The sequence below is a fragment of the Collinsella aerofaciens genome (assembly GCF_039062315.1).
GTDB lineage: Bacteria > Actinomycetota > Coriobacteriia > Coriobacteriales > Coriobacteriaceae > Collinsella > Collinsella aerofaciens_BG.
This window is the reverse complement of the sequence record NZ_JBCJBG010000004.1, coordinates 99,201-156,871: the sequence shown is the minus strand read 5'-3', so window position 1 is coordinate 156,871 and position 57,671 is coordinate 99,201. Positions and strand designations below refer to the sequence as shown.

Below are 57,671 nucleotides of genomic sequence, written 5' to 3'. Positions count from 1 at the left end.
GCAGCCGAGCGCACCTACGAGCGTGGGGTCGACCGCCACGGCAACGGCCAGCGGATCGTGCAGCGCACAACCACCCAGGTAGGGTGCGTTCATCTCGTACGAGCCAATGTAGTGCTCGACCATGCTCGCAAATGCGCAGCCCGCCATGGTGCCCGAGCCCGTCCAGCCGGCAATGTCGCGGCGTGTGAGCACCACGCGATGCGTCACGTCCAGACCCACCATGGTGAGCTTACGGCCCGAGCGCAGCACCGCGTCGGCTGCCTCGGGGTCGCTCGCCATGTTGGCCTCGGCGCCCGCGCTCACGTTACCGGGCACGGTAAGGGCGCCGCCCATCACGACCACGCGGCCGATGGACATCATCGCCGCCGCATCGCGCTCCAGGGCGAGCGCCAGGTTGGAGAGCGGGCCAGTCGCTACGTAGACCAGATCGGGACCATAGGTGCGCGCGGCATCGATCAGATAATCGACCGCAGCGTTGCCGTCGGCCGAGGTCGCCCCCACCGGCTCGTAGGGCGACGCGGGCACGCTCGCGCCGCCGATGCCGTTCTTGCCGTGAATGAGCGCGGTGGACGCCGGCGGCGTATAGGGCTCAGTCGCCTGCAGAGGACGGTCGGCACCCAGGTACACCGGAACCTCGGGGCGACCCAGCAGATCGAGCACCGCCAGGCAGTTGTGCGCCGATTGCTCGACGCGCACGTTGCCAAAGCACGTGGTGATGCCCACGAGCTCCACCTCGGGGCTCGCGATGGCATAGGCCAGCGCCATCGCATCGTCCACACCCATATCCAGATCAAGGATCAGCTTCTTGATTGCCATTGTTCTACTCCGCTTCTCCGTCTTTATCGTTTAACCAAACCAATGTTCAACTTCGGCGCGCGTGGGAATCGATTGCTGAGCGCCCAGGCGCGACACCGTCACTGCCGAGGCGCGAGCGCCCGCGGCCATGCACTCAAAGAGCGGCAAGCCCTCTAGGCGAGCCGCCACCAACGCGCCGATAAACGTATCGCCGGCGGCCGTGGTATCGACTACCGCACTCGAAAGTGCCGGCATGCGCAGCAGCTCACCGCCATCGCCGAGCGTAACCGAGCCGGCACCGCCCAGCGTGATGACCGCGGCGCCGGCGCCCTTGTCGAGCAGCGCATTGAGCGCGGCGACGCAACTCACATCATCCGTGGGCAGAATGCCCGTCAGCACCTGGCACTCGGTCTCGTTGGGACAGACCAGGTCGACCGCAGGCCAGACCTCCGCAGGCAGCTCGCAGGCGGGCGCTGGATTAAAGACCGTATAGAACCCCAGCTCGTGAGCGCAAACAAGCGCCTCGGCCGTCGCCGCAAGGTCACATTCGCCCTGGGCGATAAAGACGCTTCCGGCAGCCGGGGCAATCTCGCTGGCGTCGCCGTCGAGCTCATGGGCCACCAGACGCCTCAACGCGCAGGCAACGTCCGCGCCCGCAAGCGCATGGTTGGCGCCCGGTGACAGTATGATGCGGTTGTCGCTCTCGCAGCGAATGATGGTCGCCGTTCCCGTCTCCACGTCATCGCGATGCACTACAAAGTCACAGTCCACGCCGGCGTCTTGGAGCCCCGCCACGAGCGACGCGCCGAACGCGTCGCGACCGACCGCGCCGATCATGTGCGTGCACGCGCCCATACGCGCGGCAGCTACGGCCTGATTGGCGCCCTTGCCTCCGGCGTTGGTGATAAACCCGCTGCCGCCGACGGTCTCGCCCGCACGCGGTATGCGCTCGCACGCCACCGAAAGGTCCATGTTCATGCTGCCGAACACCGCAACGATGCTGTGATCCGCCATGGAAACCTCCTCATCTGCGGGCCTTATGCCCACCGCCGGCCGTCGACCGTGCGCTCTCGCACCCCCTATAACTTTAGTTCACTTTGATGTGGACGCGTGCTTGAGCTTGCGCCAGCAGCAAGCATTCACAGGAGCAGGCAGCTACAATGAAGGCGTGCTGATTATTCTCGTCATTGGATGATGTTTTATGGAACAATTCTCGCAATCGGGCTCGCGCGGTCGACACCGCACGGGCAACGAGCCGGCGCCGCACGAACGCGTGAAGAGCGAGCGCCGTACCAACGAGCCGCGACGCACCGCGAGCCCTCATCGCACTTCTGCCAACAACGCGGGCCGCGCCAACACTCCCGCCTCGGAGCAGACGCCTGCTCGCCCCAAGTCCCGCTACATCCCTGCCCTTGACGGCCTGCGCACGCTTGCCGTCGTCGCGGTGGTGCTCTATCACCTCAACCTCACGTGGGCGCAGGGCGGCCTGCTTGGCGTCACGATCTTCTTTGTGCTTTCGGGCTATCTGATCACGCGCTTGCTGCTCAACGAAGTCGCTAAGACCGGACGCATCGACCTCAAGAGCTTCTGGATTCGCCGCATCCGTCGCCTGGTCCCCGCCGTGGTGACCGTCGTGGTGGTGACCTGCGCGCTGTGCACCATCTTTAACCACGTGATGCTCACCAAGATGCGCCCCGACATCCTGCCGTCGCTGCTGTTCTTCAACAACTGGTGGCAGATTGCCCAAAACGTCTCGTACTTCAATGCTCTAGGCGACCCCTCGCCGCTCACGCACTTTTGGTCGCTTGCCATCGAGGAACAGTTCTACCTGATTTGGCCGCCACTGCTGTTTGCCATGGTATCCATGCATGTGAGCAAACCCAACACGCGCCGCGTGGTTCTGGGCCTGGCTGCTGTCTCCGCCATCGCCATGATGGTGCTCTATAACCCTGCCGCCGACCCCAGCCGCGTGTACTACGGCACCGACACCCGTGTGTTCTCGCTGCTGCTGGGTGCCTGGATGGCCTTTATCCCCGATCGCGACCTGGCGCCGGTGCGTCTCGCTCGTCGTTTGGGGCTCAATCGCCTAGCTGGCGCCGCCAAGCACGGCAAGAACGCCGAGGGCAAGCCTGGCGAGAAGGCCGACGAAGCAGCCGAGACCGCCCCGGCACAGCCGAGCGCCCTCGTGCGTTTTTGGTCCTCGCCCGCATCCATCGATGTGTTGGGCGTCGTGGGTCTGGTTGGCCTTGCCGCCATGGTCGCGCTCACCAACGGCTACACCGCCTTCCAGTATCGCGGAGGCACACTGCTGTGCTCGATCCTCACGCTCATGGTCATCGCGGCCTGCGTGCAGCCCCAGGGAATGGTTGCCCGCGCGCTGTCCGCCGAGCCGCTCGTGTGGGTTGGCAAGCGCTCGTACAGCATCTACCTGTGGCACTATCCCCTGCTGTTGCTCATGAACCCGGTCGCCAACATCAACGACACGCCCTGGTGGCAGTATATCTTGCAGGTGTTGTTGGTGGTCGCCGTGGCAGAGTGCTGCTATCGCTTTATCGAGACTCCGTTTAGGAAGGGCGCCTTTGGGCGCACCGTTGCCGAATTCCGCGATGGCACCACCACGCCCGCCAACTGGGTGCGCGCGCACGTCCCTGCCTGCGCAGCCTGCGCTGTCGTGTTGGTCGTTGCACTGGGCGGCCTGATCTTTGTGCCCGAGACGTCTGCGCTGAGCGGCGAGGGCGCCGAAGTTCTGAACAAGGAAGCCAAGAACACCGCGCCCACCGACCAGCAGGCGGCCGACGACACCGACAAGGACAACGACGGCTTCCCCGATGGCTCCTACGATCTGCTTATGATCGGCGACTCCGTGTCGCTGCGTGCCGTGGACACCTTTGACGGCGTGTTCCCGCACAGCCATATCGATGCCGAAAAGGGCCGCCAGTTCGATGCGGGCCGTGCGACATTTGAGGGCTATATCCAGCAGAACCTTGCCGGCAAGATCGTGGTCTTTGCCCTGGGCACCAACGGCTTGGTAACCGACGACCAGATCGACGCCATCATGGCCGATGCAGGAGATAAGCGTATTGTGGTGTTTGTGAACACGCGCAGCCCGCAGCCGTGGGTTGGCTCTACCAACCAGGCCATCGCCAACGCCGCTACGCGCTACAAGAACGTACGCGTTATCGACTGGTACGGATACAGTGCCAACCGCAACGACCTGTTCGATGGCGATGGCACGCATCTATCGACCACTGGCGTGACTGAGTACCTCAACTTGATCCACGATGCCGTCAAGAAGGACCTGCCCGTACATCCCGAGGATCACGTCAACGATCCGCAGCCGGCAGCCGTCAAGTCTGCCACCGACGCACTCGTCAATGCGCTCGCTCTCAAGCCGCACAAGCTGGGCACCGACAAGTAACCTGCAGCAAACAACCCAAAATCACTCTTTTAGAGCCGGCCCCAAGAGGTCGCGGGCAAAAACAGGCCGCAGCCCATCGCTGCGGCCTGTTCGGAAACAAAAGTGGGCGTTAAGCGCTGTAGCCCATCGCTTGCAGCACAAACATGACGACCGTCAGCACCGTAATCACGGCGATAGTCGCCCAAGTGAGCACGTTCCACACGCGGCCGTTGCGGTTGGCACCCATAATGTGACGGTCAGCGGCGATAACCACCTGGAACACCAGAACCACGGGCAGCAGCACGCCATTGATGACCTGCGAGGTCATCATAATCTGGAACAGATCGACGCCGGGCATAAGCACCAGCACGGCAGAGATACCGATGATGGCCGTAATGATGCCGCGATAGACCGGGGCCTCGTCCCAGCTGCGGTCGGCACCGCGCTCCCATCCAAATGCCTCACAGATAGCGCTCGACGTAACGCCCGGCAGCACGCAGGCGGCCAAGAAGCTCGCCGCGACCAGGCCCGAGGCAAACAGCACCGTGGACCACTGACCCGCAATAGGCTCCAGCGCGCGGGCAGCATCAGCGGCATCGCTAATCTGAATACCCGCCGGGAACAACACCGTACCGGTCGTGATGATAATAAAGCCCGCAATGATATCAGCAGCGATCGAGCCGCTCACGGTATCAATACGCTGCAGCACGATATCGTCCTCGCCCGCATTCTTATCGACCACGTTGTTCTGAGCCAAGAAGATCATCCACGGTGCGATGGTGGTACCGATCGTTGCGACCACGAGCGACACGTAGCTGGGATCGTTCTGAATATTGGGGACGACCAAGTCGACCGCGACCTCGCCCCAGTTGGGGCCGGCCATAAACGCGGCGACGATGTAGGTCACGAAAACGCAGCTTACCAGCAGCAAAATCTTCTCGATGCGCTGGAAACTGCCCGACATGGTAAGCATCCACACCAGCAGCGCCACGAGCGGCACCGAGATGCTCGCCGGAACGCCAAAGAGGGCAAGGCCACTCGCGATACCCGCGAACTCCGAGATGGTCACCGCCGTGTTGGCGATTAACAGCGCCGCCATGGCCAGCACGCTCTTGCGCACGCCAAAGCGCTCGCGAATGAGCGACGCCAGGCCCTTGCCCGTGACACATCCGCAGCGCGCCGCGGTCTCCTGCGTCACGATAAGCAGCACGGTCATGACGGGAAGCATCCAGAGCATCTTATAGCCATAGCTGGCGCCCGCGCTGGAATACGTGGCGATGCCGCCGGCGTCATTGCCCGAAAGCGCCGCCAGAAGACCGGGGCCCATGGCGCCAAAGATGGCCGCGATGGTCAGCTTTTGCTTGGTGATCGGCTTTTGCTTCGTATTTTGCACGCGACCACCTACCCCATGACCGACATGGTGAGCAGCACCGCGGCGATGCAGTACGCCACACACGAGATCATGACGGCGATGACGTTCATGGCAGTACCCGACGTATTGAGGTCGTGCTCATCGCGCCAGAACAGCACCATCAGGTAAATCACGGCGCTCATGTTGCCGATCAGACAAATGATGGCCGCGATGTTAAAGCAGCCGGTAAAGAGCTGCTCCTCAAACATGGTGGCATCGGGGAACGCGGCGGTGCGCACCAGCTGCGCGCACAGGTAGGTCACGAGCGACAGAATCAGGCCCATGCCCGTGCTCTGGAAGAAGAATCCCAGGTACGGCTTGGGCTCGTCGTCGTGACCGTCGTACTCGAGGAAGTAGTTCTTGACGAACGACACCATGCGCGAGGAAGCCAGCAGCACGAGCGGCATGGCGCACATGGGGAACACCACCAGATGCGCGGAGCCCAGCGCCGTCCCCAGCACCGTCGCCATAAGGCACGAGGCAATGCCCCACACGACGACCCAGTACTGACGATGCACGAACCAGCTGAGCACGTTCGTCGAGTCGTCCGACGCGCTATCGCCCGAGCCGACACCGGCGATCTGCAGGTCCTCCTGATGCTCCTCAGCGATAACGTCCATGGCGTCGTCGAAGGTTACGATACCCAGGATATGACGGTTCTCGTCGCAGACAGGGATGGCAACCAGGTCGTACTTGGTCATCTCGTCCGTTACGTCTTCCTGGTCCTCGTCGGGCGACACATAGACCAGGTCGCGATAGGCCAGCTGACCCAGCGTGGCGTCGCGGTCGGCTACGATCAGCGTGCGCAGCGAAAGCACGCCGGTGAGCATGCCGCTCGGGTCCTCGGTATAGACGTAGTAGACGCTCTCGAAGTCCTCGTCGAGCTCGCGAATCGCCTCGATGGCGTCACCGACCGTCGCCGTGGCGGGCAGGGAGACAAACTCCGAGGTCATGATGCGGCCGGCGGTGTTGTCCTCATACCCCAGCAGGTTACGAATCGCCTTCTCCTCCTTGACGCCCATCAGGCGCAGGAGCTTCTCGGCCTTCTCGTAATCGAGCTCGTCGATCAGGTCGGCTGCATCGTCCGGGTCCATCATGGCCAGCATCGACGATGCGTCCGTGTCGGACAGGCCCTCGAGCATCTCGGTCATAAGCTCGTCGTCATCGAACTCCGAGATGGCCTCGGCGGCCTGGGCAGTATCGAGCTGCGCAAACACCTGCGCACGCAGGCGCGGGTCGAGCTGCTCGATAATGTCGGCGATGTCGGCAGGATGCAGCTCGCCAAGCGTCTTGTGCGACACCGAGAGCTGGATGTTCTTAGTCGAGCGATCGAGCAGGTCCATGTAAGACCAGGCGATAATGTCCTCGCTGAGCGGCTTGCCCAAGTGCTTCATAAAGCCTTCGACGATATGCTCGAGCGCGGGGCTGATGGCGCGTAGCAGACCGCGGGCACCGACCTCGGCGCCCAGCAGGCGCAGCTGGTTTTCGCCCGACATGGAAAACTTGATGTCGTTTACGCGCACGACCTTCATGCCCTGCGTGTCGACAATCTGCTTGTTGAGCACGTCGCGGGCAAGCAGGAGTTCGGTCGGCTGCAGGTACGAAAAACGGATTTCGGTGGCCGACGTCTTAAGGTGCACGCCCGTCTCGTCGATACGGTCGACCCATTTGCGCCAGCTGATCATAAACGGCGTCTTGCCGGGTCCGCGGAACGCGAGCGACGTCACGTGCGGAAAAACTTCGCCGGTAGCAATACCAAAATCGTTGACCACGCCGAGCTTTTCGCCGTCGACGTCCAAGACCGGCAATTTGAGCATCTCACTCAGATAATTCAATGGTGCTCCCCATCATTATTCCTCCGGACGCGGCCGCGCGTGCGGCGTCCGGGGGCTTCTGGATATGTATACGCATGCGCGGGCGGCACGCCGCTCGACGCTTACACCCCGTGCATGCGCAAAAAGCACCTGCATGGGGTCATCGACTGTATGGTCGAGGTTTGGATTTCACCTGTAACCTTTCGTATGGTCGAGGTTTGGATTTCACCTGTAACCTTTCTCTTGACCCTCATTAACCGCAGTAACTATAGCATCAGCATCGCCCTGCGGCATCGAATTTATGCGCTGCACATTGCAGGCATACCAAACGCTGACGCATCCGTGACATAGTCATTGGGGACGTTCTTAAATGACTACCCAATAACTACTCTGTGGTGTCGTTGTCCTCGGCAAGTTGGGGGAACACGGCGTCCTTGGGCATGGTGGCCTTCGTCAGCGAAGTGAGCTTTTTGCTCAGCGACGTGTCCGTCTTGACCAGGTCGCTGAGCGTCACGATCTTGTAGCCGTCGGCAATGAGGCCGTCGATAATCTGCGGCAGCGCCTCGAGCGTCTGCTCGGCGCATTCGTCTCTATCGGTGAGCAGCACGATATTGCCCGGCGTCACCGAATCGAGCACCGTCGAGACCTGCTCGTCGGCACCGTTGAGCAGCCAGTCGCCCGAGTCAATATTCCACGAGACCACGGCGGAGACCAGGTCCATCGCATCAATCCAGTTTTGCTCGTCAAAGGCAGCGTAGGGAGCACGCAGCAGCATCGTCTTCACGCCGGTCGCCGACTTAATCGCATCGGTGCCTTTCGTGATCTGTTCGCGTACCGCCTCACGGTCCTGACCCTTGAGCGAATCGTCGCTGTAGCTGTTGGATCCGATCTCGCACCCGACATCGACAATCGCCTTGGCCGTGGCAGGCGAGGCCTCGGCCGCATCGCCCGAAAGGAAGAACGTCGCGGTGACGCCCTTTTCCTTGAGCACCTGCAAGATCTGCTTGGTAGCGCCGCTCGGACCCTCGTCAAACGTCAGCGCCACGTACTTTTTGTTGCCCTTGGGCGCCACGCTGGCGCACGCAACAACGCAATCGGAGGCGGGCACAACCTCGCCGCGGTCTTGCGTCTTGCCCGACTGCTCACCAACCCACACCTCGGAGCGGCCCTGGACACCCCACGTCTGCACATACTCGATAGCGCCCGTACCCTCGACCTTGAGCTTGGGCTCGATAACCGTAGCCTGAACCTCGTGCTTCTCGTAGGTGTTACGACCATCCTTGACCGTCACCTTCTCGCCGCCCTCAAGTTCGCGGCTATCCCATTTGCCCTGCTTCACGCGCTTGCCGTCGACCTTCACCGACAGCTTTTCGCCCCCATGGCGCTTGAGCACGCTGTCATCGACGGCCAGCAGGTCGCCTGCTTCGTAGGTGTCAGTCAAATCCTGTTCGTCGATGAGATTCTGCAGCGTAGAGCCCACACGCACCGCGGTCTTCTGGCCGTTGAGCTCCACGTCCACACTGCGGTTGACGTAGCCCACGACGGCAGCGATAAACAGCACGAGCGCGCAACCCACGGCGATGAGCGCATAGGGCAGGCGAGACGAACGACGGGGCGTACGGCTGTTGCCGATACGAGCGCTGCGGTCGCTAAAGCCGCGGCTATGGTTGAGATACATCGCGCCGGGCTTACGGTGACGCTTGCGCTGACCGCTGGGCAGCTGCCCCAGGTCGCGGCGCGCCGTCGGACGCGCACCCGAACGCCCGTTTAAGTTGGATCCGTTTTGGCGCATGTGCCCTCCCCCATAAACACAGCAAGCCGGAGCAACAGGTCTCCGGCTTGCCTCCCATCATTTGGTACGTCGCTATTTTGTAGCTTTTGACGAGCCTCCGCTCGCCTTTTGGTATTCGTCCTTAAAGGCCTTGAACATGCCGCGCGTCTTGCCGAGCTGCTTGCCCAGTGCGCGACTGCCCTTGTCCACGGCAACCGACCCCTTGTCGTCGAGCACCTTGGCACCCTTTTTGACCTTGTCGCCCACCACGACGCTGGCCTCGGCGGCCTTGGCAGCCGCACCGCCCGAATACCCGAGCGACTTGACCTCGTCCGAAACAATCATCGCGCCGTCCGCATAGCCGCGCAGCATCGTCGGCGGCACCTGCGTGTCACCAACCAAAACACTCGAAGCAGCACCGGCGGTCACATAGAATGCCTGCACGATGCCCGAGCGTGGCTTGAACTCAACGTCCGAGCAATAGCCCACGACGTCGCCTGATTCCGTGCGCACGTCCATACCGACCCAGATAATGCAATCGTCCAGGTTGATGTCGAGGCGCTTGGCAGCGGCGGCATCGTACGTATCCTTGACGTCATCGACCGCAATGGCGCCCTCGTAGACACCAATGGCGTCGAGCGCTACGAATCGGTCGGGACGCTCGATCATGCCCGCGATATCGGACTGGCGGACCATAAAGCCGACCGCGCGCGTACCGCCCGGGGTAAAGACCGGAAAGTGAATCTTTCCGAGCTTTTTAGGGCTGCGCGGTGTGCCGTCCTTTTTGATGCGCTTGTCCTCGGTAGGCTTGCGATAGATCTTGGCGCCGACAAAATCCCCGGCGCGCATTATGCCTCGGTCGAGGGCTCCGCAGCCTCGGTATCAGCCTCGACGGCGTTCTCGACCACGACGTCGGCGGCAGGCGTCACGTTGCCGCCCGAAATGGCGTCGTTGAGCTGCTCGCGCAGCTGGTCCATGCGCTCGCGGGCCAGGTCGACCTTGGCGCGCAGGTCGTCGGTCTTGGCGTCGACCATCGGGCCAAAGTCATTCACCGCAGCACGGGCCTCCTCGGCGCTGTGCTCGTAGGTGTCGCGCATATTGTCCCAGGCGTCGTTGGCGATATCGGCAGCCATGGCGCGGGTCTCGGCGCCCGAGCGCGGGGCCAGAGCAACGCCGACAATAGCGCCGGCAGCGGCACCAAAAAGTGCGCCGGAGACAAAGCTGAAAGTCTTACCCATGATCATTCCTCTCCTGCGGGCACGTCGGTGCCCACCGTTTGAATGCTGTCCATTATACCCGCAGCGCATCACTTGCCGCTCCGCTCATCTACGTACGGCAAAAGCGCAGGTGCGTGATGGTGATAAACGCGTAGGCCTACTCCTGAGGCATAGCCGGCATGGTCACCGTGGCACCCGGGTCCTCGCCGGCGCCGTCCACGAGCGGCAGGCCGCCCTCATGCGCAGGTCCTGCCGGAACCGTCGCCGCACCGCCAAAGACGGCAGCGGAAGCCTCGTGGTTCTCGGCAACCGCGCCCTCGGTATCAATCGCCACCTGGGGCTCGTCGTCAAAGTTGGGGACACCCTGGGGCTCGGTGGGAACGGGCTCGGCGGTCGCATCGGCAACGGGCTCGGCGTCGGCCGGCACATCGCCCTCGTCAGCGCCCTCGTCCTCGGCAGCATCTTCGCCGTTCGCAGCGGCGACGGCCTCGTGAGGATCCTTGCCCTCGGCCTCGGCGCGCATGCCCAGCACCAGGTTGCGCAGGCCCGCGACCGTGCCCTCCACGTCGGGGGCAGGCTGGTCGGCGTGCAGGTACGCCCAGTCCATCATAAAGGTGGCCGAAGACAACGCGCCGATGGCCAGCGCGTCGTCGGGGCACGAAAGCTCAACCTCAAAGACGCGCTCGTCGTGCTCGCTTACGCGCGTGCGGCCGCACGAGATGCTGCCGGCAAGCCCGGTCTCGTTCATGAGCTCGACCGTCACGTGCTCCAGCAGGTGGCAAAGCTCGGTCTGGCCCATGCAATCCTGGAACTCGCGACCCGAATCGCCCAGGCACAGATGCTTGGCAATCGCGGGCACCAGGTAGTACACGCGCGCCGTGGCCTCGATATCCTCCGAGGTCATGAGCGGCATGCCGGGGTTCACCAGCACATGCGCGCAAATCTTGTCCTCGCTGACGGTGACCTTAAGGATGTTGAACAGGCCTGCCATAACTCTCCCCTACTCTTCCTTGCCCTACTCGTCGCCATCGTGCGGGTCCGCAGAGCCCGCACCCGACGCCGCCGGCTTCTCGGCCGAGGACTCGGAATCCTTCTTATCGGTTTCGGCCGGAGCGATCACGCGAATGAGCGAGATGCGCTGGCCACGCATCGACTGTACCTTGAACTTGTACCCTGCGACCTCAAACACCTCTCCGATGTCGGGCACCGAGTCGCAAAGCTCCAAAATCCAGCCGGCGATGGTCTCATAATCATCGCTTTCCTCGAGCGGCCAACCAAGCTCAATCGCGTCATCGCACGAAAAACGCCCATCGACGAGCCACTCGCGGCGCGAAAGGCGCGTGAGGTACTTGTTGTCGGGGTCGAACTCGTCCTCGATCTCGCCGACGATCTCCTCGACGATGTCCTCGATGGTGATGATGCCGGCCGTGCCGCCGTACTCGTCCACGACAACCACGATCTGGTCGTGCGAGGTCTGCATCTCGGACAGCAGCGGCAGGATATCCTTGGTGTCGGGCACAAAGGTGGCGTCGCGCAGGTAATCGGCGATGGGCTGGTCGCCCTTGCCGTCGAGCGCGGGCTGAATCAGGTCCTTGATGTGCGCGATGCCCGCGACGTTGTCGGGGTCCTCGTGATAGACGGGGATGCGGCTGAAACCGGTCTGGCGCATGGTGGACAACACGTCGGCGACTGTCTCGTCGTCCTCGCACATAGTGGTGTCCACGCGCGGCACCATGACCTCGCGAGCCACGGTGTCGCCCAGGTCGAAGATCTCGTGGATCATGCGCTTTTCCTCGTCGAGCAGGTCGTCCTGCTCCGAGACCATGTACTTGATTTCTTCCTCCGAGACGTTCTGGCGGTCGTCGGCGCTCTTGATGCGCAGGATGCGGGCCAGGCCGTCGGAGCAGGCACCGGTCAGCCACACGAGCGGGCGGGCGATCTTTTGGAACACCGAAAGCGGCCCCACGACTTGCTTGGACACGCCCTCGGCATTGGCCAGACCAATGCGCTTGGGCACGAGCTCGCCGATCACGATGGACACGAAGGCGACGGCGACGGTGATGATGACCGGCGCCAGGCCGCGCGCGATGGCAGAGAGCGGCGCGATGCCAAAGCTCATGAGCCACGTGGCAAGCGGGTCGGACAGGCTCGTCGATGCGACGGCGGACGAGGCGAAGCCCACGAGCGTGATAGCGACCTGGATGGTGGCCAACAGCTGATCGGAGTCGGCGGCGAGCTGGACGGCGCGCTCGGCGCGCTTATCGCCCTCCTCGGCATCGTGCTCCAACACGGCGCGCTTAGCCGTGGTGAGAGCCATCTCGGACATGGAGAAGTAGCCGTTGATAAGCGTCAGGACGAGGGTAGTGATAAGGGAGATGGTTATGTCCATCGGGAGTTTCTCGAACCTCCAAGATTCGGGACGTCAGGGTAAAACGTTGATGGCGGATACGGCAATTGCGCCAGTCACCCGTGCGAGCGGGGCCGTGGGCGCGGTCGCTAGATTACGAAGAGGATCACCGCCATGAACTGGAAGATACTGCCGGCGAGCACCCACAAGTGAAACACACTGTGCAGATAGCGCACGTTTTTGGCGATATAGAACGGCACGCCCACGGTGTAGCACACGCCGCCGACGGCGAGCAGGGCAAGCGCGACGGGGTTCAACAGCGCCACGAGCTCGGGCAGCTTAAAGACGACGAGCCAACCCATCAGCAGGTAGACCAAGCCGCTTACCCAGTGCGGTTGACGCTCGCGCATAAAGCACTCGAGTGCGATGCCGATGATGGCAATGGCCCACACGGCAAAGAACAGCATAGGGCCGCCGTCGTTTGCGAGCGTGATGAGGCAAAACGGCGTATAGCTGCCGGCTATGAGCAAGTAGATGCAGCTGTGGTCGATAATGCGGAACACGCGCTTGGCGCCCGCGGGCTGAATCGCGTGATAGAGCGTGGAGGCCAGATATTCGAGAATAATGCTGACGCCATAGACAATCGCCGCGGCCATGTGGGCCGGGCCTCCGCCGCGCAGGGCAGCGAATACGATCAGGAGCACCAGGCCGGCGATACCCAGCAGGCAGCCGACACCATGGGTGACGGAGTTCATGATCTCCTCGCCCACCGTGTAGTGTGGAACGGCCGCGGTCTTGGGTCGCGGCTTAGAACTGTCGCTCGAATCGGACATGCCGGTTACATCCTCCAACGTAAAGAGTTCTCAACACTATATCAAAGCGTCTGGGTACGTGCGAAATTTGCACCATACGTGACCCTTTGTTTACCCATTCTTTGCCTGTTGACGCATCAACGGCGAACGTCCATAATGCGCTTGCATTAAATGTTGATGTATTAACATCTTATAGGAGAGTACTGCATGGCTCAAAACGCACGTTCCCATCGAAAGCTCAAGATAGCCGGCATCGCTGCGCTAGTGGCTGTCGTTGCGCTGCTCGGATTTGCCGGCAACTTTTTGTTTGACTTTGCCCTGAACCCCCAAGCGCCGTACACCATGAAGATGATGCAGGATAGCAAGAACGACAAAGAAGGTGAGCAGCCGGATGCCGAGGACACCGAGGCGCGGGCGTGGTTTAAAGAAAATCGCGAGAGCGGCAGCCTCACCGCAGATGACGGAACCGAGCTTGCCGCTTGGTATTTTGCCGCGTCGGAGAGCACTCACGACTACGCCGTCTGCCTGCATGGATATACCAACGAGCCCATCGGTATGGCCCGATACGTCAAGCGATTCCACGACCGCGGCATGAACGTACTCGCACCCGCCGCCCGCGCCCACGAGCGCTCCGGCGGCGACTATATCGGCATGGGCTGGCCCGAGCGCCTCGACATCGTCGCATGGATCGAGCGAATCGTTCAGGCTGACCCCGAGGCGCGCATCCTGGTCTTTGGCGAGTCGATGGGCGCGGCGACCGCCATGAACGTCGCGGGGGAATCTCTGCCCGCAAACGTGAAATGCATTATCGAGGACTGCGGTTATACGAGTGCTTGGGACGAGTTTTCTCTGCAGCTCAAGGACGTGTTCGGCCTGCCCAGCTTTCCCTTGCTCGATGTAGCGAACTTGGTGTGCAACGTGCGCGCGGGCTACGACTTTCATAAGGCGAGCAGCGTGGAGCAACTCAAACACGCGACGGTTCCCATGTTGTTTATCCACGGCGACCAGGACACCTTTGTGCCGTACGACATGCTCGACCAAAACTACGACGCGTGCGCCAGCAAGGTCAAGCAAAAGCTCACCATCCATGGCGCCACCCACGCCAAGAGTGCGCAAGTTGACCCCGAGCTCTACTGGAGCACAGTCAACAACTTCCTCGACGAGTATTTTTAGGCAAATAGTACGGTTTACTGGTCTATCTGACCCCCTGTTTTCGGAAGTGCGGGGAAAATCGCGCGAAGCCCGACCAGACCGCAGTTTTACCAACGATTTATCAGGGGTTTTGTTGCCAAAAAACGGTTTGTGGTCGGCGGTATTCGATTTTTCACCGCACTTCCGAAAAGCCGCCCGTGGGCGCTGTGCTCACGGGCGGCTTTTGCTAACGTTGCGCTACAAATGCGCTTGTTTTGTCCAATAGCTAGGCGCTACTTGACCTCGATGAGCTCGTACTCGCTCGTGCCCAGGCCGATTTTTTCGGCGTGCGCGATGCACGCGCGCCAGTCGGTGTCGGGATGCGTGATGCAGAAAGGGTCCTTGGCCTGCTCGCCTTCCAGATGCTCGTGGTTGTGCTCCATCTTGGCCGCGCTATCGGTGAGCTCGGTGTTGGGCAGCGGCTCGGATGCCATGACGGCATCGGCGCAGGCCTGGTCGATGGCGACCGGGTCGAAGCTCGCGAACATGCCGATGTCGTTGACGATAGGCGTGTCGTTTTCGGGATGGCAATCGCAGTTGGGGCTGATATCCATGGCAAGCGAGATATGGAAGCTCGGGCGGCCGTCGACGACAGCCTTCGTATACTCGGCGATCTTGCAGTTGAGCACGTCGGCCGCGGCTTCATAACCGGGCTTGATGGCGTCCTGGTTGCACACGCCGATGCAGCGGCCGCAGCCCACGCAGCGATCGTGGTCAATGGCGGCCACGCGCACCGTGCGGGTGTTGCCGTTGGCAAGCTCGCGCTCGCGGGTATCATCAAACGAGATAGCGTTGTGCGCGCAGATCTTTTCGCAGGCACGGCAGCCAATGCAGTGCTCGGTCGCGACGTTCGGCTTGCCGGCGGCATGCTGCTCCATCTTGCCGGCGCGGCTGCCGCCTCCCATGCCCAGGTTCTTCATGGCACCGCCAAAGCCAGCCTGCTCATGGCCCTTAAAGTGGGTGAGGCTAATCACGATGTCGGCGTCCATGAGTGCCTGACCGATCTTGGCCTCGCGCACGTACTCGCCACCCTCGACCGGGACGAGCGCCTCGTCGGTACCCTTGAGGCCGTCGGCGATGATGATCTGGCAGCCCGTGGCATACGGGGTAAAGCCGTTCTGATAGGCGGTATCGATGTGCTCGAGCGCGTTTTTGCGGCTACCGACGTAGAGCGTGTTGCAGTCGGTGAGGAAGGGCTTGCCGCCCAGTTCCTTCACGACATCCGCGACGGCGCGGGCGTAGTTGGGGCGCAAAAAGCTCAGGTTGCCCAGCTCGCCAAAGTGAATCTTGATGGCGACGAACTTGTTCTCAAAGTCGATCTGCTCAATTCCGGCGTGACGGATGAGGCGCTTGAGCTTGTCGAGCTGGCTCTCGCGAGCATGCGTGCGCAGGTTGGTGAAGTACACCTTAGCGGGTGCTGCGGGTGCAGTTGCGGTCATAGATCTATCCCCTCGGTCTATATGGCGTTACAGACATAGAGGATGGTACCAGTTAAAGCAGAGGTAAAGTCAAGTACGGCACCTAGTCATTGGGGACGTTCTTAAATGACTACTCCTGCACCTTGAGGGCTTCGGCCAGGCTGACGCGCTTGATGGAGCGCGTGTGTAGCAGCGCCACGACCAGGTAGGTCGCAAAGCCAATGCCGACACATGCGGCCATGGACCAAGCGGGCACGTAGATCTCGATATTGCCGTTGTAGGCGAGCAGCATCGAGCGGAAGATGGCCGTGAGCGAGCCGATGATCAATGGCAGGCTCAGCACGAGCGACGCCGCCACGCACAGCGTGATCGAGCGGATGTACAGATGCGAGATCTCGCCATCTCGATAGCCAAAGACTTTCATGTAGCTGATCGACCGGGCGCTATGGTCGATAACGGCCTTGGTCAGCAGGTACATAAACAGCAGGAAGATAAACACCGCGAGCCCGATCATCATTCCGATCATTTTGCTCATCATGCCGATGAACTGGTCGCCCACGGCGCGCATGTCGTCGGGCGTGGTGTCGCCGGCAAAGTAACGAGCATCGAGGTCGAGCTTCTCGTCGCTCACATAGCCGTTAAAGTAGGCGGCGTCGTTGTCGAACAGCTCATTAAAGTCGTCGATACTCATATAGATATTCATATCCGACTTGGAGCCCCAGGCACAGTCCTTGCCCGCGTACTCAAGGGAATAATGCTCACCCTCGTACTTGTCGCTGAGTGTGACCTTCTGGCCCTCACTCCAGCCAAACTTATCGAGCAGACCGCCGCCAAAGACGACGCGCCCATCGCCGACGTCCAGCCCTTTCCAGTAGCGCGAATCGGACGAGATGCCGTAGATGGAAATCGTCTCCTCGCCATTTCCGTCGCCGCGGTCGTATTGCAGCTGGTAGACGGCGTATTTCTCGGCCTGTGCGATTGCGTCCGCACCGTTGTCGGTCGTATTGACCGGGTGAATGTCATCGTTGTCGGTGTCGATCTTAGAGGCCTTGTCGATCAGGCCTATGGCCTCATCGCGGTCGCAGCCGAGGGCATCGGCAAGATCGTCAAGGCGCGCGTAGAGCGCATCCTTCTTGTCCTGGACTTTGGCAAGCGCGTCCTGCGCCGCGGCCAGGCTCTCGGCAGACGGAGATGCGCTCGCGGTATCGGCTGCCGTCTGCGCTGCATCGGCCGCGTCGTCAAGCTCGTCGTCGGCATCCCGGGCGGCAGAAAGCAGCGCGCCGTCAACCGACTGCAAGCGCTCGAGTGCCGACCACTGCTCGCGCTCCTCGGTAGTGCCCTCGAGCTCCAGCGGCGCCTTGAGCATGTACTGGTGCTCGGCGACCAGGCTTGTCTCGAGGTTGTCGGCGTAGTGCGTCATCGTGGGCAGAATCGCCAGGCCAAAGAGCAGCAGCAGCGACGCAAACGCAATGCCCACGAAGAGCGTGGCAAAGTTGCCCAGGTTGCGCAGGAAGATACGCAGGCGGAAGCGGGAAACAAAACCCATGCGCTCCGGCAGCTGCAAGCCGCGCTTGGTGCCCGATTTGCCGCTCGCCTCGTGACGAAGGAACTGCAACGGCGTCTTGCCCATTTTGCGAAGCAGGCCCACCAGCGTGATGAGGATGAGCGCGGCGGCGGGAACCACGGCGCACTTCACAAAGATCTCCCAGCTCCAGTACACCTGGAAGGGCGGCAGGCTGTACGACCCGTAATAGAGGCTGCGCATGGGCTCGGTAAAGAACACAACGCCGAGCGCAGTGCCCAGCAGCGCCGCGACCACGCCTACGATGGCGGGAAGCGCCAGGTAGTGGAGTACAATCTCGCGACGACGATAGCCGCTGGCGAGCAGCGTGCCGATAATGGCGCTCTCCTCCTCGATGGTGGCGTCGGTAAGGACCACAAAGACAAACGCCATGATCACGATGATGATGTCGAGCAACGTCATCCACATCGTGGAGTCGCCGTCCACGTCGTCGCGCGCATAGCCAATGCCCTGGTTGGAATCGGCGTCGATCAGATCGTCCACGCGCGCATCGGCATCGGTCAGTGCCTCGACCATATCCTGCTCCGCATCGATGCGATCCGCGGTGGAGAGATCGCGATCGGCAAAGGTAAAGGAGTAGGTGTAGGCGGGCGCGCCGCCGGCATCCTCGAGCGCGGCAAAGCCGGCATCGGTAACCTCGGCCACGCCGTACGTGATGGTGTTCACCGTAAAGTCCGAATTGTTGAGGAACAGCGCCTGGCTATCGGGCTGGGTCATGATGCCGCAGATGGTGTAGGTGCGGCCCTCAAGCTCAACCTTATCGCCCACGGCGAGGTCGTTGTTGGTGGCAAAAACGCGGTCGATTGCTACCTCGTCGTCCGCCTTGGGCTCCTTGCCCTCACAGTAGGACGCGATATCGACCTTGGTGCGGTGCGCATAGGTGCGCAGCGTGCGCTTGGTGCCGTCGTCGCCGGCTGTCTTTTTGATGATGGCGTCGATGGAGAAATTCTTGTAGAGCGTAACGCCGCCGACGTCGCCGGCTGCATCCTCGGCCGCCTTGAGCTGGTCTTTGGTGGCCTCGAAGGAGGTGGTCACGCGGCCGTCCTCAATCGTGTACGCATCGCGCATGTCGTCGATAAGGCAACCGATGGAATGCGCCGCGAGCAAAAAGCCCGAGGTAAGGGCGATGCTTCCGCACATAAGCAAAAAGATGCCCAGGTACTTGCCGATATTGCGGCGCAGCTCGCGCGGGAGACGTTTTGCGAGAGGTGTCATGGCGCCGCCTACCAATCGAGCTCGGCGGCCGCAACGGGCGACTCGTTGAGCTCATCCTCGACGATGCGCCCGTCGCGCAGGCGCAGCACGCGATTGGCCATGCGCGCGATGGCGGCATTGTGGGTGACAATGATGATGGTGCAGCCGTAGGTGCGGTTTACATCCTCCATGAGCTGCAAGATTTCCTTGGACGTCTTGTAGTCAAGCGCGCCCGTGGGCTCGTCGCACAGCAGCAGGCCCGGGTTTTTGACGAGCGCACGGCCGATGGCGCAGCGCTGCTGCTGGCCGCCCGAGACCTGACGCGGGAACTTGTTGCGATGTTCGTAGAGGCCCAGCGAGCGCAGCAGGTTGTCGACATTGAGCGGGTTTTTGGACAGGTGCGCCGTGACCTCGATGTTCTCCTTGATGGTGAGGTCGGGCACCAGGTTGTAGAACTGGAAGACAAAGCCCAGCTCACGGCGGCGATACTCGCCCAGGTCGGCAGGCTTGAGCACCGTGAGGTCGCAGCCGTCCACCATGATGGAGCCGCCGTCGGCATCCTCCAGGCCGCCGATCAGGTTAAGAAAGGTCGACTTGCCCGAGCCCGAGGGTCCCAGCATGACGCAGATCTCGCCGCGATTGATGGACGTGTCGATGCCATCGAGTACCGTCAGGCGCGCATCACCGTCGCCGTAGTGCTTTTTGAGATCCTTGACCTGGACATAGGCTTCCTGCGTTGCCATGGTATCCCCCATTGTTAGCCTCGTACTACTTTATGAACGTAATAGTAAACCTTGGCGAACTATTTTGGGGCGAGGCCTAGGATTTATTTCAGACTAGGCGCGGGTTTTGGCGCGTGCGAGGGCTAGGCCTACGGCGGCGATGGCCACGGCAAAGAGTGCCGTGACGCCCAGGTCGCAGGCGATGTCGCCCAGCACGGTGGACGTCAGGTCTGCGGCGAGCGCCTTGTCGATCGCGTCGTTCACCCAATATGTCGGCACAAAGTGCGCCACGGTCTGCACGGCCGGGCCCATCAGCGACAGCGGCATCCAGGCGCCGCCCAAAAACGTCATGAGCATGCCGAGCAGGTTGCCCACACCGTTGAGCAGCTCCTCGCGCGCGCCCAGGCTCGAAAGCGCAAAGCCAACGGCCAGCGGCGTGCACGCCAGGGCAAACGTCGCCGCCAGCGCCAGGCACACACGACCCACGCCGACCTCGGCAACCGCGCCGGCAAAGCCCACGACGCCCATCATGCTCGACACAAACCAGATGCAGACGGTGAGCACCGCGGCAGCCGCAAACACGGCAAGCGAACGCTGGCGCCCGGAGATTGGGCCGGCCTCCATGCGGCGCACGCGCTCGGGCTCGTTCATGCCCGAGAACACCAGCCCCACCGACACGATGACCGACGAGATAATCGCGTACGCGCCAAAGTTGAAATACGACTCGAGCGTGGCGGCGGCTGTCGAGTCAACCTTGACCTGCTCGATCTCGACCTTGGCGCGCTTCGCGGCCGCATGCTCGGCAGCCTTGGCGACGTCACCATTAGAGGCGGCGGGCTCTAGGGCCGCCGCAGCGCCCGCAAGCGAGATCCAGCGCGAGGCCTCGGCAGACGAAAGCGCCGCCGCCATGGTACCGGCGCCGTAGGTCACATCGAGCTTGGGCAGAGACTCCCCCGCGCGGGCAGCTGCAATGAGGTCGCCCTCAAACCCCTCCGGGATAAAGAATACGCAGTCGGCGCTGCCCTTGGCGCTGTTGCTCTTGGCGAGCGCATCCGCAAGGTCGTACGTGTCGTCGCCGACGCCCGTAACCAGGTCAAAGCGTGAGCTCAGATGCTTGGTAAGCGCCCGCGAAAGGTCACTGTCATCGCGGTCGACCACGATCACGTTGGTGTCGTAGGGTTTGTACTCGGTGAGCTGCGACGAGTTCCAGCTCACCGAGGCCGCGATGAATACGCCCATGAGCGAGATGAACACCGTGTAGATAAGCAGGTAGAACGGGTGTGCGAGCGCCATGCGAAGCGCGGTCTTAAAGGTGCTCATAGCGGCTCCTTCCAAAGATCAGCGTAGCGGCGGCGACAAACACCAGCGCCATAAGGACCAGCGCGCCGGCGCGAACGGCAAAGGGGCCCAGGTCCTCAAAGAAATACAGGCGGTTGAACATGTCGCAGATGAGCTTGACGGGGTTGAGCCAGCACTCGGCCGGGCAGGCGCGGGCGACATCGTCGGCAAGCGCCATCGCCGGCTCGCCGTAGAGGCCGGCGAACAGGGCGCACGTGGTGGCAAAGCCCGTGAGGATGCCCGACTTGGACGCCTTGCCACCCTTAACGGGAAGCGTGCCCACAAAGAGCCCCAGGCCCGTGGCGGCAAGCGCGGATGCAGCACCGCCCAGCAGACACAGCCCCTCGCGCCCGCCAAAGTCGACGCCAACGACTAGGCGCACGTAACCAATCGCGACCGCCATCGAGGCAAAGGAAACCAGCCACGAGCCCACAAAGATACCGGCCAGCGACGCCGTCTTGGAAAGGCCGCCCACGCAGCGACGTGCGCCAAGGCCCGACAGATTGGGCTGCAGGTCGACGACGCTCAAGGCGGCAAACTCGGCAGACATCATCGCGACCAGGCCAAAGAGCGCGTAGTAGTAGATGACCGTGCCATCGGGCGTGGTGCGTGTCAGGCTTACGCGGCGGGTGCCGCCCTCGAGCGACAGGGCGCGCGCAACCGCCTCCGGGTCGGCGAGCGCCGCCGGGTTGTCCTGGGCAATCTGGGACATGAGCTCGGCATTTTGCGTATACGAGCTTGCCACCGTCTCCAAAATGCTGCGGTCGGTGAGCACCGTCGACGCACGCGAGCTGTCATAGCTCGAAAGCAATGTGAGTTTGGGCGTGCCCGCGGTATCCACCGTGTAAATGCCCGCGACTTCGCCGGCCTTGAGCGCTTTGCGCGCGGCAGCCAAGTCTTCGTACTCGCTCACATCGAGCAGCTGGTCGTCGCCTTCCTTGGCAAGCGAAGCCGCCACGTCCTTAAAGGTCGAGGCGTCCCAGGCCTCGTCCGCCACGACGGCAACCGGCACCGGGTCGATCTTGCCGTCGGAGCTCAGATTCGCAAACATAAACATGAACATCGTGGAGAGCGCGACGGGAAAGATCGCGCCCCAAACCCACGTGCTCGGCCGGCGCAGCAGCGTCTTGACCGTAATGACAATGGTGTTGAACATGGCCGCCCCCTAGTCGCGCAGCTCGCGGCCGGTGATCTCGAGGAACACGTCGTTGAGGGTCGGCGGCTCGCTCCACACGCGGCCGAGCGCCACGTCGGCGGCGCGCAATGTGTCGAGGATGTCGACCAGGTTGTGCGGGCTCGCCTCGCAGGTGCAGACGAGCTCGCCGCCGGACAGCTCGACGCTGAGCACGTGCTCGAGGGCGCACAGGCGCTCGACTGTGGCGGCCTCGACGGCGCCGACCTCGACAGTCACGCGCTCGCCCATCTGAATCATGCGCTTGAGCTCGTCGTTGGTGCCCTGCGCCAGCACGCGGCCGCCGTCCATGATCATGATGCGGCTGCAAATCTGCTCGACTTCCTCCATGTAATGGCTGGTATACACCACCGTGGCGCCCTCGTCGCGCAGGCGGCAGATGCCCTCCAGGATGGCGTTGCGGCTCTGCGGGTCGACCGCCACCGTGGGCTCGTCAAAGAAGATGAGCTCGGGCTTGTGCGCGATGCCGCAGGCAATGTTGAGGCGACGCGCCAGACCGCCCGAGAGCTTGCCGGGGCGGAACTTGGTAAAGTCGCCCAGCCCGACAAAGTCGATCGCCTCGTCCACGAGCGCGCGACGGCGCTTGCGGTCGTTGATGTACAGGCTACAGAAATAGTCGATGTTCTCGCGCACCGTGAGCTCGTCGAATACCGCCACCTGCTGCGGCACCACGCCGATGCGGCGCTTGAGGTCGTAGCGGGCGGGTGTCATGGGCTCGCCGAACAGCTCGATGGTGCCCTTGTCGTAAGCGAGCAGCTGCAGAATACAGTTGATGGACGTGGTCTTGCCCGAGCCGTTGGGTCCGAGCAGGCCAAAGATCTCGCCGGGGGCGATGCTCAGGCTAAAGTGGTCGAGCGCAATAAGATCGTCGTAGCGCTTGACGAGGTTTTCGACGTGGACGATGTCTGTCATGAGGCGGCCCTTCCGTTGATTGCGGCCCGGTACGATTGCATCATCGCAGGAGCCGCCGACGCGCGCCAGTGAGCTTTGTCACGAGTGCGGAGGTCTTGGTCGTGCGGCCTGCCGACGCCCCCGCTTTGCCGCGCGGGAGGAATGTCACGGTTGCGCAGGCGGCCCCTCCACCACGCGCAGCTTCGCGTACAATACCCGTATGAACAGGCTTTTCGACAAATCGATCGTGCTAGCGTGCTGCATTGCAGCCGCCGTGGGCCTTGCTGTGGACGCTCGCCTGGTCGCGGCGTTTTGCCTTGGCGTTATTGCCACTTCGCTGGCCGAGGTCGCACAGGAAGAACGCATGCGCCGCACAAGCGAGGCCGCGAGCTTCGTCTACATCATCGCGGCTGTCTTCGTGCCGCCGTTTGTGCCGTTTGCGCCCCTCGCCCTCTATGACATCGCACGACGCGTGCGCCGCGAGCACGCCTGGGTCGCGCTAGGCATTGGCTCCGTCTTTGCCTTTGCGCTCGTCGCGGACCTTCGCACCGACGCGCTCACCGCCCGAACGCTCCTGCTGACCGCCATCCTTTCGGTTGCCGCCACCTTGCTATCGCTACGTACCGCCCAGCTGGAGCGCGAGCAGCAGCACATGCGCCATATCCGCGACGAGCTGCAGGAACGAGCCCTCGCGCTCGAAGCGCGCAACCGCGATCTTGCCGATCGCCAGGACTACGAAGTCGAACTCGCGACGCTCGCCGAACGCGCCCGCATCGCGCGCGAGATCCACGACAATGTGGGCCACCAGCTCACGCGCGCCTCGCTGCAAGCCGAAGCCCTGCGCGTGGTTCACGCCGACGAGCCCAGGGTTGCCGCCGATTTCGCCGATGTCAAACGCACGGTTGACGAGGCGCTCCAGCTTGTGCGCACCAGCGTCCATGCGCTCAACGACAACGCTGTCGACCTTTCCGTGCAGCTCGAACGCATTGTCGAAGGAGCGCGATCGGACGGCGGCCCGCAGATTGAGCTTGAAGTTTTGGCTGAGCATGCACCCGCAAACGTCGCCAACTGTTTTGCGGCGGTCCTGCGCGAGGCGCTCTCCAACACCATGCGCCACGCTTGCGCCCATGCTGTCACCGTACGGTGCATGGAGCATCCGTCGTTTTACCAGCTCATTGTTAGCGACGATGGCGCGAGCGGGGTTCAAGCAAGCGGCCGCGGCGCCGCAGAAGGCATGGGGCTCGGCTCCATGCGCGAGCGCGTCGAGGCGCTTGGCGGCACCTTCACCGCCGGCCCGCGCGCCGGCGCCGGCGGCTGGCGCGTGTTTGCCACCGTTCCCAAACAACAAGGAGATGAGGACCGATGAGGCTCATCGTTGTCGACGACGACCGCTTGGTGGTCGATTCGCTCAAGATTATCCTGGGCGCCCAGCCGCAGATCGAGGTGGTGGGTACCGGCGCCGACGGCAACGACGCAGTGGCTCTCTATGCCGAACACGCACCCGATATCGCGCTGCTCGACATTCAGATGCCGGGGCGCGACGGGCTTTCGGCGGCCCGCGAGATCCTTGAGCGCGACCATGCGGCGCGCGTGGTGTTTCTGACGACATTCTCGGATGACGAGTACATTGTGTCGGCGCTCAAGCTGGGTGCCCGCGGCTACCTGATCAAAACCGATGTCGCCGCCATTCCGCCGGCGTTGGCCCAGGTCATGGACGGCAAACGCGTGCTCGAGGGAAAGGCGATCGAGGACATCGATTTTGGCGGAACGGGCGTCGAGGCGGGCATGCCCCGCCGGCCCGCGGCCTTTGCCAGCCTGACCGACCGCGAGTTCGAAGTCGCCGAGCTTATCGCCCGCGGCCTCGACAACAAGGAGATCGCTGCCACCGCCTATATGGGCGAAGGCACCGTGCGCAACCACATCAGCTCGATCCTTGCCAAAATGGGCCTGCGCAACCGCACGCAGATCGCCATCGCCTACCTGCGAGGGTAATTTCCCAACGGCCGACCGCCCCGGCATAGCAAAATGGCTGTCGCCGATTTAACGCCATTTCTAAACTATGCCGGTTTACGGGGCAAAAGTCGGGGCCCTCATCCATACCTTCATTTTTTGGAAAGCGGCAGGCTGTCTACCTGCGGTTTTGTTTTTGCAATTTTCTGTATGGTCGGAGGTTCGCTATCCAGCCCCGTAAACCGGCATAGTTTTGTTAGCGGCAGCCTAACCGCGCGTTTAAGCGCGGGGCCGGTGGGGCATTTTTGCCCCACCGGCCCCTATTCCAGCTCTATTCCAGCTCTATACCAACGCTATTCCGGCTTGGTTTCTACCGTGGGAGTCTTGTTCGCCGCAACTGGAGTGCGGGCGGTGTCCATAGTCAGGCAGTGTTTAGGACAGCTCTCGATGCACTCGCCGCACACCACGCAGGCGTACGGATCGATCGACCAGGTACCGCCCTTGCGATCGACCGCGAGCGCGCCCGCCGGGCAACGCCGTGCGCACATGCCGCAGCAGATGCACACGTTCATGTCGTTAACGATATGCCCGCGCAGGCGCTCGGGCGCCGCCAGCTTCTCCTGCGGATAGCACACCGTGACCGGCTGCTTGACCATAGAACCCAAGGCCGTCTTGGCAAATGTCAGCAAACTCATGCCGCGCCTACCTTTCCGTGCAGCTAATGCAGGGGTCGATGGTCAGGATAATCATGGGCACGTTGGCAAGGAGCACGCCCTGCAGCGCATGCGTCAGACCCGCCAGGTTCTGCGACGTCGGCGTGCGCACGCGGAAACGGTCCAGGTTCTTGGTGCCGTTACCGCGCACATAGTAATACGCCTCGCCGCGCGGCTGCTCAATCACAACCTCACCGCGCGCGCCGTCGGCCGGCGTGAGCTTGGTGCGCCCGCCGATGCCGTCGTGCGGAATCTTGCCGACAAGCTCCTTGATAATGTCCATGGCCTGCGTGACCTCGGCACAACGCACCTGGCAGCGGGCATAGCAATCGCCATCGGTGGCAACGATGGGCTCAAACGCGGCCAGGTCCGCATAGGCACCGTCGCCGAACATGCGCACGTCGTAATCCACGCCCGAGGCGCGACCGAACGGGCCGACCATCGAAAGCTCCAGTGCGTCCTTCTTGCTGATCACGCCCACGCCATGCAGGCGCTCGCCGCAGCTGTTGTCGTCCAAAAACGTATGCACCAGGGCCTCGTAGTCGGGACGCATGGCGTCGAGCGTCTGGACAATACCCGCCAGCTCGGAGTCCTCGATGTCGTGCTTAAGGCCGCCGATCTCGTTAATCGACAGAATCACGCGGCCGCCGCAGGTGCTCTCGAAGATCTTGAGGATCTGCTCGCGCAGGGTCCACGAACGATAGAACAGCGCCTCGAAGCCAAAGGCATCGGCAAGCAGGCCCAGCCACAGCAGATGCGAGTGGATGCGCGAAAGCTCGTGCAAAATGGTGCGGATATACTGCACGCGGCCGGGCACCTCGATGTCGAGCATGCGCTCGCAGGCGCTGGCATAGCCGCAGCTGTGGCCCACGGCGCAGATGCCGCAGATGCGCTCGGCGATGTAGCCAAACTGATGCATGTCGCGCTTTTCGGTGAGCTTCTCGAGTCCGCGGTGCACAAAGCCGATCTGCGGAATTGCCTCGAGAACGCGGTCGTCCTCGATCACCAGGTCCAGATGAAGCGGCTCGGGCAGCACCGGGTGCTGCGGGCCAAACGGAATAACGGAGCGATGTGCCATGGACCTTACGCCTCCTTTTTCTGCTTGTCGCGGGCGGCCTTGGCGGCAAGCGCCGCGCGGACCTTGGCCGCTTTCTCGGGATCCATGGCGGCGAGCTTTGCCTCCATCTCGGCAGCCTTGAGCGCGGCCTTGGCAGCAGCCTCATCGTGCTGAGCATCGGAGCCGGCAGCCGCAGCGGACTGAGCGACGGCAGCGCCCGCAGCATCGCCAGCGCCCTCCCCCGTAGCAGCCGCAGCCGCGGCGGCCTTCTCGGCTGCGGCCTTGCGCGCCTTGGCCTCGGCGGCGGCACGGACCTTCATGGCCTTCTCGCGCGCAGCCTTCACCTCGGGCGTGATAACGCTCATGGGCTCGGCAGTCGAGACCTGGTAGAAAAAGCCCTTAAAGTCGATCTGCATGTCGGTAATGGCAAGACCAAACAGGTCGTGCGCTTCATTCTCAAACGGAAATACCGCCGGATAGTACGAGCTGATGGACGGAATCTCCTGGTACTGGTCGATGCCATCGACTACCAGGTTCTCGATCGCATAGTTGCCGTCCCGCGCGATCTGCTCTTGCGCAGCGCGGACGTTGATAAACGTATAGACCAGGCGATACGATCCGTCATCCACACAGCGCTCGGCATGCATCTGCACAAAGCGCGCGCCGGCACCCTTGAGCGCCTGCACATGCGGCAACAGCTCATCGATCCCGACGGTGGTATAGATTGCCTTTTGCATTACTCGGCCTCCTTTGCAGCGGCGGGCGACTCAGCAGGTGCGTCGCCAGCGGCGGGCGCGTCGCCGGCCTCAGCCGCAGCCACAAACCCGTCCTCGCCCAGCTCAACGCCACCGTCCCAGGTAGCGGCACCGCCCACGGTAAGCGGATCGCCGCCGGCGCGCATCACGGCCTCCTTCTGGTCCAGGATGCCGCATGCCTCCACAATGGCATCGATCACGGTCTCGGGGCGAATGGCGCACCCGGGCGCGTACACGTCTACGGGAATCGCGCGGTCCACTCCGCCGATCACGTTGTAGGCATCGCGGAACACGCCGCCCGAACACGCGCAGATACCGCAGGCCACCACGCACTTGGGCTCGAGCATCTGGCTGTAAATCTGGCGCACGACGGGCAGGTTCTGGGCATTGACCGAGCCTGTCACCAAAAAGATGTCCGCATGCTTGGGGTTGCCGGTGTTGACCACGCCAAAGCGCTCCGCATCAAACAGTGGGGTAAGCGAGGCCAGCACCTCGATATCGCATCCGTTGCAGCTCGAGCCGTCGTAATGAATAACCCACGGCGAGCGCGACATTTTATGATCCATGGATGCCGCCTCCTAAATAAATACGTCGACGAGGATGGGCATAAGGTTGAGCAGGCCAAACACCAACGCCACGCCCCAGCCGAGCTTAAAGCAGCTGCGCCAGGTGCTGCGCGCGAAGGTGTTGTCGATCAGGACCTCGACAAAGTACGTCGCAGCCATCACGACCAGGGCTACGACCCAGCTCACCGGGTTGTCCCAAACAAAGAACATGCCCACCCACATCAAAAACAGCACGGTCTCGCACCAGTGCATAAGGGTCATCTTGGCCAGCGTGCCGCCGCTCATCTCGGTGGCGACGCCCTGGACGATCTCCTGATGCGCGTGATGCGAGTACGAAAGGTCAAACGGCGACTTGCGCAGCTTGATGGTAAGCACCGCGAGCAGCGCGAGGAAAATGGGCGCGCTGTACACGATGATGGGGGCCGACTGCCCCGTCACGGCGATGGAATCGAAGCTGTCGGTGGCAAGGTACAGGCCCACGCTCATCAGCAGAACGGCAGGCTCGTAACTCATAACCTGCAGCAACTCACGATCGGCGCCAACCTGGGCAAACGGGCTTTGTGTCGAGGCGGACGCCAGCACCACAAAGATCGCGGCGAGCGTCACCATAAAAGCGCACAGCAGCGTGTTGGAGCCCGACACAAAGATGCCGCCGCCCACGACGGTAAAGATGAGCGCGCACGCCATGTAGGTATCGTCCATGGTGTTTACGCTGGCAGGGGCCTTGCGCAGCAGCTTGGCAACGTCGTAGAACGGTTGCAGCAGGCGCGGGCCCACGCGGCCCTGCATGCGGGCGGACAGCTTTCGGTCAACGCCGTCGATCAGGCCGCCCACAAGCGGCGCAATCAGGGCAAACGCCACGGTACCAATAAAGATGCCCACGACGCCCGAGCCTTCAAAATACTTGCCGCGCAACACCGAGGGTGCGCTCATGGCAAGCCGCTCGGGCCCAATCCACGCGCAACACAGCAGCGCAAACAAGATAATGCTGCAGCACACGACGCTACCCGCGGGGCCAATACGCTTCTCGCCAAGGGCGTCCTCCGAGTACCAATTGCGCTTTTCGGCCTTCACCTCGCGTCCCATCGAGCCGCGGAAATGGCGGTAATTGTCGGTTCCCACACCCGAAAGATATACGTTTACATGCGGTTTGTTGCTCACACGGAATGAAGTCAGCAGCACCACGGCGATAAATGCCACGATAACCACCATCAGATACATGGCGTCCTTGCCAATAACGTACGGCACGCGGCCAAACACCATGGCCAAGTAAGGCGACACCAGACCGCTCGAGATAACCGGGAACGCCACGCAGCACAGAATCAGCAGCGCGGCGATGGTGTTGAGCGCCATCCATTCGGTCTTATGGACATTGACCTCAACGTTTTGAGCCGTGGGGTCGACGCCCGAAAGCTTGGCCAGCCACTTGCCCCAGAAGTAAAACGTCGCAGCCGAGCCAAAGGCAAGCACCATGATCATGAGCACGTTGCCGGTCTGCGCGAACGCCACCAGGGCGCCCCACTTGGACACGAGCATGCCAAACGGCGCCACAAACATGCCCATGATGCCCAGCATCATCAGACGCGTCAGGTGCGGCATGCGGCTGAACATGCCGTCCATGTCCTCGATATTGCGGCTGCCGATATGATGCTCGGCCGTGCCCACGCACAGGAACAGCAGCGACTTTGCCACCGTGTGGAACAGGATCAGGAAGATGGCGGCCCAGACGGCCTCGGGCGCGCCGACACCCAAGCAGGCACTGATGAGACCCAAGTTGGATATAGTGGAATACGCGAGCACGCGCTTGGCGTTGCTCTGCGAGATGGCCATGAGGGCAGCGAGCAAAAACGTGATGGCACCCACACTCGTAACCATAAAGCCGGTCACGGGATAGATGGCATAGAGCGGGCTCAGCTTGACCATCAGGAACACGCCGGCCTTGACCATGGTGGACGAGTGCAGCAGGGCGCTCGTGGGCGTGGGGGCAACCATAGCACCGAGCAGCCAGGTGTGGAACGGCATCTGTGCGGCCTTGGTGAGTGCGGCGAGCGACAGCAGAACGACCGGCATCACCAGCAGCGCAGATTGCGCGGTTCCGGCGCCGGAAAGCTCGATCATGCCCGAGATGGCCAGCGGCATGCCGTTAAGATGCAGGTACATGAGTCCGGCCAAAAACGCGATGCCACCCAGCATGTTGAGAATGATCTGGGTGAAGGCGTTTTTAATGGCCTCGGGCGTGCGCGTGTAGCCAATCATAAGGAACGAGCACACGGTGGTGATTTCCCAGCCGCAGAACAGCCACTCAAGGTTGTCGCTCGTCACGATGACGAACATGGCCGAGAGGAACAGGAACATAAGCGCCAGGAACTGCGGGCGACGGTCAGGCGCGGTCTGCCCGCGCAGCGCGGCCTCGTGCTCGTCATGGGCCTGGAAGTCCTTCATGTAGCCCAGGGCATACACACAGATAAGGCTGCCGACAATGCCGACGGCGAGGACCATGATCACGCTCATGTAGTCCAGGTAGAGCGGCGTCGCCGTGACGGCTTCGGCCGCGGGCAGCGTCATGGCTGCAAAGGCGAGCGAGCCCACCAGCTGGACTATGCCGAGCACCGTGGTAAGTGCGTTCCTATATTTGTACGCGTTGTACAGGATGACGGCGCACAGGATGACATCGATGGCGGAGCTGATGATCGAGAGCACATGCGAGGTGCCGGGGGCAACCTCAAAGCCCTGCGGACCCATGCCAAAAAACATGACGGCGACTACAACTGTCACCGCCATAATAATGCCGGAGCCTATGAGCCCCACCGCATCGCGGGCGCGGTCACCGCGCGCGAGCAGCATGCCCAGCGCCGGTACCAGCGGAAACAGGGTAAGGAAATACAGTAGCGTCATACCATCACTCCCCCATGCAAAAACGCTGCAATTGTTTAACGTTATAGCTCAATTGAGGAGTAGCAGCGGCGGGTTTTCGGTCAACTGGGGAGTTTTAGGCGTACGGGGTAAGGGTACGTCCGCTTTGGAGCAGAGGGGCGGCAAGAAAAATGCGCCCCTGTGGGCGCACCATCCCGTTCGCTATTCCGCCTTTTTAACGCGCGGCTTGCGACCGCGCGGCTTATCGACCAGCGCGGACTCACCGCTCTCGCGATACTGGCGGCACCAGGCCTTAACCGAAGACTCGCTGGGAATCCCGTGCTTGATCATGGCCTCGCGAACCGTCAGGCCGTTTTCCAGACGGTCCTTAACCACGGCGAGCTTTACATCGTACGAATAGGTGTGATGACGAGCGCCCGCGTTGAGCACGGCGTCGGCACCGCCCACGGCATATGCGCGGGCCCACTGACGAGCCGTGGCCTGGGGAATGCCAAGCTTTGCGGCGAGGGCGCGGTGACCGACCCCCTCTTGGAGGATCTCGACGGCGCGCTGCCTAACCTCGGGCGCATGCGCGCGAGTCCTTGTTGCTTCTGACATGCCTGCCACTTCTTAGCCTTAACCGTTAATCTGCTTTCTTACGTGCTTGTTAGATAGTAGCATTTTGCTGTTCCCGCGTAACAGTTAATTGAAAATCGTAACGGCGGCATCTGGGTATTTGCCATTCATTTGCAACAGTTCTTTAGGCTTTATTTACGCAGCTAGTTGGCTCGCGGCTCATTGACGGTGTTTTACCAACCAGATGGGTATCTTTTTGTTTGGCTGGTATGGTTTGTGCAATTATTAACCCCTCGTCAGTCCGCACCTAACATGTCAGCTTTCCACTTACTTTCCAGCTTTCCACGTAACTTTCCAGCTTTCCACCTTAAGTGGTAAGTTAAGTGGAAAGCTGGAAAGAAGTTGGGAGACCGAAGCATGGGCGACGGACAGCCCTACTTCGCGAGTCGATACCGTTGTCGCGGGCTGCGCGGAGGCTCCATCGCCTCAATCTTGCCCGCACCAATCAAGCCTTTTATGTGGTTGGAAACGGCGCTCCTGCTCAAACCCGAAGCGTCGGTGAGCTCCTTGGTCGAGGCCGAAGAATGTGTTGCCAGGTAATCCAAGATTGCCTCGTCCACATGCCCCACAGACGTCACCTGTTCCGCCCGCATTATCTTTCGCTTATCGAACGTCAACGAAAAAGAAACTGTCGAGTTCTTTGGTTCGGGCGGCAACATGTTTGCCCGCTCGAGCTGCTCACCTATCTCCTGATAACCAGTGCCGCGATTTTCGACCACGTAGCCACCGTCTGGGTACGGCGTGGTCTCGAGGATATTTGAAAGGAACTGGTTTCTGGATGACGAAACCCCAGAAACTCCCAGCGAATCGATCGTTACGTCGCCGTACAGCCCGCCGGGATTGAGAATCTCGACGCGGTCGATATACAGGTTGACCTGCACTTGTGAGCCGCGCGCGGCGGAAGAGTAGTCGCGGTGCATGAGCGCGTTCGCCACCGCCTCGCGCAGCGCCACGGGCGGATAATCGGGCACATCTTTCCGGAACGCGCCCTCGATAACCGCTGCGTTTCGGGTGTTTCTCGCAACGGCGGCAAGCACGTCCTCAATCATGAAAGGGATCGGACCCAAAATGGTCTGAGAATCCACAAAACGCTTGTTATCACTTACTCGCTGCGTTTTTGTGGTCCCGGGGTACGCCGTAAAGGTCACATTGAGACGTGGGAAGAACTTTTGCGGAAACCGTCCCATCGCGACAATTGCAGCAAGCGTCGGCACGATTGCGTCGTCCACCCTTTTGGTCACATGCAGGTCAAGGAGAATCTCATCGTCGCTTCTGGTGCCCAAAAGCCTAGGGTGTAGCTCGCGCTGGCGTTTTATAAACCCTTGCAAAAGATCGGCGTCAAGGTCATCGAGCGTGGCACCTTCGACCGGCTCGTCGTCGTATGTAGGCTGAACATGCTCCTCCATAAAGCGATCGATTTCGTAGGGAGTCATGCGCCGGTCGCCGTCGCCCGTACGGATAAAGGACGAATCGTACATTCCGCGTGCCGCAATATAGCAGGGTTTATCGCGTGGATGCATTTCTTTGATGCGCGCGCAAAGCACCAGCTTACCCTCGAAGGGGAGCACTTGGATATCCGGCCTCACAACGGGCGTCAGCTTTTCACATGCAGAAGAGAGGGCGTCTTGCATCTTGCGGGCATCAAAACCCTCGACGGGCATAAACCCGTTCTTTTCGGAAATGCCGAGGATGATAAAGCCGCCCTGCGCGTTGGAAAATGCCGAAAGCGTCTCGACGATGCTTTTGGGGAGCGCGCCCTTGGCTTCTTTTACTTCGTACTGCTGGGTGTCGTTTCCTATTGCCCGCAGATGATGGATAACCTGCGCCAACCACTCCTCATTCATGCCGAACCTCCCAACTTTCCAACTTTCCACCTAACTTACCAGCTTTCCACTTAACTTTCCAGCTTTCCACCTTGAGTGGTAAGTTAAGTGGAAAGCTGGAAAGTTGGTGGAGAGCTGGGGCAGCAGTAGGCCAAGCGAACAAGAAAAAGGGCGGCAACCGGGTGGTTGCCGCCCCTCGCGTAGCTAGTTGGTTTTCGTCTCGTGCCGAATGCCCTCGGTGTTGATGCGCGCTAGCGTGTACGTCACGTAGTCGGAGTGCGAATAGCCATCAAGGTTGCTAACGTTGACCGGTGTGTCGTCGACAACGTTGCCGGTCATAATATTGGCCGTAAGCACCAAGCGGTAGTTTGCGTAAGTTTGGTTCTCACCCTCAACATTCGTATTCACTTTAACGCGGAAGGCATGCTTAAAGGCAAGGCTGTTGCCGTCGCGCGTGAGGAACGCGCCGTTGGTCTTGGTGTCGGTGAACACATAGCTGTTGCCGTCGGCGGATGCCGCACCCGTGCCTAGGTAATCGCTGCCGAGCACCGTAATGTAGTTCGAGATATCGCCGACCGGAGCATAGCCGCCATTATCTTGCCGCTGCTCCAGGCTCAGCGTGTAGGTCACCGTGCTTGCGGCGTCGATCTTAGCCTCGGCGCCCGTGAGCTTGCTCAGGTCGTAGGTACCCACCAGAGCGATCTCGCCGTCAGCGGACTTGAGGTCATCGATGTTGATGCCCAACTGGGATTTCTTAGACGCCTCGAGCGCGATGGTCGATGAGCCCACATCCATACGGTAGTAGCCGGCGCCGCCATCGTTGTATGCCGAGTTGCTACTGGTGCTGAGCGTGTCGGCATGCGTGGAAAGGTACGCGCGGTAGTTGGGTTTGGTGTAGCGGTCGGTGCCGCTGTTCTGCGAGGCCACGATACCCGCCTGGCAGGCAGGCTCCGTCATGGTGAGCGCGGCCCTCATGGTAACGGTGAAGGCGTTGACATGGTTCTTGGCGATCTCGCGCAGGCCCGACATGTCGATGGGATTACCCTCAGCATCGGCAAGCACCAGTGACATGTCGCCACCGTTCGCAGTCCAACTAAGGCCCGACACCACTGGGGTCTCCTTCGTGCCGGCCAGATTCCAACCCGACCCGCCCCAGGTGTAGTAGTTATCACCCACCTTAACGTAGAACTCATACGTGCCCTGCGTGCCCGTGGGGTATCCTACCGAGCCCGCGATGACGCCATCGTGATAGGTGACAAGCGACGAATCGAGCTGGTAATACAGCGCGTCAGAGCTCGTGTATTGCTGGCTCGAGTCAAACGTCACGGTGTCACTCACGTTCATGGAAAGCGAATAGGTGGCTTCCTTGAGCTCCATCCGGTTGATGCTGTCCCTGTTGTCGACGAGGTTACGCTTGTTGTCAACGAGGCTGTGCGTGTAGTTTGATGCCACGCTGTAGGTCGAGGCCGTATTCTGGTGCCCATCCTCGGCAGCCTTGCCGTCGGCTGCTTTCTTGCCTCGCAGCAGGTAGTTGATGTGCTCGTTGAGGCTCGTGTCCACCGTAGTTGCGGTGTAGCCGTTGACACCCGCAGAGCCCGCCGGCGTGCGCACCACCAAGTAGAAGTTCTCACTCTTGGGCTCTTCCTTGGCAACGGAGAGGGTGTAGAACGTGCCCATCGTGTCGGAAGATGTACGCGCGCGGTAGTACGCGCCATCAACCTTGGCGCCAGCCGTCTTCGCGAGCTCGACCTGGCTCTTGTTCGCAACCTCGTCATCGGTGAGCTTGACCCAAGCGCCGTTTTCCTTATCCTCCTTGGCCTTCACGCCCACGGTTTCACTCAGCCATGGCTCGACGTAGGCATTCTTGCTGGCGTCCACAAACTCGGTGAGCTTGACTGACGCCGCTCCGCCCGCGCTCACCGTGTAGTGACATTCACGGTTGTTGTTGGCCATGTCCACGAGCGTAAGCTGCGTGCCCTCGGGCAGCGTGGCACCAAAGGTGATGCTCTTGTTGAGCGGGCCCATAGAGCCGCCGGCTTCGAGCAGCGTGTTCCAGCCGTATTCGACCGCCTCTCCCCGAGCGCTGCCATAGGTCCAGGTAAGGTAGCCGGTCATGGTGTCGCCGCTGCTCACAAGCACGTGCCTGTCGTATTTTGTCGCATAGTCGGCAGCCTTGAAGTTCGCACCTTCGGAGTAGGTGGCGGTAAAGTCGATCTCGAGCATGCGCTTAACGATGATGGGCACCTGCACGCGGTAGCTCTGGCCGGCCTCGCTAAAAGTTACCGTGAGCAGCGTGAAGCGGCCCCGCTCGTTGTCCCAGTCGGTACTCGCGCGGAATACCATGGAGCTCGTGCCGTTGTTGAGTACCTTGAGCGTGGGCGTTTGCGAGGCGGTTGCGTCCTTGACGAAGGCGCCGTTATCGGCAAGCGAGAAGACCTCAGCGGTGGCGGTCACGTGCTTGGCGCTGCCGTTGAGGCGGCGGGCATCGGAAAAGCCGCCGTTAGTCACGATGTTCAGATACTTCTCGACCGTCGTCGTGTCGTTGCCGGGAATCATGAGTACAGGGAAGTCGGTTGCGACCTTCTTGCGCGAAGTAACGTTGTTGGTGTTGAAAGTACTCTTTGAACTGTCCGCGTTATAGGTTTTCGTGTTCTGGTACGTGCCGTCATCATTGAGGCCACAGATGTTGGTGTAGGTGTAGCGGCCATCAACGCTAGTGCCCGCCTCGCTCTGGATGGTCGCCGCGGTGTCGATGGTGGTGCCGTCGCCAAACAGGTAGCGATCGGTGGTGTCGTTGTCGGAGGCACGCACCGCCAGCTTGCTCACCGGACTCGTAGTCACGTAGGGCTTCGTCGCCGTGGTAGCGGTTTTGTCCGCACCGTAGAGCGTGGTGTTCTTGGCGGGCGCGGCAGCCGTGCCGTTGTAGTCGCCGAAGGCAATATAAGTTTTCTCGTTAACAGCAGCCGTATTCGTATTGGTCGTGTAAACCATCGGCGGCAGGTCGCTCGTGGTCTTGCCACTACCGGGCTTTACTTCCACGCCCGCTGCGGAAAGGCTGTACTTACCATCCCCCGTGTCAACCTCGCCCAAGAGTACGCCCTGGGTTTTGCCCGCATTGTAGCTATTGCTGTCCATGAGCACGTTTACCAGATGGAACTGGCCACGCCCATCGCCCATAATGCCGCCGTTGGACTTTTCGCTAAACGTGGTGTTGGATACCTTTGTGTTGGTGACATTGATGATGACGGAGCCACTGTTAGACGCGTTATTCGCGCCAAGCAGACCGCCGCTCCAACTGCCCTTAATCGTAGCGTTCTCGATCGCAATGTTGTTGCAAGCAATATTCACATTGCTGTAGAAGTAGCCGATAAGCCCTCCCGAGCATTTGCCGGTGCCGGCGATGCTGACATTCTTGACATTGCAGTCGTCGAACCAGTACTTGTTGAGGCTACCGCTACTCGTAACCTCACCAATCAGGCCGCCCGCATTGTAGATGCTATTGTTCGTTCCGGTCTCATCGCCGATGACGGCGTTCTCGGTGCCGACTCTGCCATCGATGCGCACGTTGCTCATAGAAATAACGCCGCCACGGGCGCGTCCGACCACGCCGCCGGCGCCCATATGGTCATCGGAGTTCGACCCGGTGGCTAGCACGTTTACCCCAGAGATGACTGCCGTGCACGACGACTGGGCCGCTGTGGTGGTGCCGATGTTGGTGTTGACCGAGATATCGCTTCTTTCGACATAGCCGAGCACGCCGCCCACGTAGGGCACTGTCCCTGTGGCAGTTATGGTCGAGTTTTTGCCAACGGTCCTTTCGCTCACCCCTGTGCCTGCGGTTGTCCACACACCGCACGCCGAGGCGACCGTACCCACATAGCCACCGACATTCTTCTCGCCCGTGACGTTAAGGCCAGTGTATGAGCAGTCATAGAGATACGCGGGGCCCCACCCGTCCCCGAACTCGACCATATAGGTTCTGTCTTCGCTCGTAGTTCGTCTGGCGCGGCCCGAGCTGCCAAGAAGCCCTCCTACGCTCTTTGCGCCCGACACGGTGCAGTTCTTCATCTGCACGTTGCGGTAGATGCCGCACGTGCCGTCGTCGTAGTTGGCCGTTGCACCCGCCAAAAGGCCGGCACCGGTAAGGTCGTTCGGCGCCTCTCCTGGTTTGGCTTCGCCGTTGGTGTCGATATAGGTGAGCGCTACGTTGCAGTTGCTAAAGGTGAGGTCTTTGACCTGCGCGCCGTCGTTCGCGGTGACGCTCTGCCCCACATTGGTGGAGGTGAACATCACGGTGCTGAATAGACCACCCACGCCCGAGACCTTATAGTCGTCGTCGGCGTATTCGACGACGCCGTAGGCGGTGCCTTCGGTACCCACCGTGATGGTGGCGCCGTTACCGTCGATCGTGGCTACGTGCGGCGTAATACGGTCGCGGTCGGTGCCCGGCTGGTTCGAATTGCAGGCATTGGAATAGTAGCGGCCGTTTAGGCCCACGTACCCCGTGCCGTAGTCGGTCATATCGTAGGTGTCGCCCTGCTTGAACTCCAAGCTCATGCCGATCGATTTCGACGCGCACACATAGCCCGTTTGGTAGTCGGCAGCGTAGGACGCCACCAGGTAGGGCGAATTTACATCGTCATCATGGTCGAGCGGGCCGTGCCACCCCTGCTTGCCGGGGGCCTTCTGGTCGTCGTTTTTGGCGATTTCGAAATCGCCGGCAGCACTCTCAGGCTTGCCCACATTTGCGTAGTTAGCATTCCGTACCTTGCCATATTCCTTGTTGCCAAACAGGTAGCCGCATATCGCCGGGTCTTGCGAATCGCTGCCCCAGTAAGCCTTGGAACCGCGGAACACGCCATTATTGGAGTAGTTGGTATGTGCCGCGCCAGCACCCGCACCCGAGCTGATGATGGCCGAGAGCACCAAAAGGCCCTGGGCGTTTTTCACCATGGTCACAGGAGCCTCGGCGTTAGTGCCGAGGTACTTGTTGTCGGTGCCCGTGGTGGTGACACAGGGGGTTCCCTTGTTTATGAGCTCGTTGATTTTGTAGTTGGCGTCACCGTTATCGACGTTGCAGCCCTCGCTAAAGGCATAGCCGTCGATCACGCGGCCAACGTAAGGGTCATCGTACTGGTCATACTTTGCGGCATCTTCCTCAATGGGCTTGTACTTTTTGTTCTTTGTACCACCACGCCACGAGGTGCCCGTGTTGCGGAAAATCACGCCGCCACCCGCAATGGCACCAACATAACCGCCGATGGGAACAAGGTGCGAGTCGCCAGCAACGATAAAGTCGTACGTCGTCGAGCCGCTATTTGGATCGTTTACGACCACGCCATCAATAATGTTATCGCCGCCAAGAATGCAGCCGATAACGCCGCCGAAAAACGCCGTCGGAACGCCGTCCGCATCCTTATCAGAATAAGTAATAGTCGCGTGCGCATTCACATAGTTGATGTTGAGATTGCGCACCACGCTGCCGTAGCTATAGGGAATGAGGCCGCGAAGCTCGCCCTTGTTATTTTCAATCTCAATTGTTGCAGACCCAGATGAGCGAGGGTTGCCAACAATAACGCCACGGAACGGATTAGCCTTGTTGCCAAATCCGCCAAACGAGGCCGCATCGACGGTAATCTTATTGCCCTCAGGAGGCTCAATGCTGTAATACGCACTCTGTACATAGCGGTGCATGGTTTCGTCGCTCAGCGTCTGCGAGGGATCGGTCGTATCGTCTACTTTTTTCTCCCACTTACTCTCGCTTGGATTGTTTTGCTTATAGACGTACACGACCTCGTTGTCGGTCCTCGCGCTGTCGGTCTTCGTTTTGTTAAGCCGCTCGCACAGCCTGGACTGATCGGCGACAATAGTGACTTCCCAGCCATCCAACGCCACGCTGTTGTTGATGTAGTTAGCTATGGTGTACATTTCCGTCGCGTCCTTAACGGTGTACGGATCGCCATACGTACCGCATCCCGTCATCAGGTTAGAAATGCGCTGGTTGACTTTAATTTCGTGGTATTGGACGTTGTTCTCGGCGGCCTTCCCCTTATAAACATAAGGCAGGTAGCCACTAAACCAAGGTCTGACGTCATTATCCGTCTTACCGTCAACCGTCACAAAGCCGCTATTGGCGCCATACGTCGCTTCGTCGTAATACCAAAGCTGCTTGCCCGGGTACTCCGTACTCCCATCAATCTCGGATCCGTAGGTCACCTTGCCCGCATCGGCTTCAGCCCTAGTAAAGGTGTAGTCCGCAGAGCCCGTGCTCGTGCTTCCGTAGCCAAAACTCTCCAGCAGGCTCGCATGAGTAAAAATCGAATTGCCCTTTTGGCTGGGCAAGCTGATTCGCTCAAACTTCGCCGTCACCTGATCGGAATTTTTTCCCACGCCGAGTCTGCCGAAGAGCGAGGTTGCCGCCGTGGCCCCTTTCGCGTAACTAAGGGTTGAAGAAATATTCTTAGCGCTCAGGTTCACGCATGTCTGCATCTCGTTGATAAGCAGAGGAGCGTAGCTGGTATTGCCGTTCACACCGTCGACCTTCAAGCCGTCGAGCGTCAGACCATCTATCTCGAGCTGCGCCACGTTAGTCTCATTGATGGGCCCATAGATACAGCGGCACACAAGTGCACCGGACGAACTTCCCGCATCGTTCACAACAGAGCCCACGGTGCCTGCAAGCGTGACATTTTTAACCTTGAGGCTGCCCGCATGGGTTCCGATGAGAGCGCAGTGCATATTTTCGTGCTGCGTGGCTTCGCTATTCTTTTTGTTACCTTCTTGCTCAGCTTTAATGTCGGAATAATGGAACGTAATCGTTGCATTATTCACAGTAACCGTTGAGCCCTTCGCGGGGTCAGTAGGATAGAAACTGTATCCATCTAAATTGATTTCCACGCCCGCGCTATCGCTCGTGCCAATATTGTTTCCTTGGAAAATAGCCTGATTTCCCGGAATGATATAGCCCTGAATCGCGCTAGGAGCATACAGGTACGCACACCAAAGTAATAAGTACTCTGCGGAGTTCATCCAATTGTCTTTGCTAGCGTTTTCCGGTTTGTTGCCTACCTCCGCATATGCTTTGTCAAGATTGTAGTAGTAGCGAACAGAACCATTTGTTTGTGGAAAGCTATCAGAAGGATTAGCGGGGGCGATGCGATTTCGATAACTATTATCTCTAGCGGGATCTCCGCTCATGTCCAGCTTTTGGTCCTCGGTATGAAGCGAGACAACCGCATTGCAGCCGTTATCGATCAGATTACTTTCGGGCTTCACGCCATTTGCAAGCCATTCGTCGTATGTCTTTACCTTTGGGGCGGTTATAGACACGCCATTCACAGCATAAGCGGTACCCCACCAAGCCCTGTCCTCCAGATATAGACCGTTATAGTTGGTCTCGGCACCAAAGCTATTTGAATCGGATGTACTGCCGCGAGCAATAAGAACGCCAAGCGTGGTTGCGCTATTAGCGGTAAAGGAAGCGTTGGCCAAATTGATAGCATAATTATTGATAATCCAGTGGCCACTGGCGGCGTATACGAGGCCGCCGACCTCGGTAGAGTTTTCTGCAGTCACGGTAGTGTTATTGGAAGTTTTTAGGGCGTAGGTGCTGCCGCTGGTATTCGCAGCATCGCCAATGGTGACGATGGCGTTGCCCCAGCTGTAGCCCAGAAGACCACCGGCGCCGTTGAGCTTGTCGCCGTTCTTGCCCACGGTCATAGCGAATTCACTAAAGCTAAGACCGGTAATGGTAACGTTCTTCTCGTTCGATCCCTGCACAATGCGGCCAATAAGGCCGCCGACCTGTGCAATCTTGCCGCCGGCGCAATCGCCAGTTTTGATTTTGCCGCCGACTTCGAGGCGCGTAACATTGAATGTCGAGGTACAGTCGCCCACATTGCCGATGGCGCCGCCAATGCGCATATTGCCGTTAAGCGTTTGAGCTTTAGTGATGGTCGCCTGGGCCTTGCTGTTGCCCTCAAACGCAACCGTAGAAGCCGCCGACACGCTGCCCGCAATACCACCAATGTTCACGTCATTGGCAAACGTATCATCGCACGCGATATTCGTTTTGCACGTTACGCCAGACAAAGACAGGTTGCCGACGATGGTACCTGCAAGCGACCCGGCATCGATAGCCGAACCGTTATCGAACTTCATGGAGCCAGCGATTGTGACGTTGGAGGTGGTTGCGCCGTTGACGGCCGCGAACAAGCCCAAGCGACCGTGGCGGTAGATTTTGCCGTTGCCGTCGCTCGTGTCATTGCCGTCGAGCACAGCTTCACCACGCTTGCCGTACGGCTCGCCGACGGCAAGGTTGATTGTGCCGTTGCCATTTGTGCCGCCACCGTTCAACGTTCCCGAGAAAACTTGCGAGCCGTCTGCACGATCCTGCGTGAAACCCGTTAGGCCCGTGCCCTTGAGATCAATAGTGCCGTTCACCGTAATGGTCGAGGACTGCAAGCCGTTCAGATTGTTTTCGGTAACGCCGTCAACCATCGAGTAGTAGCCGTTGGTTTGCCAGGTAATCGCCAGCTTTGCGAAATCGTCGATACTTGCCAGCGCAAATGCATCGCCAGTTTTTACGAGCTTAGAGCTAAAGTTCCACTGGTGCGTTTCGTTGATGGAGATGAGGTCCTCGCTCAACGGGTTGCCCAAGCGAATGACCTGGCCGTAGCTGTACACGTCATCGATCTTGACGGGCGTAGAGGGGCGCTTATATTGCCATTTCGTGGTATCGCCTGCGGCGGTGCCGCTATCGCTTCCGCTACCGGCGGCAAAAATCAGCGAGTTGAAGTTCTCATAAATCAGCTGCGCAGCGTGATCATTTTCTACGAAGGTGGCATCCGACAGGTCGGTGATACCGCTGAACTTGACGATGCCGAGCCACGACGACCCAACGACTCCGGCAAAGCCGCCGTTTGTGCCGCCGATGGTAGCGCCGCTGGCGGTTTTGACCTTCAGGCCACGCACTTCTAGAACGTTGTTTGTGTCCACGACGCCCACGGCGCCGCCGTATTTGCCATTTACACTGGCGTAGCCCGAGGTTGAGCATGTCACTGTTGCATCACTGATGACCACGGCGGACACGTTAGCACTCCCGCCGCCTTCGCCAAGGTAGCCTACTAGGCCGCCTGCGTAGGTGAGTTTGCCGTTGGAGCCCACGCCGAACGACACCGCAGTATCACCCTGCACCGTAAAGGCATGCAGCGCGTCGCCGTTCTTCTGCCCCCACAGCTTACCCACCAAGCCGCCGTAGTTGCCGTGCTTGTTGTCATCCTTGCCGTTTTGTAGCGTGCTTGTATACGAACCGCCATTGACGACCACGTCGCCGTTCGATATGTCGAGTACGCCGAACAGTCCGCCGGCGGAAGGGGCAGCGCTCGTGTTGGACACGCTGAGCGCCACGCCCTTGCCAAAGTCGAAGATGCCGCTGTTGATGGTAAATGCGTCGGCAAACGAGGCGTCGCCGATAAGGCCACCTGCATACGTCCCGGCAGATGACGATCCAACCGCATACGCGGGCTTGATGGCAATGGCCTTGCCCGAGGCGTCTTTTCCGCTGTTATCCTTGCCCACGGTGAGCGTGAGCTTAGTCGCCTTACCGATAAGACCGCCCGCCGCGTTTTTACCTGCGACGCTCAGCGCCGAGACATCGATGCCAGTTGGTAGGGCGACGGTGGCACCCTCCTGCGCCTCGCCGATAAGGCCTCCTGCGTTGGTGCCATCGGCTGTCGCGTTGATGGTGGGCGTACCGTCGAGGTTGTCCGGCAGGGCGAGGCCCGCAAGCGTAAACGATGCTTTTTCGGCAAGGGTGTTCGCAAGCAAGCCCATGTTGCCTGCGCTCGATTGCATATCGACTGCCAGGGGGCTGTTCGCGCTTGTCGTGTAGATGGCGTTAAGCGTGAGCGCGCCCGTGACCTCGCCCACAAGCGGCGAGGTGAGCTTGCAGATGTCCTTTTCGGTATCGCTCTTGGGCGTGCCCACGGTAACGGTGGCAGCAAGCGTCTTGTCCGCGCCCGTGACCTTTGCGGCCACGATGGGCTGGGCATCGGTACCCTTCCAGGTGAGCTTTACGGTGCTGTTGGCGTCGCTGAGCTCGATGTTGTTGAAGAGCGTCTTGTTGACAGTCAGGGTCCTGTCGCCGAGGTTGAGCGCGCCTTTGAAAGGGTAGGCATCGCTGCCGAAGCCCTGGAACGTGAGGCTACCCAGGCCGTCCACGATCTCCGCGCCGCACACGTCGAAGTCGATGCCGGTCGAGCCACCTTTGGAGATGTTCGCGTTCTGGTAGATGGCGGGATCGGTGTTGGAGATGGCGATAAGGTCGGCGTTGGACTCAAAGGTAATGGCCGTGACGGCGTCCGAGTCGTCGGTGGTGACATCGCCGTCGCCCAACGCGTGCCTGAGAGCCTCGACAGTAGCGATGGGGTAGTTGGCGTCTGCCTGATCAGCAGCATCCGCGTCCGCGTCATCCGCTTGTTCTTCGTCAGCAGTACCCTCATCGGCAGCCGCATCGTCTTGGGACGCGTCGCCCTCCGCTGGAGCATCGCCGCTGATGGTTCCATCGGTCGTGGAGTCCTGCGATTCACCGGCGTTGGTAGAACCGTCGCCGCCCTCGGTAGCGCCCGCGTCGGCGCCCGGAGTCGTTGTGGCGTCATCGGATGTAGCCTGATCGGCATCTTGCAGCGCGGTGGCCACAGCATCCTGTACGGAGCGCGCCGTGTTGCCCGCGGCGCGCGCGGCGGAGACGGATGCCTCCATAACGGCATCGAGCTCTTGCGCGAACACCTCCGTGGAGGGCGCAAGCGCCTGGAAAATCATGATCGCAGTCAGGCATGCGGTTGTTATGCGCTTTGCCGTTCTCATCTGGTCCTACCTCGTTCTATCTCATGCCCCGTGCGGGGTCTCAAAATCTATGCTTGCGGCTCGTTTCGGTTAGCCCTACGCGGCCGAACACGTAACGCCAATGGCTTCCCAGCTGGTCGGCTTCGAATCGCCCTTCCGGTAAAAGGTGATGATTTCCGAGCCAGGAGATGCATCGTATGTGATCGAGTTGCCGCTGACGGCTGCTTGCCCATTACCGTTCTTGTGATTCGCCTCAAAGAACGGATCGAGCTCGACCCCGTCCCCCCACGTGAGCTTTACCTTAGTCGTAACGCCCGTAACCGTCACGCGATAGTTGTAGGCATCAAAAGCGTTGATGCCCAAGTTCTTATCGGTATCCGAGTTCTTATCGACCCACTCGCCCGAAACGCCCGAAGCCGTTACCTCTGCACGCTCGGAAGGCGCAATCTTGGCGGCGAGCCATTTAAGGTTGGTGCCAGGGCTATTGGAGCCGACCTGGGCCTTAACGGTGAAGGATGCTCTGTTGAGGTCCGCCTTGGAAAACGTAACCTTATAGGTATACATGGTTGCCTTGTTGGCAGGGAAGGAAAGGTCGACCGTGCCGCCCGCCGTCAGCGTGGGCGAACCGCTTATGCTCCAAGTACCCGTCGTGCCCGTCGCCCTCACGCTCAGCGTCGCGTTGACGTCTTTGTCGTTAACCTTGTTCTTGTCGCCCAACAGATGGTTGTAAATGCGGAAGGTAAAGGAGCAAGTATCCCCACTCATGTCGGCAATGACGCTTCGAACGGCAATTTTCTCGTCATCCAGGCTCTCAGTCGTATAACCCGTGAGCATGTCCGAGGCAAACAGCGCCTGCGACGTGCCCGAAACGGCAACCGATTTAAGGAAGTCGCCCGCCAAAAAAGCCGTGTAGGTAAGGTAGGTTCCCGTCACAATCGCGACGACGCACAGCAGCACCGCAACCGCCCACAGGCGTTTGCGCACTTTGGAAGCAGGGGCAGCCGACTCCGCGCAGCAAGGCTCTGCCTTAGAATCATCTACCTGCGCAAAGTGCTTGCCAACAGGCCTCGCGATTTCATTTTGTTCATTCTCGTCTTTTCGCATCTGGCACCCCTCCCTTCCTGCTATTTGTTGCCGCTCGTGCCGCGAGCGATTAGGTAGACCATGTCGGTCTCTTTGACGTTTGAGACCGTCTTTCCGTTTACGGTCACAACGCCCGGATTCCATGTGCACTCAACAATAAAGTTGGTGGCATCGTTGGCTTTCGTGTCATTCCAACCGTCTAGATCGGCCTTTTGGAACGTGTGATAACGGTAGAGCGGACGGGCGTTTTTCTGGACGCCCTTATAAGTACCGTACGTTGGATCATTGCTGGCGAGCTCTTTAGCCAGGCCGTTTGTCTCATCCCTATTGATAAATTCGAACGAAATTAATTTGCCCTTACTCCACGAATACGGATTGTTGAGTCCATCGAGACCGACCACATCGCCCGTCGTTGTCGGCGGGTCATTAACCGTCACGTGGTACACGTTGATTGTCAGCCCCGTGATATTCGTTGTGTTGGCAACCTGAAGCTCAAACGCCTGACCGCCGGAAGCGGGATCGCCATTGTCGCTCCGCACGCAAAACGCGCGCCGAACGATCACGGTGCCGTTGGAGTTTTTCACATCACCCCGTGACTCGTCATACGAAATCTCGATGGGCTCGATGCTCGTCTGGTTGGGACCCATGATCTTGAGCTGCGCGGGCGTTTGGATCTTGCCCACCGTGGACAGACTTTTGCTGCCCACAAACCACGAGAGAGACAAGCCGATGATAAGAGCGATTGCCGCCAGCAATATCAGGACCGCAAGGGCCTGTGCGCGGTGGTTTTCTATCCAATTGCGGGCATCGCCGAGGCGCGTTTGCATGGTGCTCATGAGCTCACGCCCTCCTGAGCGCTAATTCTAAGTTGGATGTATTTGACCTTATTGCCGATCTGCTCGTCGGCATTGTTGTACAGCGCCGAGCAGATGGCGGTGTCGCTGAAGGACATGCTAGACGAAACCGCGGGGGCGTTGGCAGCACTTGTGCCGTTTGCCGCGCCATAGAAGTAGTTCGCTTTATGCTCGTTCATGTCCGCCTGCAGAGCGCCGTAGTCAGACTTTGCGTCGCCCGCCGCCGCAAACAGATTCTTGTAGTAATTCGTGTTGCCGATAAGGACGAAGTTCTGAAAGTACTCCGGCCATACCCAGTACAGATTGATGGTGACGGGTTTGTTCGTTGGCTTGGTCACATCGCCGTTTTCGCAAAATGCTTTCCTGGGAATCTCGATCTTGCTATCAACCACGCGGCCCGAGTAATACCCGTTCTGGTCGCAGCTCGTAAAGAACAGCAAGTGGCCTTTGATCAAGCCAAGGAGCGCCTCCGCCTCGGGCGCCAGCGTTCCTCCGTCCCCAACAACGCCAACAATGTTCGTGACCTTAAGCAAGCGCGACAGATTGATCGTGACCCCGTCCAGGTCACTCACCAGCGGCTTCACCGTAAATGTAATCTTGCCGCGAGCGCCCGGGTACAGAGAGCCCGCGGTCTCGTTGTTCAGGTTGGAGCCGAGTGTTACCGTCATGGCGTCGGACGTATCCAGGCCATCGATGGTATCCTTTTCCTCGGGCGTGCGCTCGGAGCGCTCGTAATAGCCCACGTGCGCGCCGGACTCACCCTCGCCCGCTGCGGTCAGCGTGTACCGCCCCGCCTTCGCCCCGATCGTACTCCCCGTGGCACTCACTCGATTGTTCGCGGCAAACCAGGCCAGGCATGCAAAGATGGCAACGATGGCGGCCAGCACAAACAGACCACTCACCAGGAAATCCTTCCAGAAATCCTTGAGGGTCCGCACGTGCTCGTCGGCAGCTTGACGGTACTCGGCCGCCGTCTTGTGCTGCTGGAGCTCGCTATGTCGGTCCATGCCACTCATCGCTTACGTTTGCCCTGCTTGCGGGCTTGCCATCCTTTTCCGCTCGGTCGCGTTTATCCGTTGTTCGCAGGTAGAGAATTCAGGCAGAATACAACACCGTACGATAAGGTAAAAGAATAGCATTGACCTGCGGTTCGCTCCACAACGCAAGCCTTAATGATGTCTTAAAAGTCAAACCCTTGGTGCAAGCGGTCAGGTTACTTCGCGCCAACATGGTGCAAACAAACCTGACCCCTTTGCACCAATCCGCAGCACCGGGCAGCGGACACACGGCATGCCGTCCCTTAACACCCCAACGCGCGCACGGGTATCACGTAGATACCGTCCTCGACCTCGCGGGCGTACTCACCCACCCCCACAATCACGGCCATAAACTCCGGTTCGCGTGTGCGTGAACGAGGATTTCCACAGACCTTCTTGCGAACGCGCTTGAGGCTCTCAACGCCGGCGCTCGCTTTATCTTCACTTACCTTAATCTCAAAGGCGGCCCACCGTCCGTCGGCTAGCTGCACGATAGCATCGCACTCAAGGCCCGAATCGTCGCGATAATAGCGCACGGGCGTGCTATCCAGCAGGTCGAACGAACGTGCGTAGACCGAAAGGTCGCGTATGACCAAATTCTCAAACACCAGACCAAATGTCTGCCAGTCGGCAAGCAACGCCTGCGAGGACATACCTAGCAAGGCGCAAGCAAGGCTCGGATCTGCCAGATAGCGCTTGGGCTTGACGGTAAAGCGCCGTTTGTCGCGCGCGGCGGGAACCCAACCGGGGACCTCCTCGAGAATGAACATGCCTTTGAGGGCATCCAGGTACCTGCGCACCTTGGTCTCATCGGCAAACGCTGCGGGTTCCTCCTCGGCACCGAACATATCCATAAGAATCGTTTTATACGTGGTTGCCTGTCCCAGATTGCGCGCGATCGATGCGGAGACTCGACGAGCAATATCGGGGTCGAGACCGACCGCCGGGAAGCTGCTCGAAAACGTGGTGTTGAGATATTCGCGGGCGATGAGCTGGGCGTCAGCCGAAACCATATCGATCGCCTCGGGCCAGCCGCCGCGGCAAGCGGCTTCGACAAGCCCCGGTGTATCGCCATCGCACCGGCAGGGCTCAAAACGATGCTCAAACAAGCCCGCCAGGCTCACCTTGCCGTTGGACTCACCTGTCTCGGCAAGCGTCATGGGGTGCATGCGGACGCGGCCGATGCGGCCAGCTCCACTATGCGCGGGCGCCTCCGCCTTTGAGCCAAACGCGGGCGTGGCGGAACCCGTGAGGATATAGGCGCCGCGCGTACCCCGGGTGCGGTCAACCTCGTGTCTAACGTAGTCCCAAATCTGGGGAACGCGCTGCCACTCATCGATAATATGCGGACGGTCTCCCAGCAACATCATCGCCGGGTCGGCACGCGCGAGGTCGAGATTCTCGTCGACATACGAGGCGGACGCCCCGTGCTCGAGCGCGGCCCACGTCTTGCCGCACCACTTGGTGCCCGCAATCTCGACCGCGCCAAAGACACGAAGGTAGCGCTCGATTTGCGCATCCACGATACGTGGGATGTATCCGTCCCGATGTAGCCTCTCGCCTGCCATGAGCCACCCCCGCAGATTTCCAGTTCCTGCTTTCTGATTCTTCTATTCCACTGTAGCAAATTCGGATTTTCGGGTGATTGCGATTCGGATTTTCGTGTTCATATAATTCGGATTTTCGGATGCATAAGATTCGGATTTTCTGAATCCGCTGGTCAGGCGCTCTTATTGTCAAAAAGGCGGGGAGCACCGATACGGCACTCCCCGCCCGCTCAATACGCGATAGCTTTCTTGCTTAGAGCTCGTTGGCCGCGTGATACGCCGTGCGGATGGCGCTTGCGATGTCGGCGGTGCGCTCGCCCGAGCAGTCGCCCACGTAGGTCACGGGCACCGTCACGCCGTCAAGGTCAAACGCGTTGGCCTTGGAGCCCACGGCCATCACCACGTAATCGCAGGCGATCTTCACCGGCTCCTCGGCGCCGTCCTCGGTGGTACGAACAGCCTCCACGCCCTCGTCGGTAATGGCGGTCAGGCGGGTCTTCACGTGCTGCTCCACGTTGTGCTCTGCAAAGTCGCTCATGATCAGCGGCAGAATGGTCTCGGACTCGCCCGCGGCAATCTTGTCGAGCATCTCCACGATCGCCACCTCGCAGCCGTGCTGCAGCAGGTACTCGGCAGTCTCGGTGCCCACCAGGCCACCGCCAATGACGGCGACGCGGCCCGTAAGCTCCACCTTGCCAGCCAGCACGTCCCAGCTCGAGACGACCTTGTCCGAATCGGCACCCGGAACGGGGATGACCACGTCGTGCGCGCCCACGGCCACAATCGCGGCATCGGCGGCGTTGAGGTCCTCGGCGGTAGCAACATGGTTGAGCTCAACCTTCACGCCAAGGTCAGGCAGAATCTTCTCGTAATACTCGACCGAGCGCATGATCTCGTCCTTGCGCGGAGGCGCGGCCGCCAGCACAATCTGGCCGCCCAGATGATCGCTCGCCTCGTAGACGGTCACATCGTAGCCGCGCTTGGCCGCCACGCGTGCGGCCTCCAGACCGGCGATGCCGCCGCCCACCACGGCGATCTTCTTGTCGCCCTCGCCCGGCTTAATGGCGACGGTCGCCTCGTCGCCGTTCTCGGCGTTGAGCACGCACGAGATGTACTTGCGGTTTTGAATCGCATCGACGCAGCCCTTGTTGCAGTTGAGGCACTCGCGGATGGGCTCACCCGTGGCGGCCTTCAGCGCAATGTCGGGGTCGCACATGAGCGAGCGGCCATAGGCGACGATGTCGGCAGAGCCATCCTCCAGGATCTTCTCGCCGGCCTCGACCGAGACCACGCGGCCGACGGTTGCCACCGGCACGGAGACCAGGGCCTTGACGCGCTCGGCCACGGGCAGCGTCCAGTTGTAGGGCATGGCGCCCATGGGCGGAATGGTGTCGCCCATGTTGCCGGTGTGATTTGCCTGTGCAACCTGGATCATGTCGATGCCCGCACCCTCGAGCAGCTTGGCGAACTCACAGGCCTCGTCGGGCTGCAGGCCACCTTTGCCGCGCGGCGTGCCGTCGGGGTTCTCCATGATCACGGGGAGCTTGTACTCCACCATCAGCTGCGGCGCGGCCTCCTTAATGGCAGCGACGACCTCCAGCGCGTAGCGAACGCGGTTCTCGAACGAGCCACCGTATTCGTCAGCGCGCTGGTTGAGGATGGCCGAGCACAGCGAACCCACCAGGCGGTCGCCGTGGACCTCGATGGCGTCGATGCCAGCCTGCTGCGCACGAGCGGCCGAGGCGGCGATGGCCTCCTTGATCTGGGTGAGCTGCTCTACGCTCGCCTCGTTCACAAAGTGCTGCATGTCGTGGTGCAGCTTGGCGTATGCCTGCTTGCGGATCTCGTTGGACTCGGCCATCTTGGCGGCAAAGGTCTCCTCGTCACCGGCGGCCTTGGCTTCCTGCGCGGCCTTGGCAGCGGCCATGGAGCCCATGACCATGCGGCCGACGCCGGGCACGTCGTACTCGGGGTGGAACAGCTGCAGCGCAACCTTGGCACCGTGCTTGTGGACGGCATCGGCCAGCGCCTTAAACGTAGGGATCTGGGCGTCGGTCGCCAGCTTGGGCGTGGGGCTCGCGGTCATGACGGGAGCGACGTCGCCAATGACGATGTAGCTCACGCCGCCACGGGCCAGGCGCTCGTAAAAAGCCAGGCTGCGCTCGCCAATGGAGCCGTCGCGCTCCTCGTAGCCGGTGGTCAGCGGCGGGAACATAATGCGGTTCTTGAGCTCAAGGGGGCCAACCGTAATGGGCTGGAGCAGTTTGGATGCAGGTGCGGTCATGGACATTCCTCTCTTGTAGGCGCGGCGGCGATGGTGCCGCGTAGTTGTCTAGAGGATATGGCATGAGAGCACGGCGGCACAACGAAAATCGGCGAATATCAGGTGACGGCAGGTGGATGGGGCGGGACGGCCCGTCGGTTCGTCTCAATCTGTAACAGTTACTCGGCAAAACCGGGTCTTGCTGTTACAGATCAAGACCTTCCTCTCAACCCATCCTCAACAATCTAGATCTGTAACAGCTAGGCCCACTTTTGACCCCCACCTGTTACAGATCGAGACAAACCAATCTAGCCTGCCGAAAGATCTCAATCTGTAACAGTTACTCGGCAAAATGGGCCCCAGATGTTACGGATCAAGACAAACGGGACCCGCCTGCTAGAAAATCTCAATCTGTAACACCTAGCCGCCCAAATCGGGTCTTGGTGTTACAGATCGAGATCTTTGATTGAGAGGCTGAGAATTGAACCGAAGAAACGATCCCGGGATAACAAAAAAGCTCGCCGGCTAGGCCGACGAGCTGCAAGTTCTTGGTCGCGGGGGCAGGATTTGAACCTACGACCTCCGGGTTATGAGCCCGGCGAGCTACCAGACTGCTCCACCCCGCAATGTCTGGGCGCCTCATGTGCGCAAGAAAGAATATTACGTGGGAGTTCGGTAAACGGCAAGGAAAATCTCGTAGAGCATAATTCCTTCATATTTAAACCCCTCAGTCCATATCACCGTAAACGAATCGCAGCCGAGCGCCGTCGGCGGCGCGTATACAATGGTGCGCGTCCTTTTACGCCGACACTGGGAGTGGACATGCTGCTCGCTATCGATATGGGAAACACGCAGACGGCCATGGGCCTGTTTGACGGAGACGAGCTGGTGCAGTCGTGGCGCATGCCCACCGACCGCTCCTATACCGCCGACGAGATCCATGTGCGCCTGATGGGTTTCTTTAAGATGTACGGCCTTTCGCTCGACGCGGTCGACGCGATCGCCTTTGCCGGCGTGGTGCCGCAGCTCTCGCGCGAGTGGCACGCCGTGGCCGACCGCATCGCGGCGGATGCCATCGTCATCGGGCCGCAGACGGCCGCCGTGACCAAGCTGCGTGCGGCGCGCCCCCAGGCCGTGGGCGCCGACCGCGTCGCCAACGCCGTTGCGGCCGAAACTTTCTACGGTGCGCCGGCGATCGTGGTGGACTTTGGCACCGCGACCAATATCGACGTCATCGACGAGGACGGCTATTACATTGGCGGAGCGATCGCGCCGGGCATCCGCATCTCCATGGACGCGCTTGCCGCCCGTGCCGCCAAGCTCGCCAGCGTGCCGCTCGAGGCGCCCGAGCACGCCATCGGCCGCGACACCGAGGAATGCATCAAGGTCGGCGCCGTGGTGGGCGCTGCCGCCATGGCCGAGGGCCTGGTTGCGCGCATGAAACGCGAGCTGGGCCGCGAGGATGTCACCGTTATCGCCACGGGCGGTCTCGCCGGCATCGTCGCCGATTCGACCGATGCCTTCGACGTGGTCGACGGGCAGCTCACCATCAAGGGCATCTGCGAAATCTACCGCCGCATGCAGGAGCTGGGATAGAGCAGGGGCTTAAGTCGAGCACGAGCGGCGAACTAGGCAACGCATCGGTCCTATTCCTCAAAATCGAAACTTTTTCAGTTTTGAGGAATAGGGCCGAGATACCTCCCTGCAGCCACACAAAAGCCCTCCTCGGTGCAGGCCGAGGAGGGCTTCGTTGTCATCGCTATCTTTGAGCGCTGGCGCCCCGCGCTACAGCCCGCGAATGCGTACGGCCTCGGGCGGAAACTCCTGCTCGCCGGCATCGGTCTTGATGGTCGCACGGCCCCAGATGTCCAGGCCCGCAAACACACCGACCGCAAGCGGCAAACCGCTGGGCGACACCGCCGCAACTTGGCGACCGAGCAGCGGCACCATGTCGAAGTACTCGCCCAGCACGGGGGCCAGCGGACCTGCGGCGCCCTGCGGCGTGTTGGCAACAACCGCCCAGGCGTCCACGCGGGTCAACACGGCGGCGGAAAGCGCCTCGACCAGCGCTTCGTCGGCCACATCCACACAAAGCTCGCTCAGCGCCGAACGCTCGATATCCACCGTTACGGCACCGAACATACCCGCAGCACCGGCGCCGCCGTTGACGGTGACGCGCGCGAACGACGTCTCAAACACAGGCGCACCGCACACGATGTCACTCGGCCACTGGATGCCCACCTTGCCGGCAAGGCCCAGGCCCGGCGTCGACGCCGTGCCCGCGAGCGCGTCCATCATGCCCATCGCCGCCACAAACGGCAGGCCGTGGAAGGCATGCATATTCACGTCCGGGCGCACGACCAGCGAAAACGTCAACGACGCCTCGCCCGCGCTCCAAGCGCACCAGCCCGCGGACACACCCTCGCGACCCGCGTCGCGCGCGGCGTCAAGCTCGGTGCCGGCGGCTACAACATTCATCTCAATCATCTACATACGCCCCAATTCGCCCACGATATGGCCCACGCGGTCCTCGGGCTCCTTGACCTCGACACCGTTGTAGCGGAAGAACCGCGCCGGGTCGTGCATCAGATCCTCGAGCGGCACCAGTACAAAGTCGCGCTCGCCAATGAGTGGATGCGGCAGGCGCAGCTTTTTGCCGCCATGGATCTCGCCGTCCATCCACAGCAGGTCCAGGTCGATGGTGCGCGGACCGTTGACCTTGGCCTTCTTGGAGCGGTCGCGCCCCAGCTCAGCCTCGATCTTCATAAGCTCGTCGAGCAGCACCAGCGGCGCCAGCTCGGTCTTGATCTCGATGACGGCGTTGGCAAACGCGTCCTGGCGCGTCTCGTAAGCCGGCTCGCTCTCGTAGATGCGCGAGCAGTTGGACACGCAGGTGAGCGGAATCTCGGCGATCATGTCGCGTGCGGCGCGGATGTTGTCGCAACGATGCCCCAGGTTGGAGCCCACGGCCACAAACGCGCGGCGCGGCTGCGGCTTAGCAACAGCCCAGTAACCGTTCAGGAACTGCGCAAAGCCCGCGACGTCGTGCACGCGCACGATGTTGGCACCGGCCTGGATAGCGCCCAGGCACACGCCAAACGTGGCGACATCGCGCTCGGCGGCCTCGGTCACGCCCGAGACAGCGCCCACGAAGCGCTTGCGCGACACGGCGCACATGAGCGGATAGCCCAGCGACGCCATTTTGGCGGTCTCGCGCTGGATGACGATGTCCTCGTTAGCCGTCTTGCCAAAGCCCGGGCCGGGATCGATGCAGATGCGGTCGCGCGACACGCCGGCATGGATAAGCGTGCGGGCCTGGTCGGACAGAAAGCCCATGACGCGGCGCATGATGGGCGCCGAATCGGGCAGGGTGAAGCGGCGGAGCTGAGAGGTGGGCACGTAGGCCTCCTCGCGGCGGGCGCTGCGGCGCATCATGGCCGCCAGGTGATCATTGGGCTCCGGCGCGGGCTCAGGGGTCGCGCCTGCCTCGGCAGCACGGGCGGCCTGCTCGGCGGCCGGTGCCTCCTGCTTCTGCTCGTCCGTAGGCTCGGGTGCAGGCTCCGGATCGCCGAACGGCAGCGAGGGCTGCACCACGCCACCCGGGAGCTTTGCCTCGGGCTTGGGCTCGCCCAGCAACTTGCCACGGCGACGGCGGGCAGGCTTCTCGGCCTCGCGCGCAGCCTCGGCGGCCGCCTCGCGCGCCTTTTCGGCAACAAACGCCGCGGCCGAGGTATCGAGCTGCACCGTTGCATGCGTGCGCGTGGGCACCGCGACCTCGCCGGCGTGCATCACGATGACGCCGCAGGTGCTCGTCGCGACAAACTCGACCATCTTGGGGTCGGTGAAGCCCGTCACGTCGTTGACGATCGAGGCGCCGCAGCGCACGGCAGCCTTGGCAACCGCCACGTGGCGCGTGTCGATCGAGACGATGGCGCCCTCTTTGGCCAGCGCGCGCACCACGGGCAGCACGCGGCGCGCCTCCTCGTCGGGGTTGACCGGGGTAAATCCGGGGCGCGTGGATTCGCCGCCCACGTCGATGATGTCGGCGCCGGCGTCGAGCATCGCCAGGCCGTACTCGATGGCGGCATCCGGGTCGAAGTGCTCACCGCCATCGCTAATCGAATCGGGCGTCACGTTGAGGACGCCCATGATGCGCGGGCGGTCAAAGCTGAGCTCGTACTTTCCGCACCGCCATGTCTTGCTATCGTTCGCCATGAACATCCTCCTAAAATGCCCGCGCCGCCGCGCTCGGGCGCAGGCGGCGGGGTTGCTTTGCAATCAGTCTTTCTATTGTATCCGCGCACACGGGCTAGAACGCAAACGCGGCCGCGATGTCGCAAGAAATCAGCAGGTCGGCATTTGCATCCTGATCGGTGGGAGCAAGATTGCAAATGGCCAGCGTATCGCCGGCAAAGTATCGCGTAAGGCCCGCCGCCGGATACACCACGAGCGAGGTCCCGCCCACAATGAGGGCATCGGCCGCGGCGATGGCGGCAACGGCGCCGGTCAGCACATGCTCGTCGAGCGGCTCCTCGTAGAGCACCACATCGGGCTTGATGCGCCCACCGCACACAGGACACACGGGTACGCCCGCGGCGTCCTCGTGCTCGCGCGAGCAAATCCACTCGGCGCTATAGACCGCGCCGCACGACTGGCAAATGTTTCGATGGACCGATCCGTGCAGCTCAAACACACGCTGCGAGCCGGCCATCTGATGCAGGCCGTCGATATTTTGCGTCACCACGGCATTTAGCTTTCCGGCGCGCTCCAGCTCGGCCAGCTTGGTGTGGCAGCGGTTGGGCTTGGCGCCAAGCGCGATCATCTTGGTGCGGTAGAAGTCGAAGAACTCGGCCGGATGCGCCTCATAAAAGCTATGCGAGAGCATGGTCTCGGGCGGATAGGCAAACTGTTGGTGATACAGGCCATCCACGCTGCGGAAATCGGGGATGCCACTCGCCGTGGAAACACCCGCGCCGCCAAAGAAGACCACGCGCTTGTGGGTGCCGAACAGCTCTTCCAGCGCGGCGGAGGCCTGCTTGGGATCCGTTATTGCCTGCGTCATATGAGTCCTCCGTCCTTGTTGGTCGGATGGCGGCGGGCGCTTGCCCGGCGCGCAGCCTTTGGGTCGACACGCGCGGAGCCCACCACCGCCCCTGTTGCGCTAATCTTAAGCCTGCCAACCCCGTCGAAAGGACACCATGCCTCAGACTTACACTTTCGCCTCGTGGAACGTCAACGGCCTGCGCGCCGTGCTCAAAAAGGACCCGAGCTTTATCCAAATCGCGCAAGAACTCGATGTCGATATCTTGGCGCTGCAGGAGACCAAGCTGCAGGAGGGCCAGGTCGATATTGACCTGCCCGGCTATCACCAAACCTGGAGCTACGCCGAGCGTAAAGGCTATTCGGGCACCGCAGTCTTTAGCCGCCAGGAACCGCTGCGCGTGCTACGCGCCGACGCACTGCTACCCTACGCCAGCGAGGGCGAGGCGGCCGAGCTCGTCGCCCAAGCCACAACCGAGGGCCGCGTCTGTGCGCTCGAGTTCGACAAGTTTTGGTTCGTGGATGTCTACACGCCCAACGCCCAAAATGAGCTCGCGCGCATCGATGTGCGTATGGCCTGGGACGATGCCTACCGCGGCTTTTTGAACGCGCTCGAGCGCGAGATCGGCAAACCCGTCGTAACCTGCGGCGACTTTAACGTGGCGCACGAGGAGATCGACCTTAAGAACCCCAAGTCCAACCGCGGCAACGCCGGCTTTTCGGACGAGGAGCGCGGCAAGTTTACCGAGCTGCTCAACGCCGGGTTTACCGATACCTGGCGCGCGGCAAACCCCGACGTCGAGGGCGTCTACAGCTGGTGGAGCTACCGCTTTAATGCTCGCAAGAACAACGCCGGCTGGCGCATCGATTATTTCCTGGTGAGCGACGCAGTCGCCGGCAATGTGCGCGACGCCGGAATCCGCGGCGACATCTTTGGCAGCGACCACTGCCCCGTCACCCTCACCCTAGAGTTCTAGCCCCAACTGACCCCCCGGGGACGGAGGAAAAGGGGTCATCTGACCTCGTCCCCCTATAAGTTGCGGTGGAATAGTTCCTGCTTCGGCCCCAAACAGCCAAAAACGAGAACTATTCCACCGCAAGTTCGTAAGGGAACGCAACCAGCCCTACAGTCCGTATTTCATGACAACACGCTTGATGCGGCGGCACCAAGGCTTGTAGAGGGCGGCCAAGAACACGCAGGTCGCGAGGCCGTGTGTGATATCGAACGGCACTGCCGTGGCAAGACGCGTCACGGCGCCCGCCCACGTGAGCGGCTGCACAAAACCGATGATGTCGTAGGCGTTGATTACCACGCCGTAGAGCAGGCCCGATGCAAAGCCGTACGCCATCAGCGCCGGCATGCGCACGGTTCCATCCGCACGGTCGAACGCGCCCGCATGCGCCAGCGCGCCGCCAACATAGCCAACCAGGCCCCAGGCATACATCTGCCATGGCGTCCACATGCCCTGTCCAAAAAAGAAGTTGCTGGTCAGCGCCGCCAGCGCACCGACCATAAAGCCGTTACGACGACCGAGCGTCGCCCCGGCGATAATGGCG

At 61.0% G+C, this 57,671-nt stretch carries 39 protein-coding genes and 1 tRNA gene (2 of these 40 cut by a window edge); 6 read left to right on the top strand and 34 right to left on the bottom strand.

Annotation, left to right across the window (positions count from 1 at the left end):
- Together ABCP74_RS03545 and ABCP74_RS03540 are read right to left on the bottom strand one after the other, a co-directional pair.
- A protein-coding gene (locus tag ABCP74_RS03545) for a nucleoside hydrolase (protein ID WP_117848353.1) crosses the window boundary here: on the bottom strand, positions 1-816 show its 5' portion. Its footprint begins 159 nt before the window's first position; the window shows 816 of its 975 coding nt (coding positions 1-816); its start codon is at positions 814-816; its stop codon lies off the left edge, out of view.
- Between the two features lie 30 nt (positions 817-846).
- Complete coding sequence (locus tag ABCP74_RS03540; protein WP_343000709.1) at positions 847-1,809, bottom strand: ribokinase; 963 nt, start codon at positions 1,807-1,809, stop codon at positions 847-849.
- Positions 1,810-1,996: 187 nt separating this feature from the next.
- Between ABCP74_RS03540 and ABCP74_RS03535 the strand changes: the two genes are divergently transcribed.
- Positions 1,997-4,213 (top strand): acyltransferase family protein, encoded by a 2,217-nt coding sequence (locus ABCP74_RS03535; RefSeq protein ID WP_343000710.1) that lies wholly within the window; start codon positions 1,997-1,999, stop codon positions 4,211-4,213.
- A 109-nt stretch (positions 4,214-4,322) separates the two neighbouring features.
- Here the strand turns inward: ABCP74_RS03535 and ABCP74_RS03530 are convergent, their stop codons facing one another.
- From ABCP74_RS03530 to trhA, 8 genes are all read right to left on the bottom strand, one after another.
- Positions 4,323-5,519 (bottom strand): Nramp family divalent metal transporter, encoded by a 1,197-nt coding sequence (locus ABCP74_RS03530; RefSeq protein ID WP_117640528.1) that lies wholly within the window; start codon positions 5,517-5,519, stop codon positions 4,323-4,325.
- 74 nt (positions 5,520-5,593) lie between these two features.
- Complete coding sequence (locus tag ABCP74_RS03525) at positions 5,594-7,438, bottom strand: magnesium transporter (protein WP_343000711.1); 1,845 nt, start codon at positions 7,436-7,438, stop codon at positions 5,594-5,596.
- Positions 7,439-7,802: 364 nt separating this feature from the next.
- A complete protein-coding gene (locus tag ABCP74_RS03520) occupies positions 7,803-9,209 on the bottom strand; it encodes a polysaccharide deacetylase family protein (RefSeq protein WP_343000712.1) in 1,407 nt (468 codons plus the stop codon).
- A 72-nt stretch (positions 9,210-9,281) separates the two neighbouring features.
- Positions 9,282-10,037, bottom strand: a complete 756-nt coding sequence (locus ABCP74_RS03515; RefSeq protein WP_343000713.1) for a PRC-barrel domain containing protein — start codon at positions 10,035-10,037, stop codon at positions 9,282-9,284.
- Complete coding sequence (locus ABCP74_RS03510) at positions 10,037-10,426, bottom strand: YtxH domain-containing protein (protein ID WP_035136593.1); 390 nt, start codon at positions 10,424-10,426, stop codon at positions 10,037-10,039. Before ABCP74_RS03510 ends, ABCP74_RS03515 begins: the two co-directional genes overlap by 1 nt.
- A 136-nt stretch (positions 10,427-10,562) precedes the next feature.
- Positions 10,563-11,396: a cyanophycin synthetase family protein gene (locus ABCP74_RS03505; protein ID WP_343000714.1), complete on the bottom strand. Its 834-nt coding sequence runs from the start codon at positions 11,394-11,396 to the stop codon at positions 10,563-10,565.
- 24 nt (positions 11,397-11,420) lie between these two features.
- Positions 11,421-12,794 carry a hemolysin family protein gene (locus ABCP74_RS03500; protein ID WP_343000715.1) on the bottom strand — a complete coding sequence of 458 codons (1,374 nt, stop codon included), beginning with the start codon at positions 12,792-12,794 and terminating at the stop codon, positions 11,421-11,423.
- Positions 12,795-12,901: 107 nt separating this feature from the next.
- Positions 12,902-13,585 carry a PAQR family membrane homeostasis protein TrhA gene (gene trhA, locus ABCP74_RS03495; protein ID WP_343000716.1) on the bottom strand — a complete coding sequence of 228 codons (684 nt, stop codon included), beginning with the start codon at positions 13,583-13,585 and terminating at the stop codon, positions 12,902-12,904.
- Positions 13,586-13,771: 186 nt separating this feature from the next.
- Between trhA and ABCP74_RS03490 the strand changes: the two genes are divergently transcribed.
- Entirely contained in the window at positions 13,772-14,737 is a 966-nt protein-coding gene (locus ABCP74_RS03490; RefSeq protein ID WP_343000717.1) for an alpha/beta hydrolase, read from the top strand.
- 251 nt (positions 14,738-14,988) lie between these two features.
- Here ABCP74_RS03490 and ABCP74_RS03485 read toward each other — a convergent pair whose 3' ends face one another.
- The 6 genes from ABCP74_RS03485 to ABCP74_RS03460 form a co-directional block, all read right to left on the bottom strand.
- Entirely contained in the window at positions 14,989-16,194 is a 1,206-nt protein-coding gene (locus ABCP74_RS03485) for a DUF362 domain-containing protein (protein WP_343000718.1), read from the bottom strand.
- Between the two features lie 109 nt (positions 16,195-16,303).
- Entirely contained in the window at positions 16,304-18,970 is a 2,667-nt protein-coding gene (locus ABCP74_RS03480) for an ABC transporter permease (RefSeq protein WP_343000719.1), read from the bottom strand.
- Between the two features lie 8 nt (positions 18,971-18,978).
- Positions 18,979-19,692, bottom strand: coding sequence for an ABC transporter ATP-binding protein (locus ABCP74_RS03475; protein WP_035137112.1), 714 nt, complete (start codon positions 19,690-19,692; stop codon positions 18,979-18,981).
- 93 nt (positions 19,693-19,785) lie between these two features.
- The gene (locus tag ABCP74_RS03470; RefSeq protein WP_343000720.1) at positions 19,786-20,991 is read right to left on the bottom strand and encodes an ABC transporter permease; all 1,206 of its coding nucleotides are present in this window, start codon (positions 20,989-20,991) and stop codon (positions 19,786-19,788) included.
- Positions 20,978-22,165, bottom strand: a complete 1,188-nt coding sequence (locus tag ABCP74_RS03465; RefSeq protein ID WP_343000721.1) for an ABC transporter permease — start codon at positions 22,163-22,165, stop codon at positions 20,978-20,980. Before ABCP74_RS03465 ends, ABCP74_RS03470 begins: the two co-directional genes overlap by 14 nt.
- Before the next feature lie 9 nt (positions 22,166-22,174).
- Positions 22,175-23,113: an ABC transporter ATP-binding protein gene (locus ABCP74_RS03460; RefSeq protein ID WP_343000722.1), complete on the bottom strand. Its 939-nt coding sequence runs from the start codon at positions 23,111-23,113 to the stop codon at positions 22,175-22,177.
- A 199-nt stretch (positions 23,114-23,312) separates the two neighbouring features.
- On the opposite strand from ABCP74_RS03460, the gene ABCP74_RS03455 reads away from it, so the two are divergent.
- Both ABCP74_RS03455 and ABCP74_RS03450 read left to right on the top strand, forming a co-directional pair.
- Entirely contained in the window at positions 23,313-24,458 is a 1,146-nt protein-coding gene (locus ABCP74_RS03455; protein WP_343000723.1) for a sensor histidine kinase, read from the top strand.
- Positions 24,455-25,084 carry a response regulator gene (locus tag ABCP74_RS03450; protein ID WP_343000724.1) on the top strand — a complete coding sequence of 210 codons (630 nt, stop codon included), beginning with the start codon at positions 24,455-24,457 and terminating at the stop codon, positions 25,082-25,084. Before ABCP74_RS03455 ends, ABCP74_RS03450 begins: the two co-directional genes overlap by 4 nt.
- Positions 25,085-25,395: 311 nt before the next feature.
- On the opposite strand, the gene ABCP74_RS03445 is transcribed toward ABCP74_RS03450, so the two are convergent.
- The 14 genes from ABCP74_RS03445 to ABCP74_RS03380 form a co-directional block, all read right to left on the bottom strand.
- A complete protein-coding gene (locus ABCP74_RS03445) occupies positions 25,396-25,737 on the bottom strand; it encodes a 4Fe-4S dicluster domain-containing protein (RefSeq protein WP_343000725.1) in 342 nt (113 codons plus the stop codon).
- Positions 25,738-25,744: 7 nt separating this feature from the next.
- Positions 25,745-26,833 (bottom strand): hydrogenase large subunit, encoded by a 1,089-nt coding sequence (locus ABCP74_RS03440; RefSeq protein WP_343000726.1) that lies wholly within the window; start codon positions 26,831-26,833, stop codon positions 25,745-25,747.
- Between the two features lie 5 nt (positions 26,834-26,838).
- On the bottom strand, positions 26,839-27,549 hold the full coding sequence (locus ABCP74_RS03435; RefSeq protein ID WP_343000727.1) for an NADH-quinone oxidoreductase subunit C: 711 nt from the start codon (positions 27,547-27,549) through the stop codon (positions 26,839-26,841).
- Complete coding sequence (locus ABCP74_RS03430) at positions 27,549-28,133, bottom strand: NADH-quinone oxidoreductase subunit B family protein (protein WP_343000728.1); 585 nt, start codon at positions 28,131-28,133, stop codon at positions 27,549-27,551. Before ABCP74_RS03430 ends, ABCP74_RS03435 begins: the two co-directional genes overlap by 1 nt.
- A 12-nt stretch (positions 28,134-28,145) precedes the next feature.
- Positions 28,146-31,028, bottom strand: a complete 2,883-nt coding sequence (locus ABCP74_RS03425; RefSeq protein ID WP_343000729.1) for a proton-conducting transporter transmembrane domain-containing protein — start codon at positions 31,026-31,028, stop codon at positions 28,146-28,148.
- A 180-nt stretch (positions 31,029-31,208) separates the two neighbouring features.
- Positions 31,209-31,604, bottom strand: coding sequence for a helix-turn-helix domain-containing protein (locus tag ABCP74_RS03420; RefSeq protein ID WP_343000730.1), 396 nt, complete (start codon positions 31,602-31,604; stop codon positions 31,209-31,211).
- 392 nt (positions 31,605-31,996) lie between these two features.
- Complete coding sequence (locus tag ABCP74_RS03415; RefSeq protein ID WP_343000731.1) at positions 31,997-33,466, bottom strand: ATP-binding protein; 1,470 nt, start codon at positions 33,464-33,466, stop codon at positions 31,997-31,999.
- Between the two features lie 183 nt (positions 33,467-33,649).
- Positions 33,650-44,311 (bottom strand): hypothetical protein, encoded by a 10,662-nt coding sequence (locus tag ABCP74_RS03410; RefSeq protein ID WP_343000732.1) that lies wholly within the window; start codon positions 44,309-44,311, stop codon positions 33,650-33,652.
- Between the two features lie 75 nt (positions 44,312-44,386).
- Positions 44,387-45,394, bottom strand: coding sequence for a hypothetical protein (locus tag ABCP74_RS03405; RefSeq protein WP_343000733.1), 1,008 nt, complete (start codon positions 45,392-45,394; stop codon positions 44,387-44,389).
- Between the two features lie 20 nt (positions 45,395-45,414).
- Positions 45,415-46,209 carry a hypothetical protein gene (locus ABCP74_RS03400; RefSeq protein ID WP_343000734.1) on the bottom strand — a complete coding sequence of 265 codons (795 nt, stop codon included), beginning with the start codon at positions 46,207-46,209 and terminating at the stop codon, positions 45,415-45,417.
- Positions 46,206-47,234: a hypothetical protein gene (locus ABCP74_RS03395; RefSeq protein ID WP_343000735.1), complete on the bottom strand. Its 1,029-nt coding sequence runs from the start codon at positions 47,232-47,234 to the stop codon at positions 46,206-46,208. Before ABCP74_RS03395 ends, ABCP74_RS03400 begins: the two co-directional genes overlap by 4 nt.
- Positions 47,235-47,527: 293 nt before the next feature.
- On the bottom strand, positions 47,528-48,832 hold the full coding sequence (locus ABCP74_RS03390; protein ID WP_343000736.1) for an ATP-binding protein: 1,305 nt from the start codon (positions 48,830-48,832) through the stop codon (positions 47,528-47,530).
- A 232-nt stretch (positions 48,833-49,064) separates the two neighbouring features.
- Positions 49,065-51,095 (bottom strand): bilirubin reductase, long form, encoded by a 2,031-nt coding sequence (gene bilR, locus ABCP74_RS03385; RefSeq protein ID WP_343000737.1) that lies wholly within the window; start codon positions 51,093-51,095, stop codon positions 49,065-49,067.
- 528 nt (positions 51,096-51,623) lie between these two features.
- Positions 51,624-51,700 (bottom strand) — tRNA-Met (locus ABCP74_RS03380).
- A gap of 196 nt (positions 51,701-51,896) precedes the next feature.
- Here ABCP74_RS03380 and ABCP74_RS03375 point away from each other — a divergent pair.
- Positions 51,897-52,670, top strand: a complete 774-nt coding sequence (locus tag ABCP74_RS03375) for a type III pantothenate kinase (protein ID WP_343000738.1) — start codon at positions 51,897-51,899, stop codon at positions 52,668-52,670.
- 189 nt (positions 52,671-52,859) lie between these two features.
- On the opposite strand, the gene ABCP74_RS03370 is transcribed toward ABCP74_RS03375, so the two are convergent.
- The 3 genes from ABCP74_RS03370 to ABCP74_RS03360 form a co-directional block, all read right to left on the bottom strand.
- Positions 52,860-53,561 carry a hypothetical protein gene (locus ABCP74_RS03370; RefSeq protein WP_343000739.1) on the bottom strand — a complete coding sequence of 234 codons (702 nt, stop codon included), beginning with the start codon at positions 53,559-53,561 and terminating at the stop codon, positions 52,860-52,862.
- Positions 53,562-55,289 carry a 2-amino-4-hydroxy-6-hydroxymethyldihydropteridine diphosphokinase gene (gene folK / locus ABCP74_RS03365; protein ID WP_343011733.1) on the bottom strand — a complete coding sequence of 576 codons (1,728 nt, stop codon included), beginning with the start codon at positions 55,287-55,289 and terminating at the stop codon, positions 53,562-53,564.
- 94 nt (positions 55,290-55,383) lie between these two features.
- Positions 55,384-56,136 (bottom strand): NAD-dependent protein deacylase, encoded by a 753-nt coding sequence (locus tag ABCP74_RS03360; RefSeq protein WP_343000741.1) that lies wholly within the window; start codon positions 56,134-56,136, stop codon positions 55,384-55,386.
- A 136-nt stretch (positions 56,137-56,272) separates the two neighbouring features.
- Here ABCP74_RS03360 and ABCP74_RS03355 point away from each other — a divergent pair, with 136 nt between their 5' ends.
- A complete protein-coding gene (locus tag ABCP74_RS03355) occupies positions 56,273-57,091 on the top strand; it encodes an exodeoxyribonuclease III (RefSeq protein WP_343000742.1) in 819 nt (272 codons plus the stop codon).
- Between the two features lie 147 nt (positions 57,092-57,238).
- Here ABCP74_RS03355 and ABCP74_RS03350 read toward each other — a convergent pair whose 3' ends face one another.
- Positions 57,239-57,671, bottom strand: partial view of a DUF6580 family putative transport protein gene (locus ABCP74_RS03350; RefSeq protein ID WP_343000743.1) — the 3' portion only. Its footprint extends 281 nt past the window's final position; 433 of the gene's 714 nt are visible here — the last part of the coding sequence; the start codon falls outside the window, past its right edge — the gene reads right to left on this strand; the stop codon is at positions 57,239-57,241.

Coding starts and splice junctions, on each gene's coding strand:
- ABCP74_RS03540 (WP_343000709.1), bottom strand. CDS start 1,809: ATGGCGGATCACAGCATCGTTGCGGTGTTCGGCAGCATGAACATGGAC.
- ABCP74_RS03535 (WP_343000710.1), top strand. CDS start 1,997: ATGGAACAATTCTCGCAATCGGGCTCGCGCGGTCGACACCGCACGGGC.
- ABCP74_RS03530 (WP_117640528.1), bottom strand. CDS start 5,519: ATGGGCCCCGGTCTTCTGGCGGCGCTTTCGGGCAATGACGCCGGCGGC.
- ABCP74_RS03520 (WP_343000712.1), bottom strand. CDS start 9,209: ATGCGCCAAAACGGATCCAACTTAAACGGGCGTTCGGGTGCGCGTCCG.
- ABCP74_RS03515 (WP_343000713.1), bottom strand. CDS start 10,037: ATGCGCGCCGGGGATTTTGTCGGCGCCAAGATCTATCGCAAGCCTACC.
- ABCP74_RS03510 (WP_035136593.1), bottom strand. CDS start 10,426: ATGGGTAAGACTTTCAGCTTTGTCTCCGGCGCACTTTTTGGTGCCGCT.
- ABCP74_RS03505 (WP_343000714.1), bottom strand. CDS start 11,396: ATGGCAGGCCTGTTCAACATCCTTAAGGTCACCGTCAGCGAGGACAAG.
- ABCP74_RS03500 (WP_343000715.1), bottom strand. CDS start 12,794: ATGGACATAACCATCTCCCTTATCACTACCCTCGTCCTGACGCTTATC.
- trhA (WP_343000716.1), bottom strand. CDS start 13,585: ATGTCCGATTCGAGCGACAGTTCTAAGCCGCGACCCAAGACCGCGGCC.
- ABCP74_RS03490 (WP_343000717.1), top strand. CDS start 13,772: ATGGCTCAAAACGCACGTTCCCATCGAAAGCTCAAGATAGCCGGCATC.
- ABCP74_RS03485 (WP_343000718.1), bottom strand. CDS start 16,194: ATGACCGCAACTGCACCCGCAGCACCCGCTAAGGTGTACTTCACCAAC.
- ABCP74_RS03480 (WP_343000719.1), bottom strand. CDS start 18,970: ATGACACCTCTCGCAAAACGTCTCCCGCGCGAGCTGCGCCGCAATATC.
- ABCP74_RS03475 (WP_035137112.1), bottom strand. CDS start 19,692: ATGGCAACGCAGGAAGCCTATGTCCAGGTCAAGGATCTCAAAAAGCAC.
- ABCP74_RS03470 (WP_343000720.1), bottom strand. CDS start 20,991: ATGAGCACCTTTAAGACCGCGCTTCGCATGGCGCTCGCACACCCGTTC.
- ABCP74_RS03465 (WP_343000721.1), bottom strand. CDS start 22,165: ATGTTCAACACCATTGTCATTACGGTCAAGACGCTGCTGCGCCGGCCG.
- ABCP74_RS03460 (WP_343000722.1), bottom strand. CDS start 23,113: ATGACAGACATCGTCCACGTCGAAAACCTCGTCAAGCGCTACGACGAT.
- ABCP74_RS03455 (WP_343000723.1), top strand. CDS start 23,313: ATGAACAGGCTTTTCGACAAATCGATCGTGCTAGCGTGCTGCATTGCA.
- ABCP74_RS03450 (WP_343000724.1), top strand. CDS start 24,455: ATGAGGCTCATCGTTGTCGACGACGACCGCTTGGTGGTCGATTCGCTC.
- ABCP74_RS03445 (WP_343000725.1), bottom strand. CDS start 25,737: ATGAGTTTGCTGACATTTGCCAAGACGGCCTTGGGTTCTATGGTCAAG.
- ABCP74_RS03440 (WP_343000726.1), bottom strand. CDS start 26,833: ATGGCACATCGCTCCGTTATTCCGTTTGGCCCGCAGCACCCGGTGCTG.
- ABCP74_RS03435 (WP_343000727.1), bottom strand. CDS start 27,549: ATGCAAAAGGCAATCTATACCACCGTCGGGATCGATGAGCTGTTGCCG.
- ABCP74_RS03430 (WP_343000728.1), bottom strand. CDS start 28,133: ATGGATCATAAAATGTCGCGCTCGCCGTGGGTTATTCATTACGACGGC.
- ABCP74_RS03425 (WP_343000729.1), bottom strand. CDS start 31,028: ATGACGCTACTGTATTTCCTTACCCTGTTTCCGCTGGTACCGGCGCTG.
- ABCP74_RS03420 (WP_343000730.1), bottom strand. CDS start 31,604: ATGTCAGAAGCAACAAGGACTCGCGCGCATGCGCCCGAGGTTAGGCAG.
- ABCP74_RS03415 (WP_343000731.1), bottom strand. CDS start 33,466: ATGAATGAGGAGTGGTTGGCGCAGGTTATCCATCATCTGCGGGCAATA.
- ABCP74_RS03410 (WP_343000732.1), bottom strand. CDS start 44,311: ATGAGAACGGCAAAGCGCATAACAACCGCATGCCTGACTGCGATCATG.
- ABCP74_RS03405 (WP_343000733.1), bottom strand. CDS start 45,394: ATGCGAAAAGACGAGAATGAACAAAATGAAATCGCGAGGCCTGTTGGC.
- ABCP74_RS03400 (WP_343000734.1), bottom strand. CDS start 46,209: ATGAGCACCATGCAAACGCGCCTCGGCGATGCCCGCAATTGGATAGAA.
- ABCP74_RS03395 (WP_343000735.1), bottom strand. CDS start 47,234: ATGGACCGACATAGCGAGCTCCAGCAGCACAAGACGGCGGCCGAGTAC.
- ABCP74_RS03390 (WP_343000736.1), bottom strand. CDS start 48,832: ATGGCAGGCGAGAGGCTACATCGGGACGGATACATCCCACGTATCGTG.
- bilR (WP_343000737.1), bottom strand. CDS start 51,095: ATGACCGCACCTGCATCCAAACTGCTCCAGCCCATTACGGTTGGCCCC.
- ABCP74_RS03375 (WP_343000738.1), top strand. CDS start 51,897: ATGCTGCTCGCTATCGATATGGGAAACACGCAGACGGCCATGGGCCTG.
- ABCP74_RS03370 (WP_343000739.1), bottom strand. CDS start 53,561: ATGATTGAGATGAATGTTGTAGCCGCCGGCACCGAGCTTGACGCCGCG.
- folK (WP_343011733.1), bottom strand. CDS start 55,289: ATGGCGAACGATAGCAAGACATGGCGGTGCGGAAAGTACGAGCTCAGC.
- ABCP74_RS03360 (WP_343000741.1), bottom strand. CDS start 56,136: ATGACGCAGGCAATAACGGATCCCAAGCAGGCCTCCGCCGCGCTGGAA.
- ABCP74_RS03355 (WP_343000742.1), top strand. CDS start 56,273: ATGCCTCAGACTTACACTTTCGCCTCGTGGAACGTCAACGGCCTGCGC.